Source organism: Pseudomonas sp. P4_D7 (genome assembly GCF_056401755.1).
Genome location: NZ_JBFUIR010000006.1, coordinates 114675 through 155810 on the forward strand (window position 1 = coordinate 114675; position 41136 = coordinate 155810).

At 60.8% G+C, this 41136-nt stretch carries 29 protein-coding genes and 1 pseudogene; 22 read left to right on the top strand and 8 right to left on the bottom strand.

The window, feature by feature from the left end:
- Positions 1 to 98 precede the first annotated feature (98 nt).
- From AC1DVF_RS06830 to AC1DVF_RS06915, 18 genes and pseudogenes are all read left to right on the top strand, one after another.
- Positions 99 to 626, top strand: a pseudogene (locus AC1DVF_RS06830) (methyl-accepting chemotaxis protein); the annotation flags it as partial.
- A gap of 238 nt (positions 627 to 864) precedes the next feature.
- Positions 865 to 1311, top strand: a complete 447-nt coding sequence (locus AC1DVF_RS06835) for a DUF411 domain-containing protein (RefSeq protein ID WP_093432907.1) — start codon at positions 865 to 867, stop codon at positions 1309 to 1311.
- Positions 1311 to 1745: a YqaA family protein gene (locus AC1DVF_RS06840; protein WP_177413082.1), complete on the top strand. Its 435-nt coding sequence runs from the start codon at positions 1311 to 1313 to the stop codon at positions 1743 to 1745. Before AC1DVF_RS06835 ends, AC1DVF_RS06840 begins: the two co-directional genes overlap by 1 nt.
- An 87-nt stretch (positions 1746 to 1832) precedes the next feature.
- The gene (locus tag AC1DVF_RS06845) at positions 1833 to 2882 is read left to right on the top strand and encodes an alpha/beta fold hydrolase (protein ID WP_093432913.1); all 1050 of its coding nucleotides are present in this window, start codon (positions 1833 to 1835) and stop codon (positions 2880 to 2882) included.
- 13 nt (positions 2883 to 2895) lie between these two features.
- Positions 2896 to 3849 (top strand): D-2-hydroxyacid dehydrogenase family protein, encoded by a 954-nt coding sequence (locus tag AC1DVF_RS06850; protein ID WP_460128607.1) that lies wholly within the window; start codon positions 2896 to 2898, stop codon positions 3847 to 3849.
- Between the two features lie 620 nt (positions 3850 to 4469).
- Positions 4470 to 6056 carry a glycogen synthase GlgA gene (glgA, locus tag AC1DVF_RS06855; RefSeq protein WP_095050737.1) on the top strand — a complete coding sequence of 529 codons (1587 nt, stop codon included), beginning with the start codon at positions 4470 to 4472 and terminating at the stop codon, positions 6054 to 6056.
- 18 nt (positions 6057 to 6074) lie between these two features.
- Complete coding sequence (gene treZ, locus AC1DVF_RS06860) at positions 6075 to 7877, top strand: malto-oligosyltrehalose trehalohydrolase (protein WP_257354959.1); 1803 nt, start codon at positions 6075 to 6077, stop codon at positions 7875 to 7877.
- Positions 7874 to 9952, top strand: a complete 2079-nt coding sequence (malQ, locus tag AC1DVF_RS06865; protein WP_194934965.1) for a 4-alpha-glucanotransferase — start codon at positions 7874 to 7876, stop codon at positions 9950 to 9952. Before treZ ends, malQ begins: the two co-directional genes overlap by 4 nt.
- Entirely contained in the window at positions 9949 to 12717 is a 2769-nt protein-coding gene (locus AC1DVF_RS06870) for a malto-oligosyltrehalose synthase (protein WP_477782259.1), read from the top strand. The genes malQ and AC1DVF_RS06870 overlap by 4 nt, the downstream gene beginning before the upstream one ends.
- A gap of 27 nt (positions 12718 to 12744) precedes the next feature.
- Positions 12745 to 13059 carry a DUF2934 domain-containing protein gene (locus AC1DVF_RS06875; RefSeq protein WP_477782260.1) on the top strand — a complete coding sequence of 105 codons (315 nt, stop codon included), beginning with the start codon at positions 12745 to 12747 and terminating at the stop codon, positions 13057 to 13059.
- 228 nt (positions 13060 to 13287) lie between these two features.
- Complete coding sequence (gene glgX / locus AC1DVF_RS06880) at positions 13288 to 15447, top strand: glycogen debranching protein GlgX (RefSeq protein WP_186624737.1); 2160 nt, start codon at positions 13288 to 13290, stop codon at positions 15445 to 15447.
- A 1-nt stretch (position 15448) separates the two neighbouring features.
- Positions 15449 to 16447: an acyl-CoA dehydrogenase family protein gene (locus AC1DVF_RS06885; protein ID WP_093432936.1), complete on the top strand. Its 999-nt coding sequence runs from the start codon at positions 15449 to 15451 to the stop codon at positions 16445 to 16447.
- A complete protein-coding gene (locus AC1DVF_RS06890; RefSeq protein ID WP_477782261.1) occupies positions 16444 to 17202 on the top strand; it encodes a PIG-L deacetylase family protein in 759 nt (252 codons plus the stop codon). The genes AC1DVF_RS06885 and AC1DVF_RS06890 overlap by 4 nt, the downstream gene beginning before the upstream one ends.
- Positions 17199 to 17798 (top strand): SAM-dependent methyltransferase, encoded by a 600-nt coding sequence (locus AC1DVF_RS06895; RefSeq protein WP_099759048.1) that lies wholly within the window; start codon positions 17199 to 17201, stop codon positions 17796 to 17798. Before AC1DVF_RS06890 ends, AC1DVF_RS06895 begins: the two co-directional genes overlap by 4 nt.
- Positions 17795 to 18481 carry a glycosyltransferase family 2 protein gene (locus AC1DVF_RS06900; RefSeq protein ID WP_093432945.1) on the top strand — a complete coding sequence of 229 codons (687 nt, stop codon included), beginning with the start codon at positions 17795 to 17797 and terminating at the stop codon, positions 18479 to 18481. The genes AC1DVF_RS06895 and AC1DVF_RS06900 overlap by 4 nt, the downstream gene beginning before the upstream one ends.
- A 156-nt stretch (positions 18482 to 18637) precedes the next feature.
- Positions 18638 to 19396 carry a PIG-L deacetylase family protein gene (locus AC1DVF_RS06905; protein ID WP_093433571.1) on the top strand — a complete coding sequence of 253 codons (759 nt, stop codon included), beginning with the start codon at positions 18638 to 18640 and terminating at the stop codon, positions 19394 to 19396.
- A 195-nt stretch (positions 19397 to 19591) separates the two neighbouring features.
- On the top strand, positions 19592 to 20374 hold the full coding sequence (locus AC1DVF_RS06910; protein WP_460090795.1) for an endonuclease/exonuclease/phosphatase family protein: 783 nt from the start codon (positions 19592 to 19594) through the stop codon (positions 20372 to 20374).
- A 388-nt stretch (positions 20375 to 20762) separates the two neighbouring features.
- Complete coding sequence (locus tag AC1DVF_RS06915; protein ID WP_477782262.1) at positions 20763 to 21830, top strand: autotransporter domain-containing protein; 1068 nt, start codon at positions 20763 to 20765, stop codon at positions 21828 to 21830.
- Positions 21831 to 21959: 129 nt separating this feature from the next.
- Here the strand turns inward: AC1DVF_RS06915 and glgB are convergent, their stop codons facing one another.
- From glgB to AC1DVF_RS06930, 3 genes are all read right to left on the bottom strand, one after another.
- A complete protein-coding gene (gene glgB, locus AC1DVF_RS06920) occupies positions 21960 to 24191 on the bottom strand; it encodes a 1,4-alpha-glucan branching protein GlgB (RefSeq protein ID WP_095050725.1) in 2232 nt (743 codons plus the stop codon).
- 2 nt (positions 24192 to 24193) lie between these two features.
- Positions 24194 to 27535: a maltose alpha-D-glucosyltransferase gene (treS, locus tag AC1DVF_RS06925; RefSeq protein ID WP_093432957.1), complete on the bottom strand. Its 3342-nt coding sequence runs from the start codon at positions 27533 to 27535 to the stop codon at positions 24194 to 24196.
- Between the two features lie 161 nt (positions 27536 to 27696).
- A complete protein-coding gene (locus AC1DVF_RS06930) occupies positions 27697 to 29694 on the bottom strand; it encodes an alpha-1,4-glucan--maltose-1-phosphate maltosyltransferase (protein WP_477782263.1) in 1998 nt (665 codons plus the stop codon).
- 217 nt (positions 29695 to 29911) lie between these two features.
- Between AC1DVF_RS06930 and AC1DVF_RS06935 the strand changes: the two genes are divergently transcribed.
- On the top strand, positions 29912 to 30070 hold the full coding sequence (locus AC1DVF_RS06935) for a hypothetical protein (protein ID WP_008087190.1): 159 nt from the start codon (positions 29912 to 29914) through the stop codon (positions 30068 to 30070).
- A 125-nt stretch (positions 30071 to 30195) separates the two neighbouring features.
- On the opposite strand, the gene AC1DVF_RS06940 is transcribed toward AC1DVF_RS06935, so the two are convergent.
- Positions 30196 to 30708, bottom strand: coding sequence for an MgtC/SapB family protein (locus AC1DVF_RS06940; protein ID WP_093432961.1), 513 nt, complete (start codon positions 30706 to 30708; stop codon positions 30196 to 30198).
- A gap of 124 nt (positions 30709 to 30832) precedes the next feature.
- On the opposite strand from AC1DVF_RS06940, the gene AC1DVF_RS06945 reads away from it, so the two are divergent.
- The 3 genes from AC1DVF_RS06945 (at position 30833) to mapR (ending at position 34429) form a co-directional block, all read left to right on the top strand.
- The gene (locus AC1DVF_RS06945; RefSeq protein ID WP_093432963.1) at positions 30833 to 31081 is read left to right on the top strand and encodes a DUF3203 family protein; all 249 of its coding nucleotides are present in this window, start codon (positions 30833 to 30835) and stop codon (positions 31079 to 31081) included.
- Between the two features lie 195 nt (positions 31082 to 31276).
- Positions 31277 to 32707, top strand: coding sequence for a cytochrome c oxidase accessory protein CcoG (gene ccoG / locus AC1DVF_RS06950; protein WP_320336857.1), 1431 nt, complete (start codon positions 31277 to 31279; stop codon positions 32705 to 32707).
- 312 nt (positions 32708 to 33019) lie between these two features.
- Positions 33020 to 34429 carry a GntR family transcriptional regulator MpaR gene (gene mapR, locus AC1DVF_RS06955; RefSeq protein WP_460090788.1) on the top strand — a complete coding sequence of 470 codons (1410 nt, stop codon included), beginning with the start codon at positions 33020 to 33022 and terminating at the stop codon, positions 34427 to 34429.
- A 134-nt stretch (positions 34430 to 34563) separates the two neighbouring features.
- Here the strand turns inward: mapR and AC1DVF_RS06960 are convergent, their stop codons facing one another.
- The 4 genes from AC1DVF_RS06960 to AC1DVF_RS06975 form a co-directional block, all read right to left on the bottom strand.
- On the bottom strand, positions 34564 to 35310 hold the full coding sequence (locus AC1DVF_RS06960) for an SDR family oxidoreductase (protein WP_093432969.1): 747 nt from the start codon (positions 35308 to 35310) through the stop codon (positions 34564 to 34566).
- 195 nt (positions 35311 to 35505) lie between these two features.
- On the bottom strand, positions 35506 to 37587 hold the full coding sequence (locus AC1DVF_RS06965; protein WP_477782264.1) for a putative bifunctional diguanylate cyclase/phosphodiesterase: 2082 nt from the start codon (positions 37585 to 37587) through the stop codon (positions 35506 to 35508).
- A 301-nt stretch (positions 37588 to 37888) separates the two neighbouring features.
- A complete protein-coding gene (locus AC1DVF_RS06970; protein ID WP_460090785.1) occupies positions 37889 to 39361 on the bottom strand; it encodes an efflux transporter outer membrane subunit in 1473 nt (490 codons plus the stop codon).
- Positions 39358 to 41136, bottom strand: a 1779-nt coding sequence (locus AC1DVF_RS06975; RefSeq protein WP_477782265.1) for an efflux RND transporter permease subunit, incomplete at its 5' end; no start/stop codon positions are given. The genes AC1DVF_RS06975 and AC1DVF_RS06970, both read right to left, overlap by 4 nt.

A 41136-nucleotide genomic window follows, 5' to 3' on the forward strand; every position in this document is an offset into this window, starting at 1 on the left:
GTTCGCGGGTGGTGGTGGGCGAAGCGACCAACAGCGTGGTCGCGTTGATCGATGAAGTGGCCAGCGCTACACACAAAGTTGAAAACATGCAGCAGGACGCCCAGCGCATCACCGAAATTCTCGGGGTGATCGGCGCGATTGCCGGGCAGACCAACCTGTTGGCGCTCAACGCGGCCATCGAAGCAGCACGCGCCGGTGAACAGGGCCGTGGTTTTGCCGTGGTTGCCGATGAAGTGCGTGCCCTCGCCGCGCGCACCCAGGCCAGCACCTCGGAAATCAACGAGATGTTGACGCGTCTGACTCAGGGCGTGAGCTCGTCGGTCAGCGCCATGGAAAACACCCAGGCCAGTTGCCAGTCCGCCGCCGACGCGACCGCACGGGTCAACTCCGGTCTGGACGAAATGGCCGGCTCGGTCAGCCACATCAACAGCCTCAGCACCCAGATCGCCACCGCCGCCGAGCAGCAAAGCGCCGTGACCGAAGAGATCAACCGCAGCATGGTGCAGATCCGCCACATGGTCGATGAGCTGGTGCAGAGTGGCAAAGCCAGCGAACTCAACACTCACCAGTTGCTCGAAGCCAACAGCCGGGTGAGCGCGATCATGGGCCGTTTCAAAGTGCGCTGATCCCTGCGTACCACAAGGGTTTTCTGCTCAACAGATAACCCTTGTGGGAGCGAGCCTGCTCGCGAAAGCGATCTTTCAGTCCCCGCTTCAGTGTTTGAACTACCGCATTCGCGAGCAGGCTCGCTCCCACAGGTTGGTGCTGCGTTTTGCAACAACTGGAAACATTGCGTTGATGCCCGGCGGCAAAAACCGGTCAAAATGCGTGCTTTCCGATTGTCACCCGAGCCGAGAATCCGTTATGCGAACCCACCTGCGTCTGCTCGCCCTGAGCGCCCTGTTCATCTCCGCAATGGCCCAGGCTGCCGACCTGATTCCGATCGAAGTCCATCGCGATGCCAATTGCGGCTGCTGCAAAAAATGGATCAGCCACCTTGAAGCCAATGGCTTCAAAGTCGAAGATCACGTCGAAAGCGACATGAGCAGCTTCAAGCAGCAACATGGCGTACCGCCGCGTCTGGCCTCGTGCCACACCGCGATCATCAACGGCAAATTCGTCGAAGGCCATGTGCCCGCGGAACAGGTTCTGGCCCTGAGCAAGCGTGACGATCTGCTCGGCGTCGCCGCACCGGGCATGCCAATGGGCTCGCCGGGCATGGAAATGGACGGCATGAGTGATGCTTATCAGGTTATCGGCCTGAAGAAAGACGGGGCTGACGTGGTCGTGGCGGATTACCCGGCCCATTGATCATCACGGCGTACGGCGGCCTGTTTCTCGCCGCTTTCGGCGCGGCGACCTTGTTGCCGCTGCAATCCGAGGCGTTACTGGTCGGCCTGATCGTCAGCGAGCGTTATTGGCTGTGGGGGCTGCTGGCGGTGGCGACGCTGGGCAACGTACTCGGCTCGCTGGTCAACTGGTGGCTGGGGCGCGGGATCGAGCGCTTTCAGGATCGGCGCTGGTTTCCGGTCAGCGCCGCGCACATGGCGAGGGCGCGCAAACACTATGAGCGCTACGGTCACTGGTCGTTGCTGCTGAGCTGGTTGCCGATCATTGGCGACCCCCTGACGCTGATTGCCGGCGTGATGCGCGAACCGCTAGGGCGCTTTCTGTTGATCGTCACCCTGGCCAAAGGTGCACGTTACGGCGTGCTGGCCCTGCTGACGCTGGGGTGGCTGGGTTGAACGTTCAGGCGCGGGCATTGCCTGTGTTTAACGTCGGCGTAATCCGCTCGTTCCAGCATCGGCCGATTTCAAACGGAGTTTGACCTTATGTCTGTCATGTTTTCCCGTTGGCTGCCTGGCCTGTTTCTTTGCGCCGCCTTGCCCCTGTCGGCGCAGGCTGCGACGTCAAGCGAAGCGACGCCGGAAGGCCCGGCCTATGGCCCGGAACTGCAAGGCTTCGATTATCCCTACACCCTTAAACACTTTGCCTTTCAGTCCCAGGGCAAATCCCTGCAGATGGGTTACATGGACGTCGCCGCTCACGGCAAGGCCAACGGCCGCACTGTGGTGCTGATGCACGGCAAGAATTTTTGCGCAGCCACCTGGGACAGTTCGATCAAGGCCTTGAGCGAATCCGGTTACCGGGTGATCGCACCGGACCAGATCGGCTTCTGCACCTCCAGTAAACCCGACAACTATCAATACAGCTTTCAGCAACTGGCGACCAACACTCAGCAGTTGCTCAAAGCGCTGGGCATTCAAAAAGCCACGCTGCTCGGTCATTCCACCGGCGGCATGCTCGCCACGCGTTATGCCTTGCTGTTCCCCGAGCAGGTCGAGCAACTGGCGCTGGTAAACCCGATCGGCCTGGAAGACTGGAAAGCCCTCGGCGTGCCGTATCGCACCGTGGATCAGTGGTATCAGCGTGAGCTGAAAGTCAGCGCCCAAGGCATCCGTGATTATGAACGCACCACTTACTACGACGGCCGCTGGAAACCGGAATTCGACCGTTGGGTGGACATGCTCGCCGGGCTGAGCAAAGGCCCGGGCAAGACTCAGGTCGCATGGAACTCAGCGCTGATCTACGACATGATTTTCACCCAGCCGGTGTATTACGAGTTCAAAGACCTGAAGATGCCGACCCTGCTGCTGATCGGCACCTCCGACACCACGGCCATCGGCAAGGACCTCGCGCCGCCTGAGGTGAAAGCGAAAATCGGCCATTACGACGTGCTCGGCAAACAAGTGGCCAAGCTGATCCCGCAGTCGACGCTGGTGGAGTTTCCCGGCATGGGCCACGCGCCACAAATGGAAGAGCCGGCACAGTTCCACAAGGCCTTGCTCGGCTGGCTGAATACAACCAATCCCGTTCGTTGATGAGGTAAGGCTGATGGCGGTGCAGATTGCAGTGATCGATGACTGGCAGGACGTGGCCCGCGACGTGGTCGACTGGTCGGTGCTCGATGGCCTCGGTGAAGTGACGTTCGAACACGATTACCCGGCGGACAATGCCACACTGGCCGAGCGACTGGGCCGCTACCAGGTGATCTGCGTGATGCGCGAGCGCACGCGCTTCGATGAGGATTTGCTCAAGCGTTTGCCTCATCTGAAGTTGCTGGTCACCGGCGGCATGCGCAACGCAGCGCTGGATATGCAAGCGGCCGCCAGGCTGGGGATCAAGGTTTGCGGCACCGACAGTTACAAGCATGCCGCGCCGGAATTGACCTGGGCGCTGATCATGGCGGCCACGCGCAATCTGGTGAACGAAGCCAATGCCCTGCGCGACGGTCACTGGCAGCAAGGGCTGGGCGGTGACCTGCACGGCAAGACCCTCGGCATTCTCGGTCTGGGCAGCATCGGCCAACGCGTGGCGCAGTTTGGTCAGGTGTTCGGCATGCGGGTGATTGCCTGGAGCGAAAACCTCACCGCCGAACGCGCTGAACAGGCTGGCGTGATGTACGTGAGCAAGCAGGAACTGTTCGAGCAGGCGGACGCGTTGTCGGTGCATCTGGTGCTCAGCGAGCGCAGTCGCGGGCTGGTCGATGCACAGGCACTGGGCTGGATGAAGCCGACGGCCCTGCTGGTCAACACCGCCCGCGGGCCGATTGTCGATGAGGCAGCGCTGATCAAGGCGTTGCAGAAACAGCAGATCGCCGGGGCGGCGCTGGACGTGTTCGAACAGGAACCGCTGCCCGCGATGCACCCGTTTCGAACGCTGGACAATGTCTTGGCGACGCCGCATGTCGGGTATGTCAGCCGGCAGAACTATGAGCAGTTCTTTTCGCAGATGATCGAGGATATTCAGGCTTGGGCGGCTGGGGAGCCGGTTCGCCTGTTGAACTGAGAATTCCCATCATTACGCTGGTGTAGCGACCACCGCCTTCGCGAGCAAGCTCGCTCCCACATTGGATCTGTGCCAGGAACACATTTTCTGTCCACTGAAGATCTCCTATGGGAGCGAGCCTGCTCGCGAATGGGCACTCACTGTCACCCCATCAACAAACTGCCCGCACCACAACAGTGCAACCGCACTTCCCGCTAGCACAGAATCGTGACCGATCAGTCACCGTTTTCGCCCTCCCTCGCAGAAAAACCTGCACTTCGTCGGTGCGTTTCCCCCTCAAAAGCACGGTCGGCGTGGCTTGCCAACCGATTGTCGAACAATTTACCCATTTGCTCCGCCCCGCTCTAGGATCTGGCCTAGACTGACTTTCGCGGGGTAAAACCGACCGGTCACATCGCGGAAAAAAAGTCGAAACTTTTGCGCGCGGCGGCTGGTCATCTGAAAGACAGGGCCATAGCGACTGGTGCAATCCTTGCAACGGCCCGTTCACCCATTCTGCTTGCGCGTGTTGGGTAGCGTTTGCTCACCGATGCGTGGCGCGTTTGCGCCCGGCCACAGGACTTGGCCATGGACATCGCTTGTTCAAGACAAGAATCAGATCAACGAGACGGGAGATTCATATGATCAGTGCGGCATTGGAAATTCAGGGAGAGCGTGCTCAGCAGGCGGTTGGTGAATCGAGCACCATCAGTGTTCCTGGCAGCCGACAGATCAACATTCCCGGCACCAAAACGCTGACTCCGGTAGCGAGCCAGAACCCCAACAAGAAAAAAGTCTTGTTCGTCACCTCGGAAATCGCCGATCTGGTCAAGACCGGCGGTCTGGGTGACGTCTCCGCTGCCCTGCCCCGGGCCATGGCCCATCTGCACGACGTGCGCGTGTTGATCCCCGGTTACCCGCAGGTGATGCACAGCGAAAACCCGATCCACATCATCGGCGAACTGGGCGGCCACGCAGCGCTGCCGCCGTGCAAGATCGGGCGCATGGACATGCCGGACGGTCTGGTCATCTACGTGCTGATCTGCCCCGAACTCTATGAGCGCGAAGGCTCGCCCTACGGCGCCAACAACGGCCGCGACTGGCCGGATAACCACATTCGCTTCGCCCGCCTCGGTCTGGCCGCCGCCGACATCGCCGCCAACCTCGCGCAAATTCACTGGTGCCCGGATCTGGTGCACGCCCATGACTGGCCGGCCGGTCTCGCGCCTGCCTATATGCACTGGCGCGGGCAGCGTACGCCCACCCTGTTCACCATTCACAACCTCGCCTATCAAGGCGTGACCAGCCTCGGCTCCTGCCCGGAGCTGGGGATTCCAGCCCATGCCCTGCAACAGGAAGGCATGGAGTTCTACGGCAAGATGTCGTTCCTCAAGGCCGGCATGGCGTATTCGAGCCATATCACCACGGTCAGCGCCACTTACGCGCAGGAAATCACCACCCCGGATTTCGGCTGTGGCCTCGACGGTTTCCTCGCCGCCAAGACTCAGCAAGGCTTGCTCAGCGGCATCCCCAACGGCATTGATGAAAGCTGGGACGCTGCGACCGATCCGCACCTGTTTGCACCGTTTGCAATTGGCGACTGGGAAGGCAAAGCGATCAACGCCGCGCACGTGCGTGAGCTGTTCGGCCTCAACGATTCCACCGGACCGTTGTTCGCTGTGGTGTCGCGACTGGTCTACCAGAAAGGTCTGGACCTGACGATAGCGGTATCCGAATACATCGTGCAGAACGGTGGCCAGATCGCAATCATCGGTCGCGGCGAACCGGAAGAAGAACAAGCCATGCGCGAACTGGCGCTGCGCTTTCCAGGGCAGATCGGTGTGCGCATCGGCTTCAACGAAACCGACGCCCGACGCATGTTCGCCGGCAGCGATTTCCTGCTGATGCCTTCGCGTTACGAGCCTTGCGGTTTGAGTCAGATGTACGCCCAGCGTTTCGGCTCGCTGCCAGTCGCACGCAATACCGGGGGTCTGGCCGACACCATTGAAAACGGCGTCACCGGTTTCCTCTTCGATGAGTCCACCGCTGAAAGCTATCAAGAGGCCCTGAGTCGCGCATTCAAGGTATTCGCCTTCCCCGAACTGCTCAACGCCATGCGTTGCCGGGCAATGGCTGCGCCGTTCAACTGGTGCAAAGCGGTTGAACCGTACGCCGAACTCTACGAACAACTGGTCGCCAAGGCGCTGGGTAAAGCTCACCACAAATAACCAGGGAGGTTCACCACGATGCCGTTACGGTCTACTGAAACCTGGCCCCACGGCGCGATCATGCTGGACGCCGAACACACGCAATTTGCGCTATGGGCGCCGGATGCGTTTTACGTGAGTGTCGAACTTGAAAACGGTCAGTCGCTGCCGATGCTGCCTCAGGCAGACGGCTGGTTTGTGATCAAGGCCCGCTGTCCGGCGGGCACCCGCTACCGCTACAACATCGACGGCGAACTGGAGGTGCCCGATCCGGCCTCCCGAGCCCAGGATGGCGACCTCGACCGCCACAGTGTGGTGGTCGATCCTCTGGCTTATCAATGGCGACACACGGCCTGGCACGGTCGGCCATGGAGCGAAGCGGTGATCTACGAGTTGCACGTCGGTGCGCTCGGTGGTTTCGCGGAAGTCGAACAACATCTGGCGCGCCTTGCAGGCCTGGGCATCACCGCCATCGAACTGATGCCGCTGGCGCAGTTCCCTGGCGAACGCAATTGGGGCTACGACGGTGTTTTGCCCTACGCCCCGCAAGCCTCCTACGGCACGCCGGAACAACTCAAACACCTGATCGACAGCGCCCACAGCCACGGTCTGGCGGTAATTCTCGACGTGGTCTACAACCACTTCGGCCCGGACGGCAATTACCTGCACCGTTACGCCAAAGGCTTCTTTCGCGAAGACAAGCACACGCCGTGGGGCGCGGCGATCGATTTTCGTCGCAGCGAAGTGCGCGAGTTCTTCATCGAAAACGCGCTGATGTGGCTGCTCGAATACCGTTTCGACGGCCTGCGCCTCGACGCCGTGCATGCCATTGAGGATCCGGATTTTCTCAGCGAAATGGCCCGACGCATCCGCGCGCAGATCGACCCCAGTCGGCATGTCTGGCTGACCGTGGAAAACGAACTCAACCAGTCGAGCCTGCTGGAATACGACTACGACGCGCAGTGGAACGATGACGGCCATAACGCCCTGCACGTCCTGCTCACTGGCGAAACCGATGCGTATTACGCCGACTACGCCGCACAACCCACCGAACAATTGGTGCGCTGCCTCAGTCAGGGCTTTGTTTTCCAGGGCCACATCACCCGCCATGGCGAACCACGCGGCGAACCCAGCGAACACCTGCCCTCCACGGCGTTCGTGCTGTTCCTGCAAAACCACGATCAGATCGGCAACCGTGCGTTCGGCGAGCGCCTGCATCACCTGGCCGATCCGCGTGCCGTGCAGGCAGCGACCGTGTTGTTACTGCTGTCGCCGATGATTCCGCTGATGTTCATGGGCGATGAGTTCGCCGCCGAGCAGCCGTTCCTGTTTTTCACCAGTCACCACGGTGAACTGGCCAAGTTGGTGCGTGAGGGCCGCCGCAATGAATTCGCCGCGTTCAGTGCCTTCACCGATCTGCACAAACGCGAGCAGATTCCCGACCCGAACGCCGAAAAAACCTTCCACGCCTCACAGCCCAGGCTGATCGGCAATGGCAGCGTGAAACAGCAGGAAACCCTCGCGCTGTACCAGAAGCTGCTGCAATTTCGCCATCAATACATCATCCCCCATCTGTCCGGCACGCAAGCGCTCGGCGCCCATATGCTCGGTTATGGCGCGGTCAGTGCGCGCTGGCGTCTGGGCAATGGCAGCGAGCTGCGAATTGACCTGAACCTCAGCGACACGCCAGTGGTCAACCCTCCACAGACCGAGGCCGTGTGGTTGTTTCAACAGCCATCCAGCGTCGATCTATCGGAATCGGGCGAACTGCCCGCGTATTGCGCGCTTGTCAGCCTCACGGCCGCAACCCCTTTGCAACCTCTGGATGGAGAGCGCCTATGAGCGATGCGCAACTGGAAATACTTGCAAGCCGCGCCGGCCTTGCCGTCGACTGGATCGACGCCAACGGCCGCCCGCAAAAAGTCGCCCCGGCGGTGCTGCGCAATGTTCTGATCGGACTCGGCCACCCCGCCAGCACCGCGCAGGAAATCGACGCCAGCCTGCTGGAACTGCAAGCTGCCCAACAAGACCGCCACTTGCCGCCGCTACTCACTAGCGATGTCGGCGTCGGCCTCGATCTGGGTCGGTATTTCGCCCCGCAAACCCCGTGCGAAATCCACCTTGAAGACGGCTCGCGGCTGAACCTGAAACTTGATTCTGAAGCAGTACTGCCGGGACTGATTCCGGTCGGCTATCAACAGGTGCACATCGGCGATCAATATTTCACCTTGGCCGTGGCCCCGGAGCGCTGCTTCAGTGTCGGCGATGCGGTGGATAATCCGATTCCTCGCGTTTGGGGTCTGAGTGCGCAACTGTATTCGCTGCGCCGCCCCGGCGATGGCGGTTTCGGTGACACCCAAGCGTTGGAGGATCTGGTCCGCGTGGCGGGTGAACGCGGCGCCGATGCGCTGGCAATCAGCCCATTGCACGCGATGTTCAGCGCCGATACCGGGCGCTACAGTCCTTATTCGCCGTCCAGTCGTCTGTTCCTCAATCCCCTGTACGCCGCCCCCGGCGCGATTCTTGGTGAGCGCGCTTTGCGCGATGCGATCGACGCGACCGGCCTGGCCGAGCAGTTTGCGCAACTGGAAGACCTGACCCTGATCGACTGGCCAAGCGCCGCCGACGCCAAGCAAAAACTACTGCAAGCCTTGTATGAAGGTTTCGTCGCCGGTGACCACCCGCTGCACCCGGACTTCGCCAGTTTCCGCCATGCCGGTGGTGAAGCACTGGAAAACCATTGCCGCTTCGAAGCCATTCAGGAAATGCGCGCCGCCCGTGGTGAAAACCTCGACTGGCGGCAATGGCCGGAACACTGGCACGACCCACGCGGCGCAGCGCTCGAAGCGTTTGCCGAAGAATATGCCGAACGCATCGGCTACTTCGCTTTTTGCCAATGGCTGATCCACCGTTGCCTGGAGCGCGCGCAAACCGCTGCACGCAGCGCCGGCATGGGCATTGGCCTGATCGCCGATCTGGCGGTGGGTGCCGACGGCGCCGGTAGCCAGGCCTGGAGTTTCCAGGATGAATTGCTCGCCTCGCTGACCGTGGGTGCGCCGCCGGATATTCTAAATCGCTCGGGCCAGGGCTGGGGCATTTCCGCATTCTCGCCGGAAGGCCTGATTCGCAATGGTTTCCGTGCCTTCATCGACATGCTGCGTGCCAACTTCGCCCACGCCGGTGGTTTGCGCATCGACCATGTCATGGGCCTGCAACGCTTGTGGGTGATCCCCAACGGCGCGGCGCCGGCCGATGGCGCGTACCTGTATTACCCGGTCGATGACTTGCTGCGATTGCTGACCCTCGAATCCCATCGTCACCAGGCCATCGTCCTCGGTGAAGACCTCGGCACGGTGCCCGATGGCCTGCGTGAAAAGCTCATCGCCCGCTCCATGCTCGGCATGCGCGTGCTGCTGTTCGAGCAGGACAACACCTTTTTCAAACCGATTCTCGACTGGCCGGACAACGCCTTGGCGACCACCAGCACCCACGACCTGCCAACGCTCAACGGCTGGTGGCATGGTCGTGATATCGACTGGAACGCGCGCTTGGGCTTTGTCGATGCCAACGGTGAAATCGAATGGCGGCATCACCGCCAGCGTGAGCGCGAAGGCCTGCGCAACGCGTTGAGCCAGGACCCGCAAAACTTTCGCGAGGAATCCCACGAGGCCGATCAAGTGGTCGATGCCGCCGTACGCTTCCTTGGCCACACCCGCGCGCCGTTGGTGCTGTTGCCGCTGGAAGATGCGCTGGGCATCAATGAACAGGCGAATCTGCCCGGCACCATCGACACCCATCCGAACTGGTCACGGCGCTTGCCCGGCACCAGTGAGGCGCTGCTCGATGGCGCGGATGCGGCGCGACGTCTGGAATTACTCGCCTGCGCAAGGCTTCAGGCTGCCGAGCGTGACCAATGAACCAAGCGCTCATCCAGCCCCTGCGCGCGACCTTGCGCCTGCAATTTCATAAAGGTTTTACCCTCGAACACGCGGTGCCATTGGTGCCGTACTTCGCCCGCCTCGGCATCAGCCATATTTATGCCTCGCCACTGCTCGCAGCGCGGGCCGGTTCGATGCACGGCTACGACGTGGTCGACCCGACCCAGGTCAACCCGGAACTTGGCGGCGAGCCGGCATTACGGCGCTTGATCAGCACCCTGCGCGAACACGACATGGGCCTGATCCTCGACATCGTCTCCAACCACATGGCGGTCGGTGGCAGCGACAACCCGTGGTGGCTTGATCTGCTGGAATGGGGGCGGCTGAGTCCTTATGGCGAGTTCTTCGACATTCAATGGCATTCGCCGGATCCACTGATGGAAGGCCAGTTGCTGCTGCCGTTCCTCGGCAGCGATTACGGCGTGGCCCTGCAGGAAGGCACGCTGAAACTGCACTTCAATGCGCAGACCGGCAGTTTCCATGTCGAGCACTACGACCATCACTTCCCGGTGTGCCCGAATGATTACCCTGAGCTGCTGAAAACCTCGGATGCGCTGAAGCCGTTGGCCGATCGCTTCGGCGCCCTCAGCTATCAGACCGATGCCCATTCACTGGCGATTCCGCTTAAAGAAGAATTGCGCCAATTGGCGAGTGATCCGTCAATTGCCGAGGCCATCGAAAACAACCTGAAGCATTACGATTCGACCAGCGAAGAAGGCTTCCACAAACTGCATGAGTTGCTCGAACGTCAAAGCTATCGCCTGGCGAGTTGGCGCACGGCGGCTGACGACATCAACTGGCGGCGCTTTTTCGACATCAACGAACTCGGCGGCCTGCGCGTTGAGCGCCCGGCAGTGTTCGAAGCCACCCACGGCAAGATCTTCCAGTTGATTGCCGAAGGGCTGGTCGATGGTTTGCGCATCGACCACATCGACGGTCTCGCCGACCCGCGCGGTTACTGCCGCAAACTGCGCCGCCGGGTTGATCTGCTGGCACCGGGCAGACATTTGCCGATCTACGTCGAGAAGATCCTCGGCGCCGGCGAAACCCTGCACCGCGACTGGGCGGTGGACGGCACCACCGGTTATGAATTCATGAATCAGCTGTCGCTGCTGCAACACGACCCGGATGGCGAACACATGCTCGGCGACCTCTGGCAACGGCGTAGCGAACGTCCGGCCGCGTTCATCGAGGAAGCGCAACTGGCGCGTCAGCAGATCCTCAACGGCTCGCTCGCCAGCGATTGCGAAAGCGTCGCCCAGGCCCTGCTGCAAGTCGCCCGCGATGACCTGATGACCCGCGATCTGACCCTCGGGGCGATCCGCCGAGTGTTGCAGGCGTTGATCGTGCACTTTCCGGTGTATCGCACGTACATCAGCGCCATGGGCCGCTCCGCGCAGGATGAAAAGTTCTTCCAGCAGGCCATGGACGGTGCGCGACAGAGCCTCGGCGAAGGCGACTGGCCGGTGCTCGACTGCGTTGCCGCCTGGCTTGGCGGTACGCCGTGGCGGGGTAAACCGCGCGGGCGTTCGCGCAAGATTCTCAAGCATGCCTGCGTACGCTTTCAGCAACTGACCTCACCGGCAGCGGCCAAAGCCGTGGAAGACACCGCGCTGTATCGCTCCGCCGTGCTGCTGTCGCGCAATGACGTCGGCTACAACACCGAACAGTTCAGCGCGCCGCTCAGCGACTTTCACGTGGTCAATCAACAACGGCTGAGTGAATTCCCTGACAACTTGCTGACCACCGCGACCCACGATCACAAACGTGGTGAAGACACCCGCGCACGTCTGGCCGTACTCAGTGAGCGCAGCCATTGGTACGCCGAGCAGATCGAGCTGTGGCGCGCCCTCGCCCGCCCGGTGCGGGTGGATGATCAGATGCCATCGAGCGGCGATGAGCTGATTCTTTATCAAGCGTTGCTGGGCAGTTGGCCGCTGCAACTGCGTGACGACGACCAGGCGGGTTTCGCCGACTACGCCAAGCGCATCTGGCAATGGCAGCAGAAAGCCCTGCGTGAAGCCAAGCTGCAAAGCAGTTGGAGCGCACCGAGCGAAAGCTACGAAAACGCCGCGCAAGCGTTCACCGAAAAACTTCTCACCGGTGAGGAAGGTGAGTTGCTGCGCGCCGCGCTGAGCAAGACCGTCAACAGCATCGCCGCCGCCGGCGCGCTTAATGGCTTGGCGCAAACCTTGCTGCGCATGACCGTGCCGGGGGTGCCGGACCTGTATCAGGGCAATGAGTTTTGGGACTTCAGCCTGGTCGATCCGGACAACCGCCGGCCGGTGGATTACGCCGCTCGCGAACACGCTTTGCAGGAGCCATTGCCACCTGTGGAGTTGCTGGCGAATTGGCGTGACGGGCGCATCAAGCAAGCCTTGATCGCCCAAGTCCTGAACCTGCGCATCGAACATGCCGAGCTGTTCCGCCGGGGCAGCTACCAGGCTCTGGAAGTGCTCGGCAGTCAGGCGCACAACGTGCTCGCGTTTGCCCGTGAGCACGCGGGGAAGCAGGCCATCGTGATCGTGCCGGTCCGTTGCGCGACCCTGCTGGAAAACGGTGCTGTACCTCAGGTCGATGCGCTGCGCTGGGGCGATACGCGGGTGGTTTTACCGTTCGCCGCCTCTGCGACAAACCTGAAGGGACTTTTTTCGAGCAGCGCAGTCACAAAAAACAGGGAGCTGAATATCAGCGACGCGCTGGGGGATGTCCCGGTCAATCTCTTTATCCAACACTTAACGTAAGCATGAGTTCAGTTCAGGAGCATTGCGATGAGTACCGACGATAAACGCATCCGCGAATTCGCCTATCAAATCTGGGAATCGGAAGGTAAGCCCGAGGGGCATGAAGAACGCCACTGGGAAATGGCGCGCAAGCTCGCCGAAGCGGAAGCGCTGGCACCGAAGAAACCGCCGAAAGCCACCGGCAGCAAACCGGCCGGCAAGACAGCCGAGGCCAAGGCCCCGGCCGCCAAGCCGAAACCACCGGCCAAAGCCAAGCCGGCCAGCGCCGCAAAAGTGGTTCCCCCAGGCGAAAAGCCTGCCGAGAAAAAGCCTCGGGCGCCGAAGAAGCCTTCGGCGATCTGACGCTCTAACCGGATTATTGAACTGAATGAACGTGTGGCGGGTTCGCTCGCCACCGAGGGCTTACTCGCCCTGAAGAAATACACAAATCCCTTGTGGGAGCGAGCTTGCTCGCGAATGCGGTCTGCCATTCAACATTGAAGTCGACTGACATTGCGCTTTCGCGAGCAGGCTCGCTCCCACAGGGGAAACAGTGTTAACCGAACCATCCCGATTTTTGCAGGAGCAATCATGACCCGTCCAAAGAATACCGAGCCCACCGCGCACGCCGAGCCGTCGAGAATCCGTGAAGGCCTGCCCTTCCCGCTCGGTGCGACCTGGGATGGTCTGGGGGTGAACTTTGCTCTGTTTTCCGCCAACGCCACCAAGGTCGAACTGTGCATCTTCGACGATGCCGGCGAAGTCGAACTCGAACGCATCGAACTGCCGGAATACACCGATGAGATCTACCACGGCTACCTGCCCGATGCGCACCCGGGGCTGATCTACGGCTACCGCGTCTACGGTCCGTACGACCCGGCCAACGGTCACCGCTTCAACCACAACAAATTACTCATCGACCCGTACGCCAAACAATTGGTCGGCCAACTGAAATGGTCGGAAGCGTTGTTCGGCTACACCATCGGCCACCCCGACGCCGACCTCAGTTTCGATGAGCGCGACAGCGCACCATTTGTACCCAAGTGCAAAGTCATCGACCCGGCGCACACCTGGGGCAATGACCATCGCGTCAGCGTGCCGTGGGACAAGACCATCATTTATGAAACCCACGTGCGCGGCATCAGCATGCGTCACCCGTCGGTACCGGAGAACGTACGCGGCACCTTTGCCGGGCTGATGGTCGACGACGTGCTCGAACACATTCGCAAGCTCGGCGTGTCCACCGTCGAATTGCTGCCGATTCATGCCTTCGTCAATGACCAGCATCTGCTGCACAAAGGCATGACCAATTACTGGGGTTACAACAGCATCGCGTTTTTCGCCCCGGACCCGCGCTACCTGGCCAGCGGCAAGATAGCCGAATTCAAGGAGATGGTCGCGCACCTGCACGAAGCCAACCTCGAAGTGATCCTCGACGTGGTCTATAACCACACCGCCGAGGGCAACGAACAAGGCCCGACCCTGTCGATGCGCGGCATCGACAACGCCTCGTACTATCGCTTGATGCCCGACGACAAGCGCTACTACATCAACGATTCCGGCACCGGCAACACCCTCGACCTGAGCCACCCGTGCGTGCTGCAAATGGTCACCGACTCGCTGCGTTACTGGGCCAGCGAGATGCACGTCGACGGTTTCCGTTTCGACCTGGCGACGATTCTCGGCCGCTACCACGACGGTTTCGACGAGCGTCACAGCTTCCTTGTCGCCTGTCGCCAGGACCCGGTGCTGCGCCAGGTTAAGATGATCGCTGAACCGTGGGACTGCGGCCCCGGCGGCTATCAGGTGGGCAACTTCCCGCCGGGCTGGGTCGAGTGGAATGACAAATTCCGCGACACCGTGCGCGCGTTCTGGAAAGGCGACGACGGCCAGGTCGCCGACTTTGCCAGCCGCATGACCGCTTCCGGTGAGATGTTCAACCAGCGCGGGCGGCGGCCGTACTCCTCGGTGAATTTCATCACCGCCCACGACGGTTTCACCCTCAACGATCTGGTCTCGTACAACGACAAGCACAACGAAGCCAACGACGAAAACAACCAGGACGGCAGCAACAACAACCTGTCGTGGAACCATGGCGTCGAAGGCCCGACCGACGATCCTGAAATCAATGCCCTGCGCCATCGGCAGATGCGCAATTTCTTCGCCACCCTGCTGCTCGCCCAAGGCACGCCGATGATCGTCGCCGGTGATGAGTTCGCCCGCACTCAGGACGGCAACAACAACGCCTATTGCCAGGACAGCGAGATCGGTTGGGTCAACTGGGACCTGAGCGAGGACGGCAAGGCATTGCTGAAATTCGTCAAGCGCCTGATCAAGCTGCGCCTGGCCTATCCGATCCTGCGTCGCGGCCGCTTCCTGGTAGGCGAATACAACGAGGACATCGGCGTCAAGGACATCACCTGGCTGGCGCCGGATGCCACCGAGATGACCACCGAGCATTGGCACGATGCGCACAACCGCTGCCTGGGCATGTTGCTCGACGGGCGCGCACAGGAAACCGGGATTCGCCGCAAAGGTGCGGATGCGACCTTGCTGCTGGTGGTCAACGCCCATCATGACATCGTCAATTTCACCTTGCCGGAGGTACCGGAAGGCAGTTTCTGGACCTGCATGATCGACACCAATCAGCCGTCGATCCGTGGTCAGGAACGCTTCGATTTCGGCCACGAATACTCGGTCACCGGACGCTCGCTGCTGCTGTTCGAACTGCAACGTGACGAAGAAGACTGATATGGATCTGCACCGTTATCTGAGCCGACGACCAACGGATTATCCGCACACCGCAGCCCTCGGCGGGTGCCTGCGGGCGCTGGTCGAGGCCGGGCTGGATCGTCTGCCGTTACCGGGCAGTGGCCGCACGCTGGAGCGCTTTCAGCAGTTGGCGGAAGTCGGCGGGCATGACCTGGGTCTGTGCAAACTGTTCGAAGGTCACACCGACGCGCTGGCGATCATTGAACAACTCGGCGGCTCACCTACGCCGGGCAGCACTTGGGGCATGTGGGCAGCGGAGCCACCGCAAGCACGAGTCAAAGCCAGCCCGGCCGGGCACATGGTCGCGCTGCATGGACGCAAGGCATGGTGCTCCGGCGCCGCCGTCCTCAGCCACGCCTTGCTCACCGCCTGGGATGGCGACGATCAGCAGCAACTGGTCGCCGTCGCCCTCGACCAACCGGGCGTCACCGTCACCGAGCAAGGCTGGCAAGCGGTGGGCATGGCGGCTACTGGCAGCGTCGAGGTGCTGTTCGACGGTGCCGAAGCGCAGGCCATTGGCAATCCCGGTGACTATCTGCAACGCCCGGGTTTCTGGCAGGGCGGGATCGGTATTGCCGCGTGCTGGTACGGCGCCGCACGGCAAATTGCCGAAGTATTGCGCACCCAGTGTGGGCAACGTCCGGAACCGCACGCGTTGGCGCATCTCGGCGCGGTCGACAGCGCTTTGCAGGCCGCTGCCGATGTACTGCGTTTCAGCGCCTTGCACATCGATGCGCATCCCGAGGACAACGCCGAATTGCTCGCCCGGCGTGCCCGCGCGGTGGTCGAGCAGTCGGCTGAACAGGTCATGCGTGAAGTCGGCCGCGCCCTCGGTGCCGGGCCGTTTTGCAAAGATCGCCACTTTGCCCGGCTCAGCGCTGATCTGCCGGTTTTTCTGCGCCAGAGCCATGCCGAACGGGATCTGGCCGCGCTCGGGCAATTGGTGGCCGGGCAATCCGTGGAGGCATGGGCCTTATGAAAACCAATCCGATTGTCGGCCAGGGCACCAGCCTGCACCAATGGCAGGCTTCGCGGCATCTGGCGGAACTGGACAGCATCGACATCCTCAGTCTGGTGCCACCGGGCGCGCGGGCGGTGATTGTCGCGCCGCACCCGGACGACGAAGTGCTCGGTTGTGGCGGTTTGCTGCAATTGCTCGCTGAGGCCGGTCGGCCCTTGCAACTGATTTCGGTCACCGACGGCAGCGCCAGTCATCCCGGTTCCAGTCGCTGGCCGGTGGAACGTCTGAGCGTGGTGCGCCCACAGGAATCTGCCGAAGCGCTGCGCCGCCTCGGTCTGCCGATGCATCGCGTGAAGTGGCTGCGCGGCGGCTTCACTGACACTCAGGTCGCGGCGCAGGAAGCGCAGTTGGTCGAGTTCATCGAGCGTCATCTGCGCCCCGACGACGTGCTCTTTACCACGTGGAGCGAGGACGGACATTGCGACCACGAAGCCGTTGGCCGCGCCAGTGCCGAGGCTGCCCGTCGCGTCGGTGCGACTTGCCATGAACTGCCGGTGTGGACCTGGCACTGGGCAACTCCGGAAGACGCCTTCGTACCGTGGCAACGCGCACGCAAGATTCTTCTGACGCCGGCGCAAGTCGCGCGCAAACGCCTCGCGGTGCACGCTTTCGCCAGTCAACTGGAAGGCGATCCTGACGCCGGACTCGGTCCGGTACTGGCGCCCTATGTGCTCGATCGCCTGCTGCAACCTTTCGAAGTGGTGTTTCTATGAGTGTCGAAGATCGCTATTTCGACGGATTGTTTGCCGGCAACGATGACCCATGGGCGTTCCGTGAGCGCTGGTATGAGCAGCGCAAACGCGCGATCACCCTCGCCGCCCTGCCGCGTCCGCACTACCGGGCAATCTTCGAACCGGGTTGCGCCAACGGCGAGTTGAGCGCCGAACTGGCCGCGCGTTGCGATCGATTGTTGTGCTGTGACACGGCCAGTGCGGCAGTGACTCTGGCGCGCACGCGGTTGAGCGTGTTCGACCACGCCGAAGTGCGGCAAAAGCGTCTTCCGGGCGACTGGCCGGAGGAAAAATTCGACCTGATCGTATTTAGCGAGATCGGCTACTACCTGGATAGTCAGGATCTGACAGAAGTGATCCGTCGGGCCAGTGATTGCCTGACTGCCGACGGCCAGTTCCTCGCCTGTCACTGGCGTCCGCCCATTGAAGGCTGCCCGCTGAATGCGCGGCAGGTTCACGACCTGATTCACGAAAAACTGCATCTGCCCCGTCTGGTCTTGCATCAGGAAGCGGACTTCATCCTTGAGGTGTGGAGCCGCGAACCGCGCTCGGTGGCGGCACTGGAGGGCTTGCGATGATCGGCATCCTGATCCCGGCGCACAATGAGGAAGACCTGCTCGACGACTGCCTCAGCGCGGCCGTGCGCGCCAGCCGCCACGGATTGCTGGCCGGTGAAAAGGTTGAGGTGTTGGTGGTGCTCGACAGTTGCACCGACCGCTCGGCGCAGATCGTCAGTCGCTATCCGGTGCTGAGCCTGCACATCGATGCGCGCAACGTCGGTCAGGCCCGGGCGGCCGGCGCGCAGCTATTGCTGGAGCGCGGCGCGCGCTGGATCTCTTGCTCGGACGCCGACAGCCGCGTGGCCGACGACTGGCTGGTGGCGCAACTGGGGTTGGGCGCGGACGCGGTATGCGGTACCGTCACGGTCGAACGCTGGCACGAGTCGTTCGATGAAGCGGCGCAAATCCGCTATCACCGGGATTACCGTGCCTGCGATGGTCACCGGCATATCCACGGTGCCAATCTGGGCATCAGCGCCGACGCCTATCGTTGGGCTGGAGGCTTTAAACCGCTGGCCTGCGACGAAGATGTGCAGTTGGTGCGGGAACTGGAACGGGACGGTGCCAACATCGCCTGGAGTCATCGCCCGCAAGTGCTGACCAGCGCGCGCTTCGACAGCCGTGCGCGCGGTGGCTTTGGTGACTATCTGCGACACCTGGCACAGATGGAGCAAAAAAAAGCGGATCAGATTGATCTGTGACGCGACGAACTTCGCTTCATGAGCAATACTCTGCTGCGCGGCAATCCAGGGTTCGGAGCGTCGCTGGGCAATCAACCAGCCTTCACGGGTCGGCGGCGTCTGGCAATCACCGCCAAACGCACGACTGAGGGCGAAACAACACAAGGACGTCACACCATGAAACCGTTAACCCTCAGCGACAGCAGTTCGTCGGCGCAAATCTGGAACAGCGCCCCGCAACTGGACAACATCCCGGTCATCAATACTTTAAGTCTGGTACCCGCCGGCGCCCGCGCCGTGGTCATCGCGCCGCATCCGGGCGATGAAGTGGTCACCTGTGGCGGTTTGCTGCAATTACTCTCCAGCCTCGGTCATCCGTTGCAATTGCTCTCGATCACCGATGGCAGCGCCAGCCACCCGGGTTCGCGGCAATGGTCGGAAAAACGCCTGAGCGTGTTCCGCCCGCAGGAAAGCGTCGAGGCCCTGCGCCGTCTCGGCTTGCCAATGCACAGCCTGAAATGGGTGCGCGGCGGGTTCACCGACAACGCTCTGTGCGAACAGCAAGCGCAAGTGACCGAATTCATCAGCCGCTACCTGCGCCCAGGCGATGTGGTGTTCAGCACCTGGCGCGGCGATGGCAACGACGACCATGAAGCGGTGGGTCGGGCCAGCGCACAGGCAGCGGAACAAGCCGGGGCGACCTTCCACGACGTACCGGTCTGGGCCTGGCACTGGCCCGAGCGCGACCAGCAACTGATCCCTTGGGAACGCGCGCGCAAACTGCGCCTCGACACCTGGACGGTGGCGCGCAAGAGCCACGCCACCCATGCTTACGCCAGTCAGCTCAAGGGTGAGCCGGCGATTGGTATTGCGCCGATGCTGCCGCCGGTGATTCTCGAAAGAATGCGTTTGCCTTACGAAATCGTCTTTGTCTGATATCTGATTCCCTGTGGGAGCGAGCTTGCTCGCGAAGAGGCCGTCACATTCAATACTCGTATCGACTGGACCGACGCCTTCGCGAGCAAGCTCGCTCCCACAGGGTTTGATGTGCAATCGAAATTATCCAGAAGGAACTGCCGCCCCTCGCCATCAGTCGCATGAATAAGCGGCCCGCAATCCAGAGGAGTGAACGTGTCCAGCGATCCCAAGCGTCATGTTATCGACGCGCCCGTCATTCATCGCCTCAGGGTGCTGACGGTCAACACCCACAAGGGTTTTACCGCGCTCAATCGGCGATTCATCCTGCCGGAACTGCGCGAAGCAGTGCGCAGCACCTCGGCCGATCTGGTGTTTCTGCAAGAAGTGGTGGGTGAACACGAACGGCATTCGAACCGTTACAACGAATGGCCACAAACCTCGCAGTACGAATTTCTCGCCGACAGCATGTGGAGCGATTTCGCCTACGGGCGCAACGCCGTTTACCCTGACGGCCATCACGGTAATGCGCTGCTGTCGAAATACCCGATCCGTGAATACCGCAATCTCGATGTGTCGATCACCGGCCCCGAACGCCGAGGCCTTTTGCACTGTGTGCTCGATGTGCCAGGTCACGCCGAAGTTCACGCAATCTGCGTGCACCTGAGTCTGCTCGAAAGCCATCGGCAATTGCAGCTGCAACTGCTCTGTCAGTTGCTTGAATCGCTGCCCGAGGATGCCCCGGTGATCATCGCCGGCGACTTCAACGACTGGCAGTTACAGGGCAACGCCGCCCTCGCCCGTCGCGATTACTTGCACGAAGCCTTCGAGCGCCATCACGGGCGCCCAGCCAAGACGTATCCGGCGCGGTTTCCATTGCTGCGACTGGACCGGATCTACCTGCGCAATGCCAGTAGTCATGACCCGCAGATCCTCGGCAACAAGCCGTGGACGCATCTGTCCGATCACCTGCCATTGGCGGTTGAAGTGCATCTGTAACCGCATTAATGACAGCAATACCCTATGCGCCAGATTGACATCCCTTATGCCCTTTCAGTGCCGGCAGACCTTCTGTCGGTAACTGAAGCGCTCTGAACCGGGTTTTTGGCTGGGTTGTTCCATACAAACAACCACTTAGTTATGTGCAGAAAAACAAACGCTTGCAAAGCCTGTTTTGCCACTACCGCTCATCGTTCAATTTCTTGACGGGCACGCTCGACTCTTCTTATCTCTACCTTACTACCCCCGGAATAACTACCGGGACGAGCCTTCGGACACTCGCGAAATCGAGCGGCCACGGTTCGCCCCGCTCCATTCGGTCGCCCCTCGTTCGGGGTAGGAGAGACGCCACATCGAGATGCCGCATGCGCCTGCAAGGTAGACCTCCATGAGAACTTCAATCACCCCACACGAGATCAAAATCACGTTCTGCACAGTGTCGAGTTCTATCTTGCTGTGCTCATCCATGGAGGCGCAGGCCGGTCCTGCGGCGGATGAAACCACCCTGTGGTACCGCGCGGATGTGCCCGTGATGACGTTGCCCGTCACCGTCATTACCCCCGGCCCGCAACGCTTCAGCCCACGGCCCGATCTGCGGGGCACGCGCTTGATTACCGAAGACCTCGCACCGTCGGCCTGGGACGAGTTGTACGGTCGAAACGCCCGCCAGGCGCAAACCGATGTGCTGTCGTCAGGCTTCGCAACACCCGGCAGCGGCGACTTCAAAGGCCCGGCGGTGCTCACCGTGCAAAGCGGCAACCATACCCAGACCCTCGGCCTGATCGGCGGCTTCAACCAGATCCGGGCCAATGGCAATGGCTTGCTCACCAGCCGCGCCTTGGCCGACCCGAACAGCGACACTCTCAACCTGCAAGGCCAAAGCCTCGGCGCTTATTACAGCCTGATCGGCGCCCAGGGCTGGCACGTGGATTTATCGGCCAGCGGTGGCCGGGTCAGCGGTTTCAGTCGCAACGGCCAAGGCGCCCGGCAAGCCACCGAAGGCAGCGCCATGACCTTCTCGGTCGAAGGCGGTTTTCCGATTGGCTTGAGCGACAACTGGGTGGTCGAACCGCAGGCGCAATTGATCAATCAACGCATCACCCTCGACACGCCCTACGCCGGCTCGGGCAATGCGTCCTCCACCGATCTGACGGCCTGGAGCGGCCGCGTCGGTGCCCGTTTGAAAGGCAGTTACGATTTGAATGGTCTGCCGGTCGAACCTTATGTGCGCACCAACCTGTGGCACACCGTTTATACCGGCAGCACGGTGACGCTGGATCAGGTCGACAAGATCAGCAGCAGCCGCAAGTCATCGACCGTTGAGTTGGGCCTGGGGCTGGTGGCGCGGGTGACGCCTGTGGTGAGTCTGTATGTCAGTGCCGATTACAGCAGTGATGTCGATGACAATGATTTGAACGGGATCATTGGCAGCCTTGGGGTGCGGATGCGTTGGTGATCTTCAGGCTACCGAAGGCCCCTGTGGGAGCGAGCTTGCTCGCGAAAGCGGTGTAACGTTCAACATCATTGTTGATTGACATATCGCCTTCGCGAGCAAGCTCGCTCCCACAGGTTTTGCGGTACCGGATCAACCCTCCGGCTTAAGGATCAACACCGCCAACGGCGGCAGATTCAGCTCCAGCGACAACGACTGGCCATGGCTCGGCACCTCCTCGGTAAACGCCCCGCCGCCATTGCCGTAATTGGAACCGGCATAGGTGTCGGCATCGCTGTTGAGCAATTCAGTCCAGCGCCCGGCAAACGGCACACCCACGCGATAGGCCTGACGCGGCACCGGCGTGAAGTTGGCCACCACCAGCACCGGTTTACCCTCCTTGCTCCAGCGCAACCAGGCATAAACGCTGTTGATCGCATCGTCGCCGATCAACCACTGGAAACCCTGCGGCGCGTCGTCCTGATCGTGCAGCGCCGGCTCTTCGCGATACAGCCGATTGAGATCGCCGACCAGTTTCTGCACGCCCTTGTGCTCGGAGTACTGCAGCAGATACCAATCCAGTTGCTGATCGTGATTCCACTCGCGCCACTGGCCAAACTCGCAACCCATGAACAACAGCTTCTTGCCCGGATGGGTCCACATGAAACTCAGATACGCGCGCAGGTTGGCGAATTTTTGCCAGCGATCGCCGGGCATCTTGTCGATCAGCGAATGCTTGCCGTGCACCACTTCATCGTGGGAGATCGGCAGGATGAAACGCTCGGACCAGGCGTAGACCAGACCAAAACTCAACTCGTTGTGATGGTGCGCGCGGTACACCGGATCCTGCTGAATGTAATGCAACGAATCGTGCATCCAGCCCATGTTCCATTTGTAGGCAAAACCGAGGCCGCCCTGCTGCGTACTTTGGCTGACACCGGGCCACGCCGTGGATTCTTCGGCGATGACCAGCGCACCCGGTGCTTCCAGTTCGACCACATCGTTCAAATGCCGCAAGAAGTCGATGGCCTCCAGATTTTCCCGACCGCCATGACGGTTTGGCACCCATTCGCCTGCCTTGCGCGAATAGTCGCGATAGAGCATCGAAGCCACCGCATCGACGCGCAAGCCATCGACGTGAAAATGCTTCAACCAATGCAACCCCGAAGCGAGCATGTAGCCATGCACTTCGGTGCGGCCGAGGTTGTAGATCAGCGTGTCCCAATCCTGATGAAACCCTTCCAGCGGGTTGCCGTATTCGTACAGCGCGGTGCCGTCGAACTGGGCGAGACCGTGAGTATCGGTAGGGAAATGCGCCGGCACCCAGTCGAGGATCACACCGATCTCGGCCCGGTGGCAGGCGTCGACGAATTCAGCGAACTGCGCCGGCGAGCCGTACCGCGCACTCGGGGCGAATTGCGAGAGCAATTGATAACCCCAGGAGCCACCAAACGGGTGCTCCATGATCGGCATCAGTTCGATGTGAGTGAAACCCAGTTCCTTGACGTAGGGAATCAAACGTTCGGCGAGTTCCGGCCAGGTGTACTGGCGGGCGACTTCGCCGAGATCATCCAGTTCGCACTGCCACGAACCGGCGTGCAATTCGTAGATCGACAGCGGCGCCGAATGTTTCTGCCGGTCGCGTCGGCTGCTCATCCACTCCTGATCCTGCCAGTCGATCTGCAGCGGTTCAGCGACTTTCGAAGCGGTGTCCGGCGGCAGGCTGGTGGCCAGCGCCATCGGGTCAGCCTTGAGCGGCAGAATGCCGTGGGCGCCAAGAATTTCGTATTTGTACAACTCGCCCGCTTGCAGGCGCGGGATGAACAGTTCCCAGACCCCGGACGGGTGCCGCAAGCGCATCGGATGGCGGCGGCCGTCCCAGACGTTGAAATCGCCAACCACCGACACGCGCCGGGCATTCGGCGCCCACACCGCAAAGCGTACGCCGTCGACGCCATCCACTGTTTTCAATTGCGCGCCGAGACAGGCGCTGAGGTCACGGTGATTGCCTTCGGCGAACAGATACAAGTCCATTTCACCGAGTAACTGGCCAAAGCTATAAGGATCCTCGGCAACCTGTTCGCCGCCGGCCCAGCGCGTACGCAACTGATACGGCCGCGCCTGATCGAAATGGCCGACAAACAGCCCCGGCGTTTCGGTCTGCTCCAGCGGACCGCGTTCTTCACCGCTGTCCTTGTCCAGCACCACGACACTCAGCGCCCCGGGCAGATATGCACGAATGAACTGCCCGCCAGCGCCATCGCCGTGCGGGCCGAGAATGGAAAAAGGGTCGTGATGTTCAGCGCGGACCAAGGCATCAATATCTTTCGCCGAGGGCAGCAATGTTTCTTTAACCGCACCCTGTTCCTTGTTCGAGAAACTCATGACTACTCTCCACCAAGATCGGAAAAGGGTTTAAGCCCCGTCAATAACCCATACAAACCGTGCAACGGCACGGGCAGCCACGTGGGGCGATTTTCGGCTTCATAGGCCACTTCATAGGCCGCCTTCTCCAGGCCGAACAACGCCAGCGCGGCGTCGGCACCTTCAGGATCTTGCCAGGCATGATCAAGACTAGCTGCCGCGCGGCGATATGCCTGAACAAATGCCTCGCGGGCCTCACGCAGATAGCGCTCGGCGACCAGGCGCCGCGCCGTTTCAGACTCGGCGCTGTGGTCAACGTTGTGCACGTTGATGGTCATTGCAGCCGCATAATCGAAGGAGCGCAGCACGCCGCTGACATCCTTGTACGGACTGTGTTTGCCACGACGCTCGCCCAATGGCCGCGCCGGTTCACCCTCGAAGTCGATCAGGTAGGCATCGCCCTTGATCACCAGCACCTGGCCCAAATGCAGATCGCCGTGGACGCGAATGCGCAAACCGCCGACGGCCTTTTTCGCCAGATCCTGCACGTGCGTGAGGATGGTTTTCTTCTCGTCGATCAGGCGTTTGACCAGTTTCTGATCCGCCGCATTGAGTTCGCCCTGATGCTGCTTGAGCAGTTTCAGCGCGTGTTCGACCTGCGCCACAACATCCTTGCCGGTGGCCTGCATGTCCTTGGCCGTCGACACCTGCGGGGCGAAGTCGGCATTGTCGGTGGGCGCGGCGAGCACCTTGTGCATCTCGCCCAGACGCTGACCGAGCATGCCGGCAAAATCCTTCAGTTCACCGAGGGCGTTGTAATGCTGTTCCTGTTCGGACATGGCATCGGCCAGCTCATCGCGCAGCGCCCGCTCGAGGTTGTTCTGCGTCCATTCCCAGGCGTCGCCCTGATTGCTCAGATAGCCTTGGGCGATCATCAGCAGATTGTCTTCGCCCTTGGCATCGCGGCGAATCACCGAGCCGAGCAGCGGAGAGATATTGGCAAATCCGGCCTCGGTCAGGTAAGCGCTCATCTCCAGTTCCGGGTGTACGCCAGAAGCGACTTTGCGTATCAGCTTAAGCACCAGACTATTGCCGATCACCACCGAACTGTTCGATTGCTCGGCAGACAGATAACGCACTTCCGACTCGGTACCGAGGCCGAGCGTTTCCAGATGCGGCGTCGGTGCGAAGCGGATTTCGCCTTCGCTCGACTCCAGCACGGTGTTGTTCTGCATGCCTTGCAGCACCGCACGAATAAACGTTTCAAGGCTGAACGCGTCAGTAATCAAGCCGACCTGTCGCACTCGGCGTACACGGGACAAGGCCAATTGCTGCGGCAACGCCGGGCCGACCTGATCTTCGGAAATAAAGCCGAACGGCAACTGATAACGACTGGTCTGCCCGCCACTGGTGACTTCTATTTCGCTGAGCAGCACCGGATGCTGCGCATCGCCGAAACGCACACCGTACGCCAGATGCACCTTGTCGATGGCCGCGTCCTTGCCGGCGAACCAGCGGCGATTCTGCAGCCAGCTCGGCAGAATGTTTTGCTCCAGCGATGTGCGCGACGGCGCTTCGAGCAATTCTTCCATGCGTTTTTTCAATACCAGCGTGGTGAAGTCCGGCAGGCTTTGCGCCGGCTCCACGTGCCAGCTCGGCATCTGGTTTTCCGCCGCCAGTGCAAACCAGTAGAAACCGTAAGGCGCCAGGGTCAGGAGGAAATTCAACTGGCCAATCGGCGGGAAGGCATTACCGCCGAGCATCTCCACCGGCACCATGCCGACGTAGGCCGACAGGTCCAGCTCCACCGCTTGCGCACTGCGCGAGACGTTGGCCACGCAGAGAATGATTTCGTGTTTGCCATCGGCATCGGTGAATTCGCGCGTGTAAGCCAACACGCGACGGTTGTTCGGCGAGAGCATTTTCAACGTGCCACGGCCGAACGCCTTGGACTGTTTGCGCACAGCGAGCAAGCGTCGGGTCCAGTTGAGCAGCGAATGCGGATCGCCGGACTGGGTTTCGACGTTGACCGACAGATAGCCGTATTGCGGGTCCATGATCGGCGGTAGCACCAGGCTGGCCGGATCGGCACGGGAGAAGCCGCCGTTGCGGTCGATCGACCACTGCATCGGCGTACGCACACCATCGCGGTCGCCAAGGTAGATGTTGTCGCCCATGCCGATCTCGTCGCCGTAATACAGGGTCGGCGTGCCCGGCATCGACAGCAGCAGACTGTTGAGCAATTCGATGCGGCGGCGATCGCGCTCCATCAACGGCGCCAGACGACGGCGGATGCCGAGGTTGATCCGCGCCCGACGGTCAGCCGCGTAGTAATTCCACAGATAGTCACGCTCTTTGTCGGTGACCATCTCCAGCGTCAGCTCATCGTGGTTGCGCAGGAAAATCGCCCATTGGCAGTTGGCGGGAATTTCCGGGGTCTGGCGCAGAATGTCGGTGATCGGGAAACGATCTTCCTGAGCCAGCGCCATGTACATGCGCGGCATCAACGGGAAGTGAAACGCCATGTGGCATTCATCACCGTTAAGGCCTGCCGCATCGGTATCACCGAAGTACAGCTGGGTGTCTTCCGGCCATTGGTTGGCCTCCGCGAGCAGCATGCGATCGGGGTAATTGGCGTCGATCTCGGCGCGGATCTGCTTGAGGACGTCGTGGGTTTCCGGCAGGTTTTCGTTATTGGTGCCATCACGCTCGATCAGGTACGGAATCGCGTCGAGGCGCAGGCCGTCGATGCCCATGTCCAGCCAGTAGCGCATCACCGATAGCACGGCTTTCATCACTTGCGGATTGTCGAAATTCAGATCCGGTTGGTGCGAATAGAAACGGTGCCAGAAGTACTGTCCGGCGACCGGATCCCAGGTCCAGTTGGATTTTTCCGTATCGAGGAAAATGATTCGCGTGCCGTCGTATTTCTGATCGTCATCCGACCACACGTAAAAGTCCCGCGCCGCCGAGCCGGGCTTGGCCTTGCGCGCACGCTGGAACCACGGGTGCTGGTCGGAGGTGTGGTTGATGACCAGTTCGGTGATCACCCGCAAGCCACGCTTGTGCGCCTCGGCGATAAAGCGCTTGGCGTCGGCCATGGTCCCGTAATCGCTGTGCACGCCACGGTATTCGGCAATGTCATAGCCATCGTCGCGACGTGGCGAGGGATAGAACGGCAACAGCCAGATGGTGTTGACGCCGAGGTCGGCGATGTAATCGAGTTTGGCGATCAGGCCGGGAAAGTCGCCGATCCCGTCGTTGTTGGAGTCGAAAAACGATTTGACGTGAACTTGATAGATCACCGCGTCCTTGTACCAGAGCGGGTCTTTGATAAAGGTGGCTGCCTTGGGTTTCTTCGCCATGTGAAACTCCTGCTGAATGCTTTAAAAGCCCCCACGATGATCGTTCCCCCGCTCCGCGTGGGAATGCCGCCATGGACGCTCTGCGTCAGTTTCTGGGACGCGGAGCGTCCCGGGATGCGTTCCCACGCAGACGGTTCGACGCCTCGACGTGGGAACGATCATTACGTAGCGGTAATTCGCCAGATGCCGAATGGCTGGTACGCCGGGTCAATGCGCATGAACTGGTACTTGCCATGCCAGTCCCAGCGATGCCCGTTCATCAAATCCTCACCGTGGGTTGTCGCGTCATCGGGCAGGCCCATTTCCCACAGCGGCAGTTCGAAATTCGCCTCCTGCACGTTATGCGGATCAAGGCTGACCGCGACCAGAATGAAGTTGCTGCCGTCGACACTGCGCTTGCCGAAATACAGAATGTTGTCGTTCCAGGCGTTGTAGACCTTCAGGCCCAGATGCGTGTGCAGCGCCGGGTTCTGCCGGCGGATGCGGTTGAGCTGGGCGATCTCGGCAATGATGTTGCCCGGCGCGGTGAAGTCGCGGATGCGGATCTCGTACTTCTCCGAGTCGAGGTATTCCTCTTTGCCCGGCACCGGCGCCGACTCGCACAGCTCGAACCCCGAATACATGCCCCATAAGCCTGAACCCATGGTCGCCAGCGCCGCACGAATCAGAAATCCTGGACGCCCGGATTCGTGCAGGAATGCCGGGTTGATGTCCGGCGTATTAACGAAGAAATTCGGCCGGTAGCATTCGCGCCACGGCGATTCATTCAGCTCAGTGAAATACGTCGCCAGCTCAGCCTTGCTGTTGCGCCAGGTGAAATAGGTGTAGCTCTGCGTGTAACCGACCTTGCCCAGCCGCGCCATCATTGCCGGCGTGGTGAAGGCTTCGGCGAGGAAGATCACTTCCGGATATAGCGCCCGAACATCGGCGATCAGCCATTGCCAGAACGGCAGTGGTTTGGTGTGCGGATTGTCGACGCGAAAGATCTTCACGCCCTCTTCGACCCAGCCAATGACGATGTCGCGCAATTCGACCCACAGGCTCGGAATCGCGTCCGGCGCATAGAAGTCGACGTTGACGATGTCCTGGTATTTCTTCGGCGGGTTTTCCGCGTATTTGATCGTGCCGTCCGGGCGCCAGTTGAACCAGCCCGGATGCTGCTTGAGCCACGGGTGATCCTGGGAACACTGAATGGCGAAATCGAGGGCGATTTCCAGGCCGTGATCGGCAGCAGCGGCGACCAATCGGCGGAAGTCCTCGCGAGTGCCGAGTTGCGAGTGGATCGCCTCGTGACCACCCTCCTCACTACCGATGGCATAAGGGCTGCCGGGATCATCGGGACCGGCGGTCAGGGAATTGTTGCGCCCCTTGCGATGGGCGCGACCAATCGGGTGGATCGGCGTGAAATAGAGCACGTCAAAGCCCATGTCCTGAATCATCGGCAAACGCGCATGCACGTCATTAAAGGTGCCGTGACGGTGGGGATCGTCGGTGATCGAGCGTGGAAACAGTTCGTACCAACTGGCGAATTCGGCCAGTTCGCGTTCGACGTCTACCGGGAATTCCGGACTGACGCTCAGGTAGGCACGGTGATCGGCCTCAGCCATCAACTGCGCACTGCGCGAGTGCAGGAACAGCGCGACCTGCTCGGTTTCGAGCAGCCCGGACAATTCATGGTGCAACGCGGCGAGCTGTTCGCTGAGCTGACCTTCGCTGCGCTCGGCGGCCTGTTGCACCATGCTCCGGCCTTCCTGCAACTCCAGCGACACCGGTACAGCAGCATTGTGTTTCTTCTCCAGTTCATACTGAAAACTGGCGAATTGGTCGATCCACGCCTCGATGCAATAGAGGAAGCGCCCTTGATGTTCAGGGCGGAACTGGCCTTGCCAGCCGTTATTGCCCTGATCGGTCATGACCTCGCTTTGCCAGGTCTCCTCGCCTTCCTGGCGCCAGCGGATGCGCACCGCGAGTTTGTCGTGACCGTCGGCAAACACCTTGCTGGTGACCGCCACCTCACGGCCGGCAATCGACTTCACGGCGAACTGCCCGCCCTCGAGGGTCGGCATGGTGTTTTCGATGGCAATGCGCGGCAGCAGCAACGCCTGCGACAGCGGCATGTGCGGGTTGTAGCTCAGTTCCGAAGGTCTTTCAGCAGTCATTGAGCATCTCTCCTTAACGCCCCAAGGACGCTCTTGTGCCGGATCAGTGTTCACAACGAAGCACCTGCCCCGAAATGAACTCACTTAGGTTCCGAGCGACCGGCGCCGGGAAAAGTTCAGATGAAATTGCCGTGTCAGAAAAGCGGATCGAATTGCGTGCAGGGTGGTCAATCCACTTAAGCACTTCTCACGCCATGTGCCACACGGAGGTCATCAGATGAATATCCCGATCCCGGCCGAAACGCCCGATCCGAACATCGACAAACCCACGCTGCCCGAGACCGAGCCGCAACCGATTCCCGAGCAAGAGCCACCCGGCACCACACCCCCCCCCAAAGAAGAACCACCAACGACGATGCCTCCTGTGATCCTCTAACTGATCGTTCCCACGCWCTGCGTGGGAATGCAGCCCGGGACGCTCCGCGTCCCAAAGCGGACGCGGAGCGTCCATTGAGGCATTCCCACGCAGAGCGTGGGAACGATCATCCGGCGCAGGAATGATCAGTGGTCATCAGTCTTTTCCTCGTCCTTTTCGAACAGCTTCACGATGCGCGGCATCACGCTGAAAATCCCCAGCGCCAGAAAAGTACTGAGTAGCGCCGTTGCTTCCCTGCCCAATCCCGCCGCGACCCCAATGGCTGCCGTCATCCACAGCCCGGCAGCCGTGGTCAGGCCTTTGACATGGCCTTCATCACCTTCCTTGTTTTTCAGGATAGTCCCGGCACCGAGAAAGCCGATCCCGGCAATCACCCCTTGGACTACGCGGCTCATCGCATCGGATTCCGCCCCTGATGTCTGCGGCACCAGTACAAACAGCGCAGCCCCCAGCGCCACCAACATATGCGTGCGCACCCCGGCAGCCTTGCCCTTGTGTTCGCGCTCGAATCCGAGAATGCCGCCCAGAATGGCGGCCATCAGCAGGCGCACGGTGATGCGCGTCAATTGCGACGCATCCGCGACGTCGGCGAATTCCGCCTGCAGGGTTTGCCACACTTCATGCCACCACGCGTCCATCGTGCAGTCCTTGTTATTGGCTGGATAGACGATGGACAGCGGCGACCATTAATCAGTTGCGCAGAACCATCGGTGAAGCGTGCGCCCTAACCTTTCAGACTTCCCTGAAAAAAGGACCGCCCTCATGCCCGTTCGAGTCGATGAATCCAACCCCGAACAGAAAGTGTGTTTTTTCACCGTCGAGAATGGCGAAGAAATCCGCATTTGCGACACCTTGGAAGTGCGTACGGACAGCGACAAGGCCATGTCGTTTGTGGAAATAGATGGCCGGCGCGTTTACATCACCGAGGCAGAAGCCGACGAATTGACCGTCGCAGGCGCCAAGGATGGTCGCAAGCACTTGAAGGCTGACGAGAGTGGTTCGGTGATTTGACTGACCTTGATCAACACCCCGCGCAAACGCCTGATATAGGCCTTTGCGCCTTTGTCTGCGGGCTGCTTCAAGTTGTCGCAGGCGTTGCGCAGAATCGCATCTGATCCGCTTTTTATTGAAATAGCTGAGTCTGTTATGCAAACAGATCGACGCTCATAGTGCTCTGGCCTGATGGAGGCTGATGAGCGAATAACCATGAGCGAACAAATCCCCGTCCGAACCGTAGAAGCATCTCCAACTATCAAAAGTGTGCCCGCACGCCCAATGAAGGCGACGGCCAAATCCAGCGACAACCAGATCCACACCCGCAGCTTCACCGGCCTGTTCCGCACCTTGCGCATGAGTGGCGCGGGATTTCTGTTCGTGCTGTTTTTCGGCACCGTGTGGCTGAACTGGGGCGGACGTCAGGCGGTGCTCTGGGATCTTTCCGAAAGCAAATTCCACATCTTTGGCGCGACGTTCTGGCCGCAGGATTTCATTCTGCTGTCGGCGCTGCTGATCATCGCTGCGTTCGGTCTGTTCGCCATCACCGTGTTCGCCGGCCGGGTCTGGTGCGGTTACACCTGCCCGCAAAGTTCGTGGACGTGGATCTTCATGTGGTGCGAGAAGATCACCGAAGGCGAACGCAACCAACGCATCAAACTGCAAGCCGCGCCGTGGAGCCTGAACAAACTGGCGCGACGCGCGGCCAAGCACACCCTGTGGCTGGCGATCAGTGTGCTGACCGGCCTGACCTTCGTCGGTTACTTCACGCCGATCCGGCCACTGGCTGAAGAACTGCTGACCCTGCAAATCGGCGGCGTCAGCCTGTTCTGGGTGCTGTTTTTCACCGCCGCCACCTACATCAACGCCGGTTGGCTGCGTGAGGCGGTGTGCATGCACATGTGCCCGTATGCGCGGTTCCAGAGCGTGATGTTCGACAAGGACACCCTGGCGATTTCCTACGACGTGGCCCGTGGCGAAAACCGTGGCCCGCGCAAACGCGACGTGAAACCGCTTGAGGCTGGCCTGGGTGATTGCATCGACTGCCAGTTATGCGTGCAGGTTTGTCCGACCGGCATCGACATTCGCGATGGTCTGCAGATGGAGTGCATCGGCTGCGCTGCGTGCATCGACGCCTGTGACTCGATCATGGACAAGATGAACTACCCGCGCGGCCTGATCCGCTACAGTTCCGAGCGCGAACTGCAGGGTGGCAAAACCCACCTGCTGCGCCCACGCCTGATCGGTTACACCGTGGTGCTGGTGGCGATGATCGGCGCATTGGCGTTGGCGTTGATCGAGCGGCCGATGGTCTCGCTGGACGTGACCAAGGATCGCGGGTTGTTCCGCGAGAATGGTCAGGGTCAGATTGAAAACATCTATAGCCTCAAAGTCATCAACAAGACCCAACAGCGCCAGGACTACAACCTGAGCCTGGTGGATGGCGACGGCTTCCAGTTGCAGGGCAAGACTGAACTGAGCCTGGCGCCGGGTGAGATTGTCGATGTGCCGGTGTCGGTGGCGATGACCACGGAACGCCCGGCCAGCAGTTCGCAGACCTTGAGTTTCAAGATTGTCGACAGCGATGAGCCTGAGGTTTACAGCGTGGCGAAGAGCAGGTTTGTTGCGCCGATGAATCGCTGAGCCGTTAGAATCTTTTTCCCTCACCCCAGCCCTCTCCCGGAGGGAGAGGGAGCCGACCGAGGTGTCTGTCGCTATACATCGACCTGACAGACCGAGTCGATTGTGGATTTAGCAAAACACTATCAAGCCGAATCGATTATGGATTTAGCAAAGCACATCAAGCTGAGTCGATTGTGGATTCAGCAAAGCACTTTCAGGTCGGTGTAGTTCGCAARCATCCCCCAATCAGTCCCCTCTCCCTCTGGGAGAGGGCTAGGGTGAGGGGCAGTTCTCCTGACACACCTCATCATCAACCAGCACCAAGGCTCCTCGATGAAACGCTACGAAAAATTCGCCGACGACATCGCTGAACTGATCCGCTCCGGCGTCCTTGGCCCCGGCCAGCGCGTGCCCTCGGTGCGTTACGCCAGCCAGACCTACGGGGTCAGCCCGTCCACGGTATTCCAGGCCTATTACCTGCTCGAACGCCGTGGCCTGATCCGCGCCCGGCCGCGCTCCGGCTATTTCGTCAATACCCACGCGCCGAGCCCGTTCTCGGAGCCGGTGATCAGCAGCCACGTCAACGATTCCACCGAAGTCGACGTCAGCGAACTGGTGTTCTCGGTCCTCGATTCGATCAAGGACCCGAGTACCGTGCCGTTCGGTTCGGCGTTCCCCAGCCCGACCCTGTTCCCGTTGCAGCGCCTGTCGCGCTCGCTGGCCAGCGCGGCCCGCGAGATGGACCCGCGCATGGTCGTCACCGACATGTCGCCGGGCAATCCGCAACTGCGCCGACAGATAGCCCTGCGCTACATGGTCGGCGGCCTGATGCTGCCAATGGAAGAGCTGCTGATCACCAACGGCGCCCTCGAAGCGCTGAACCTGTGCCTGCAAGCCGTCACCGAACCGGGCGATCTGGTGGCCATCGAAGCCCCGGCGTTCTACGCCAGCCTGCAAGTGCTCGAACGGCTGAAACTCAAAGCCGTGGAAATTCCCGTGCACCCGCGCGATGGCATTGACCTCGGCGTACTTGCGCAAACCCTCGAACGCCATCCGGTCAGAGCCTGCTGGTGCATGACCAGTTTCCAGAACCCGATGGGTGCAACCATGCCCGAGGCGAAGAAACAGGAACTGGTCGAACTGCTGCGCCGCCATCAGGTGCCGCTGATCGAAGACGACGTTTACGCCGAACTCTATTACGGCCAACAAGCACCGAAACCGGCCAAGGCGTTCGACACGGAAGGTCTGGTGATGCACTGCGGTTCATTCGCCAAAAGCCTCGCCCCCGGCTACCGCATCGGCTGGGTTGCCGCCGGACGTTACGCGCAGAAAATCGAACGACTGAAACTGATGACCTCTCTGTGTGCTTCGATGCCAGCGCAAGCGGCGATTGCCGACTACCTGCAACACGGCGGTTATGACCGGCACCTGCGCAAACTGCGTTACGCACTGGAAGAACAGCAGAGCGCGATGCTCGCGGCGATTGCCCGCTACTTCCCGGCGCAGACGCGGGTCAGCCAACCGGCCGGCGGCTACTTCTTATGGCTGGAACTGCCACCGCAAATGGATTCGCTGAAGTTGTTTCAGATGGCACTGGCGCAAGGCATCAGCATTGCGCCGGGGCCGATCTTTTCGCCGACGCAGCGCTTCAGGAATTGTATTCGGTTGAACTATGGCAGCCCTTGGACCGAGGATTCGGAAAAGGCCATGGAGACATTGGGGCGGATTGTGCGGTCGTTCTGACAGATTGATGGTGTTTGCCTTGGCCTCTTCGCGAGCAAGCTCGCTCCCACATTGGTTCTGTGTCATTCACACATCCAATGTGGGAGCGAGCTTGCTCGCGAAGGGGGCGGTGCTATCGAAGCAAATCCAAGCGATCAGCGCCCACCACCCAAATCAACAAACGTCCCGGTCGCATAAGAAGCCTTATCCGACAACAACCAGACAATCGCCTCCGCCACTTCATCCGGGCGCCCGCCACGGGCCATAGGAATCGCCGACTCAAGCTTGCTGACCCGATCCGGATCGCCGCTCAGTGCGTGGAAATCGGTATAGATGTAACCCGGGCGCACCGCGTTGACGCGAATCCCCTCGCCCGCCACTTCCTTGGATAAACCGATAGTGAAGGTGTCGAGCGCGCCTTTGGACGCGGCGTAATCGACGTATTCGTTGGGCGAACCGAGACGCGCGGCCACCGACGACACGTTGACGATGCTGCCACCCTGCCCGCCGTGCTTGGGCGACATGCGCAGGATCGCGTGTTTGGCGCAGAGAATCGGCGCCAGTACGTTGGTTTTCATGATTTTGAGGATGCGGAATTCGGACATTTCGTCGACCCGCGATTTGTGTCCGACAGTGCCGGCGTTGTTCACCAGCGCGGTGACCCGGCCCAACTCGGTGTCGACCCGATGGAACAATGCGATCACTTCGTCTTCGATGCTGACGTCGGCACGCACGGCGATGGCCTGGGCGCCTAATCCGCGAACTTGCTCCAGCACGCTTTGCGCGGCTTGCTCATCCGACTGATAGTTGATGCAGATCCGATAACCTTGCTCGGCAGCCAACAACGCCGTAGCGGCGCCAATCCCGCGCCCGCCACCGGTGATCACAATGACTTTATCCATGCTGGCCTTTCCCCCAAATGCACACGTAACAGTCGGGGGGAAGAATAACCGCCATTGGCGGGTTTTGCATGAGGTCTGTTGTGTCGGGCCGGACGCCTTCGCGAGCAGGTCGAATCGTCGCACCGTCGCTCCCACAGGGGTATGCATTCCAAATGTGGGAGCGAGCTTGCTCGCGAAGAACGATAACGCGGTCGATCAGACCACCGCTGACTGCTCACCCCGCGCAATATCCCGCATGAATTTGTCCGCCGGCATCGGATGCCCGAGCAGATAACCCTGCAACGAATCACAGCCCAGTTGAGTCAGAAACGCCTGCTGCACACCGGTCTCGACACCTTCAGCGACAATGCGCAAACCCAGTGCCTGCCCCAACGCGACAATCGCCGAGACAATCGCCGCATCGTCGCTGTCATGCTCCAGATCGCGCACAAAACCGCGATCAATCTTCAGCTCGTTGGCCGGCAATCGCTTGAGGTACATCAGGCTGGAATAACCGGTGCCGAAATCATCGATCGACAGGTCGACGCCCATGTCCGACAGTTCCTGCAACACCATCATGCTCGCATCGGCATCGCTCATGGCCGTGGTTTCGGTGATTTCCAGAGTCAGGCTGTTGGCCGGCAAGTGGTGCGTGGCCAGCGCCTTGGCCACGCTGCGCACCAGTCCCGTGTGGCAGAACTGCAACGCCGACAGGTTCACCGCGATACGCCAATCGGTGTAACCGAGCACGTACCATTCGCGCATCTGGCGACAGGCTTCGTTGAGCACCCAGTCGCCGATCGGGATGATCAGCCCGGATTTCTCGGCCAGGTCAATGAACTTGTCCGGCATCAGCATGCCGTGGATCGGGTGCTCCCAGCGCAACAGCGCTTCAGCCCCGACCGGACGGCCGTTGGCGGCGTCGAACTTGGGTTGGTAATGCAAGCTGAACTGACTGTGTTCCAGCGCCGCGCGCAGGTCCTGCAACAACTGCAACTGCTTGCGCGCGTTGTTGTTCATCGACGCATCGAAAAAGCTGTAACCGTTTTTGCCGCCGCCCTTGGCGTGGTACATCGCCGCGTCGGCGTTCATCAGCAGTTCCTGCGCGGTCTGGCCATTACCCGGGTACAGGGCGATGCCGACGCTGGCGGAGATCTGCAAGTCATGCTCGGCAACGCGGAATGATTGTGCGATCAGACCGACCTGACGCGCCGCCAGTCCCAGCGCATCATTGGGTTCGCTGAGGCGCACCAGTAACACGAATTCATCGCCACCGATCCGCGCCAGCGTGTCGAGGCTGCGCAAGTCTTCACGCAGACGCACGCCGACTTCGCGCAACAACTGATCACCCATGTGATGACCGAACGCATCATTAACCGGTTTGAAGCCGTCCAGATCGATGAACATCAAGGCAAAGCAGCCGCCCTGCTCGTTGACCTTTTTCATCGCCTGATTGATCCGGTCGTCGAGCAACATGCGATTCGGCAGGCCGGTCAGGGTGTCGTGCAGGGCCAACTGCGTAAGTTCACGGTTGGCGACGGTCAACGAATGCGCCAGATCGGCAGTGCGCGCTTCAAGTCGTGCGTCGAGGATCGAGGTGAGCAAGGCAATCGACAGCACCGCCAGCGTGGTGATCAGCACCAGGCTGTCGAGGCCGCTGCCCTTCAAACCGTTGACGGTGGCACCGCAGAAACTGCCGTCTGGAAATTGCGCAGCGGCCATGCCGGTGTAATGCATGCCGACAATGGCGATACCCATGATGACCGCTGCGCCGCCGCGAATCAGGCGCACATACGGCGAGTGCTTACGCAGGCGAAAGGCAATCCACAGCGCCGCTGCCGATGCGCCGACCGCAATCAGCAACGAAGCGCCGAACAGCGTCGGGTCGTAGTCGATCCCCGGCGTCATGCGCATCGCTCCCATGCCGGTGTAATGCATGGCACTGATCCCGGCGCCCATGATCAGCGCACCGAAGGCCAGTTGCAGAATCGGCAGTTTTGGCTGGCTGACCAGCCACAAGGCGAACCCGCAGGACAACACGGCAATCAACAGTGAAAGCGCGGTCAGGGTGATGTCGTAGCCAAGGTCGATCGGCAGTTTGAAGGCGAGCATGCCAATGAAATGCATCGACCAGACGCCGATACCCATGGCAAACGCACCGCCGGCGTTCCAGAAATGCACCGCACGGCCCTTGGCCGTGGCAATGCGACCGGTGAGGTCGAGCGCAGTGTAGGAAGCGAGAATCGCCACGCACAACGAAATAAAAACCAGGGTGGAGGAATAACTACCGATGAGCATGGGATTTCTCGTGGCCACCCAACGCGGACTGCGTCCATTCTCGGTCGGGCAAATGCGGCGATTGTACTGATTACGCAGAAGAACGCACTGACAAAGTAATCAATTGGCCATCAAGCCGATGAAACGTTTGTTTGATCGGCCGACGAGGCTCTGGTCCGGCGCTCACGGCTTTACCCGATCGTTCCCACGCTCTGCGTGGGAATGCCTCAGCGGACGCTCTGCGTTCGGCTCTGGATGGGACGCGGAGCGTCCCGGGCTGCATTCCCACGCGGAGCGTGGGAACGATCAGTGAAGCCAACCTTCAGCGGGTGTTATCGCTGACATCCAGTTGTCCGTCCCAACCGCCGCCCAGCGCTGCGATGAGTTGCACGCTGGCAATCAAGCGGCTTTGCAGAATGTTCAGCACGCTGCGCTCGTTGCTCAGTGCCGTGGCTTGCACCACCACCACATCGATGTAGGCAATCAACCCGGCCTTGTACTGATTTTCCGTCAGGCGCAGGGAGTCGCGGGCCGCATCGAGCGCTTCCTGGCGCACCGCCGCTTCGTCTTCGTACACCTTCAACTGCACCAGATAGTTTTCCACTTCGCGGAAACCGTCGAGCACAGTCTGGCGGTACTTGGCCACGGTCTGGTCATAGACCGCTTCAGTGCGGTCGACTTCTGCCGAACGAATGCCGCCATCGAAAATCGGCAACGACAGTTTCGGCCCGACCGACCAGAAACGGTTCGGCAGGCTGACCAGGTTCTGCGAGGTACTGCTGCTGTAACCGCCGCTCAGGCTCAGGCTCAGGTCCGGGTAATACGCCGCTTTGGCCACGCCGATATTGGCGTTGGCGGCAATCACCGAACGCTCCGCCGAAGCGATGTCCGGACGCCGCTCAAGCAACTGCGAGGGCAGGCTCAACGGCACCTGGGGCAGCTTTGGAATGGTCTGCACTTCGGCAATGTTGAAATCCGCCGGCGCTTGCCCGGTCAGCACGGCAATCGCATTTTCGAACTGCGCGCGCTGCCAGATCAGGTCGACCAGATCAGCCTGGGTGCTTTTCAGTTGCGTCTGCGCCTGCGCCACTGCATCGCGCCCGGAAACGCCGGCGCGGTACTGGTTCTGGGTCATTTTCAGCGAGCGTTCGTAAGCAGCAACCGTGGCTTCGAGCAGGCGTTTTTGCTGATCGATCACGCGCAGTTGCAGGTAGTTCTGCACCAGCTCCGACTGCTGGCTCAGACGCATGGCCGCCAGATCGGCAAAACTGGCCTGGGCACTGGCCTCATCGGCTTCCAGACCACGGCGCAATTTGCCCCAGACATCGGCTTCCCAACTGACGCCCAGCTCGGCGTTATAGGTGTCGCGAATGCCACTGGAGGAACTGCTCAGACTCGAACTGCTGCTACCGGTGCCCTGGCTGGAGCGGGTCTTGCCCAAGCTCAAGTCAACGCTGGGATAGAACGCTCCGCGAGCACTGCGCACCAAGGCCTGAGCCTGGCGGTACTGGGCTTCCGACTGCGCGACGGTCTGGTTGGAATTGTTGAGCTTTTCGATCAGCCCGTTGAGCTGCTGATCGCCGTACAACTCCCACCAGGCGCCACGGGCCAGCGAATCGCTCGGGTTGGCCTGGGTCCAGCCAGCGGCTTCCTTGTACTGGGTGATTTCAGCGGTTTGCGGACGTTGGTAATCCGGGCCGACAGCGCAGGCACTGAGCATCGCCACGCACAGTGACAGACTCAGCAAGCGCGAGCCCCGAACAGTGGCCAGATTGATAAGCGAACGGTCAGTCATAGCGGAGTTTCCAGAGCGGCGTCAGTACGCACGCCACGCCATTTGTTGAAACGATGGCGCAGCTTGTCGAGATAGAGGTAAACCACAGGCGTGGTGTAAAGCGTCAGCACCTGACTGAAGATCAGCCCGCCGATGATGGTGAGGCCCAGCGGCTGGCGCATTTCCGCGCCCTCGGCCCGGCCGAGCAGCAATGGCAAGGCACCGAGAATCGCCGCCAGCGTAGTCATCAAAATCGGCCGTAGCCGTTGCAGACAGGCGCTGCGGATCGATTCCAGCGGCGACAGGCCCTGATGCCGTTCCAGTTGCAGCGCAAGGTCGATCATCAGAATGGCGTTTTTCTTCACCACGCCAATCAGCAGGAATAGCCCTAGCAGCGAGATCAGGCTGAACTCGCCGCCCAGCGCATAGATCGACAGCAACGCACCGACACCGGCCGACGGCAGGGTCGACAGAATCGTCAGCGGATGGATGTAGCTTTCATACAGCACGCCCAGCACCAGATACACCGCCAGCAACGCGCCGAGAATCATGAACGGCTGGCTCTTCTGCGTCGCGGCGAAGGCATCGGCAGTGCCGGCCATTTTCGCGATGACATCTTCCGGCAGGCCGAGCTTGGCAATCGCCCGCTCGATTGCGGCACTGCCCTGCTCCACCGTAACGCCTTCGGCCATGTCGAAGGAAATGTCTTCGGAGGCGAACTGGCCTTCGTGGCTGACGCGGTCGTCTTCCAGGCTGTTTTCGTAATGAGCGAACGTCGACAGCGGCACCCGCGCACCGTCAGCGGTGATCACCTGCACTTGCTTGAGCGTCACCGGATCCTGGGCGTATTTCGGATTGACCTCCATCACCACCTGATACTGGTTGAGGCTGTCGTAGATCGTCGAGATCTGCCGCTGGCTGTAGGCGTTGTTCAGCACCGCCGTGACCATGTTCATGTCGACACCGAGGCGTTTGGCCTGGTCGCGGTCGACAATCAGCGTCACTTGTTGCGCCCCGGCGCCTTCTCGGGCATCAATGGCGGTCAGTTCGGGCAGGGCTCGCAATGCCGCGACCACTTTCGGAAACCATTTACGCAACTCGCCGAGGTCGGCGCTTTGCAGGATGTAGCTGTATTGCGAACTGGTCTGCTCGCGACCGCCGCCAAATTGCAGATCCTGGTCGGCCATCAGCATCAACTGCGCGCCGGGCACTTTGGGCATTTCCTTACGCAGACGCTCGATGACTTTCTGTGCCGACAGTTGCCGCTCCTTGATCGGTTTCAGACGCACAATCATGAACGCGTTGTTGGTGCCGTTGCTGCCGCCGATGAACCCGGCGACGCTTTCCACTGCTTCGTCCTTGAGCACCGCGCGGCGGAAGATTTCCATTTTCGGCTGCATCACGCTGAACGACAGGCCGTCGTCGCCGCGCACAAAACCGATCAACTGCCCGGTGTCCTGCTGCGGCATAAAGGTTTTCGGCACCACCACGTACAGCGCGACGTTGACGCCGACGGTGATCAGCAGGCTGAGCAAGGTCAGGCGCCGGTGACGCAACACCCAGTCGAGGCTGGTGGCGTACTTGCCGACCATCCAGTCGTTGGTGCGACGGCTCCAGCGTTGCAGGCGGTTTTCCTGCCCCGGCGTGTGCGGCTTGAGCCAACGGGCGCAAAGCATCGGCGTCAACGTCAGCGAAACCACCAGCGATACGACGATGGCCGCCGCCAGGGTGATGGAAAACTCGCGGAACAGGCTTTCGACAATCCCGCCCATGAACAGGATCGAGAGGAACACCGC

Bases quoted from the DNA above. Each gene is read 5' to 3' on its own strand.
- AC1DVF_RS06895 (WP_099759048.1), top strand. From the start codon at position 17,199: ATGAGTGTCGAAGATCGCTATTTCGACGGATTGTTTGCCGGCAACGAT.
- glgX (WP_186624737.1), top strand. From the start codon at position 13,288: ATGACCCGTCCAAAGAATACCGAGCCCACCGCGCACGCCGAGCCGTCG.
- AC1DVF_RS06850 (WP_460128607.1), top strand. From the start codon at position 2,896: ATGGCGGTGCAGATTGCAGTGATCGATGACTGGCAGGACGTGGCCCGC.
- treS (WP_093432957.1), bottom strand. From the start codon at position 27,535: ATGGCGAAGAAACCCAAGGCAGCCACCTTTATCAAAGACCCGCTCTGG.
- AC1DVF_RS06915 (WP_477782262.1), top strand. From the start codon at position 20,763: ATGAGAACTTCAATCACCCCACACGAGATCAAAATCACGTTCTGCACA.
- glgA (WP_095050737.1), top strand. From the start codon at position 4,470: ATGATCAGTGCGGCATTGGAAATTCAGGGAGAGCGTGCTCAGCAGGCG.
- AC1DVF_RS06930 (WP_477782263.1), bottom strand. From the start codon at position 29,694: ATGACTGCTGAAAGACCTTCGGAACTGAGCTACAACCCGCACATGCCG.
- treZ (WP_257354959.1), top strand. From the start codon at position 6,075: ATGCCGTTACGGTCTACTGAAACCTGGCCCCACGGCGCGATCATGCTG.
- glgB (WP_095050725.1), bottom strand. From the start codon at position 24,191: ATGAGTTTCTCGAACAAGGAACAGGGTGCGGTTAAAGAAACATTGCTG.
- AC1DVF_RS06835 (WP_093432907.1), top strand. From the start codon at position 865: ATGCGAACCCACCTGCGTCTGCTCGCCCTGAGCGCCCTGTTCATCTCC.
- AC1DVF_RS06940 (WP_093432961.1), bottom strand. From the start codon at position 30,708: ATGGACGCGTGGTGGCATGAAGTGTGGCAAACCCTGCAGGCGGAATTC.
- malQ (WP_194934965.1), top strand. From the start codon at position 7,874: ATGAGCGATGCGCAACTGGAAATACTTGCAAGCCGCGCCGGCCTTGCC.
- AC1DVF_RS06875 (WP_477782260.1), top strand. From the start codon at position 12,745: ATGAGTACCGACGATAAACGCATCCGCGAATTCGCCTATCAAATCTGG.
- mapR (WP_460090788.1), top strand. From the start codon at position 33,020: ATGAAACGCTACGAAAAATTCGCCGACGACATCGCTGAACTGATCCGC.
- AC1DVF_RS06885 (WP_093432936.1), top strand. From the start codon at position 15,449: ATGGATCTGCACCGTTATCTGAGCCGACGACCAACGGATTATCCGCAC.
- AC1DVF_RS06965 (WP_477782264.1), bottom strand. From the start codon at position 37,587: ATGCTCATCGGTAGTTATTCCTCCACCCTGGTTTTTATTTCGTTGTGC.
- AC1DVF_RS06890 (WP_477782261.1), top strand. From the start codon at position 16,444: ATGAAAACCAATCCGATTGTCGGCCAGGGCACCAGCCTGCACCAATGG.
- AC1DVF_RS06905 (WP_093433571.1), top strand. From the start codon at position 18,638: ATGAAACCGTTAACCCTCAGCGACAGCAGTTCGTCGGCGCAAATCTGG.
- AC1DVF_RS06970 (WP_460090785.1), bottom strand. From the start codon at position 39,361: ATGACTGACCGTTCGCTTATCAATCTGGCCACTGTTCGGGGCTCGCGC.
- AC1DVF_RS06870 (WP_477782259.1), top strand. From the start codon at position 9,949: ATGAACCAAGCGCTCATCCAGCCCCTGCGCGCGACCTTGCGCCTGCAA.
- AC1DVF_RS06900 (WP_093432945.1), top strand. From the start codon at position 17,795: ATGATCGGCATCCTGATCCCGGCGCACAATGAGGAAGACCTGCTCGAC.
- AC1DVF_RS06945 (WP_093432963.1), top strand. From the start codon at position 30,833: ATGCCCGTTCGAGTCGATGAATCCAACCCCGAACAGAAAGTGTGTTTT.
- AC1DVF_RS06935 (WP_008087190.1), top strand. From the start codon at position 29,912: ATGAATATCCCGATCCCGGCCGAAACGCCCGATCCGAACATCGACAAA.
- AC1DVF_RS06845 (WP_093432913.1), top strand. From the start codon at position 1,833: ATGTCTGTCATGTTTTCCCGTTGGCTGCCTGGCCTGTTTCTTTGCGCC.
- ccoG (WP_320336857.1), top strand. From the start codon at position 31,277: ATGAGCGAACAAATCCCCGTCCGAACCGTAGAAGCATCTCCAACTATC.
- AC1DVF_RS06960 (WP_093432969.1), bottom strand. From the start codon at position 35,310: ATGGATAAAGTCATTGTGATCACCGGTGGCGGGCGCGGGATTGGCGCC.